This is a genomic window from Roseateles sp. GW821-FHT09G03, assembly GCF_059416045.1.
In genome coordinates this window covers 1,545,666-1,599,940 of sequence record NZ_JBWKOK010000001.1, presented here as the reverse complement: position 1 = coordinate 1,599,940, position 54,275 = coordinate 1,545,666, and the positions used below count along the sequence as shown (strand labels likewise).

General features: G+C 69.3%; 57 protein-coding genes and 1 riboswitch (2 of these 58 cut by a window edge). Of the genes, 28 read left to right on the top strand and 29 right to left on the bottom strand.

Going from position 1 to position 54,275, the window contains the following annotated elements; all coding sequences use genetic code 11:
* The 4 genes from AC07OZ_RS07165 to AC07OZ_RS07150 all read left to right on the top strand — a co-directional run.
* Nucleotides 1–858, top strand: partial view of a dipeptidase gene (locus AC07OZ_RS07165; RefSeq protein ID WP_495466448.1) — the 3' portion only. It extends 237 nt beyond the left edge of the window; 858 of the gene's 1,095 nt are visible here — the last part of the coding sequence; its start codon lies beyond the left edge, outside the window; it ends in the stop codon at nt 856–858.
* Nucleotides 855–2,936, top strand: a complete 2,082-nt coding sequence (locus AC07OZ_RS07160; protein ID WP_495466447.1) for an amidohydrolase family protein — start codon at nt 855–857, stop codon at nt 2,934–2,936. Before AC07OZ_RS07165 ends, AC07OZ_RS07160 begins: the two co-directional genes overlap by 4 nt.
* Before the next feature lie 74 nt (nt 2,937–3,010).
* Complete coding sequence (locus AC07OZ_RS07155) at nt 3,011–3,406, top strand: hypothetical protein (protein WP_495466446.1); 396 nt, start codon at nt 3,011–3,013, stop codon at nt 3,404–3,406.
* Entirely contained in the window at nt 3,403–3,810 is a 408-nt protein-coding gene (locus AC07OZ_RS07150; RefSeq protein ID WP_495466445.1) for a RidA family protein, read from the top strand. The genes AC07OZ_RS07155 and AC07OZ_RS07150 overlap by 4 nt, the downstream gene beginning before the upstream one ends.
* Before the next feature lie 15 nt (nt 3,811–3,825).
* Here AC07OZ_RS07150 and AC07OZ_RS07145 read toward each other — a convergent pair whose 3' ends face one another.
* The 3 genes from AC07OZ_RS07145 to AC07OZ_RS07135 all read right to left on the bottom strand — a co-directional run bounded on the left by AC07OZ_RS07145 (nt 3,826) and on the right by AC07OZ_RS07135 (nt 7,793).
* Nucleotides 3,826–4,377: a hypothetical protein gene (locus AC07OZ_RS07145; protein WP_495466444.1), complete on the bottom strand. Its 552-nt coding sequence runs from the start codon at nt 4,375–4,377 to the stop codon at nt 3,826–3,828.
* 202 nt (nt 4,378–4,579) lie between these two features.
* Nucleotides 4,580–6,484 (bottom strand): TonB-dependent receptor domain-containing protein, encoded by a 1,905-nt coding sequence (locus AC07OZ_RS07140; RefSeq protein WP_495466443.1) that lies wholly within the window; start codon nt 6,482–6,484, stop codon nt 4,580–4,582.
* An 82-nt stretch (nt 6,485–6,566) separates the two neighbouring features.
* A riboswitch (cobalamin riboswitch) is annotated at nt 6,567–6,807 on the bottom strand.
* A gap of 8 nt (nt 6,808–6,815) precedes the next feature.
* Entirely contained in the window at nt 6,816–7,793 is a 978-nt protein-coding gene (locus AC07OZ_RS07135) for a GMP reductase (protein ID WP_495466442.1), read from the bottom strand.
* A gap of 246 nt (nt 7,794–8,039) precedes the next feature.
* On the opposite strand from AC07OZ_RS07135, the gene AC07OZ_RS07130 reads away from it, so the two are divergent.
* Both AC07OZ_RS07130 and AC07OZ_RS07125 read left to right on the top strand, forming a co-directional pair.
* Entirely contained in the window at nt 8,040–9,161 is a 1,122-nt protein-coding gene (locus AC07OZ_RS07130) for a beta-ketoacyl-ACP synthase III (RefSeq protein ID WP_495466441.1), read from the top strand.
* Nucleotides 9,162–9,243: 82 nt separating this feature from the next.
* Nucleotides 9,244–9,606: a hypothetical protein gene (locus AC07OZ_RS07125; RefSeq protein ID WP_495466440.1), complete on the top strand. Its 363-nt coding sequence runs from the start codon at nt 9,244–9,246 to the stop codon at nt 9,604–9,606.
* Nucleotides 9,607–9,618: 12 nt separating this feature from the next.
* Here AC07OZ_RS07125 and AC07OZ_RS07120 read toward each other — a convergent pair whose 3' ends face one another.
* From AC07OZ_RS07120 to AC07OZ_RS07085, 8 genes are all read right to left on the bottom strand, one after another.
* Nucleotides 9,619–10,257: a glutathione S-transferase family protein gene (locus tag AC07OZ_RS07120; RefSeq protein ID WP_495466439.1), complete on the bottom strand. Its 639-nt coding sequence runs from the start codon at nt 10,255–10,257 to the stop codon at nt 9,619–9,621.
* A gap of 32 nt (nt 10,258–10,289) precedes the next feature.
* The gene (locus tag AC07OZ_RS07115) at nt 10,290–11,162 is read right to left on the bottom strand and encodes a helix-turn-helix transcriptional regulator (protein ID WP_495466438.1); all 873 of its coding nucleotides are present in this window, start codon (nt 11,160–11,162) and stop codon (nt 10,290–10,292) included.
* 122 nt (nt 11,163–11,284) lie between these two features.
* Nucleotides 11,285–12,022: an energy transducer TonB gene (locus AC07OZ_RS07110; protein ID WP_495466437.1), complete on the bottom strand. Its 738-nt coding sequence runs from the start codon at nt 12,020–12,022 to the stop codon at nt 11,285–11,287.
* Entirely contained in the window at nt 12,019–13,227 is a 1,209-nt protein-coding gene (locus AC07OZ_RS07105) for a M48 family metalloprotease (RefSeq protein WP_495466436.1), read from the bottom strand. Before AC07OZ_RS07105 ends, AC07OZ_RS07110 begins: the two co-directional genes overlap by 4 nt.
* A gap of 99 nt (nt 13,228–13,326) precedes the next feature.
* Nucleotides 13,327–14,349 carry a ribonuclease T2 family protein gene (locus AC07OZ_RS07100; protein WP_495466435.1) on the bottom strand — a complete coding sequence of 341 codons (1,023 nt, stop codon included), beginning with the start codon at nt 14,347–14,349 and terminating at the stop codon, nt 13,327–13,329.
* 82 nt (nt 14,350–14,431) lie between these two features.
* Nucleotides 14,432–15,274 (bottom strand): transporter, encoded by an 843-nt coding sequence (locus AC07OZ_RS07095; RefSeq protein WP_495466434.1) that lies wholly within the window; start codon nt 15,272–15,274, stop codon nt 14,432–14,434.
* Nucleotides 15,275–15,370: 96 nt separating this feature from the next.
* Nucleotides 15,371–17,830, bottom strand: coding sequence for a penicillin-binding protein 1A (locus AC07OZ_RS07090; protein WP_495466433.1), 2,460 nt, complete (start codon nt 17,828–17,830; stop codon nt 15,371–15,373).
* Nucleotides 17,831–17,968: 138 nt separating this feature from the next.
* Nucleotides 17,969–18,853, bottom strand: coding sequence for a CPBP family intramembrane glutamic endopeptidase (locus AC07OZ_RS07085; RefSeq protein ID WP_495466432.1), 885 nt, complete (start codon nt 18,851–18,853; stop codon nt 17,969–17,971).
* 152 nt (nt 18,854–19,005) lie between these two features.
* Between AC07OZ_RS07085 and sbcB the strand changes: the two genes are divergently transcribed.
* Together sbcB and AC07OZ_RS07075 are read left to right on the top strand one after the other, a co-directional pair.
* Complete coding sequence (sbcB, locus tag AC07OZ_RS07080; RefSeq protein ID WP_495466431.1) at nt 19,006–20,463, top strand: exodeoxyribonuclease I; 1,458 nt, start codon at nt 19,006–19,008, stop codon at nt 20,461–20,463.
* 101 nt (nt 20,464–20,564) lie between these two features.
* Nucleotides 20,565–21,494, top strand: coding sequence for a GGDEF domain-containing protein (locus AC07OZ_RS07075; protein ID WP_495466430.1), 930 nt, complete (start codon nt 20,565–20,567; stop codon nt 21,492–21,494).
* 156 nt (nt 21,495–21,650) lie between these two features.
* Here the strand turns inward: AC07OZ_RS07075 and AC07OZ_RS07070 are convergent, their stop codons facing one another.
* Nucleotides 21,651–23,903 carry a TonB-dependent receptor gene (locus tag AC07OZ_RS07070; protein ID WP_495466429.1) on the bottom strand — a complete coding sequence of 751 codons (2,253 nt, stop codon included), beginning with the start codon at nt 23,901–23,903 and terminating at the stop codon, nt 21,651–21,653.
* 309 nt (nt 23,904–24,212) lie between these two features.
* On the opposite strand from AC07OZ_RS07070, the gene AC07OZ_RS07065 reads away from it, so the two are divergent.
* Nucleotides 24,213–24,518, top strand: coding sequence for a flagellar basal body protein (locus tag AC07OZ_RS07065; protein WP_331614553.1), 306 nt, complete (start codon nt 24,213–24,215; stop codon nt 24,516–24,518).
* Between the two features lie 146 nt (nt 24,519–24,664).
* Here the strand turns inward: AC07OZ_RS07065 and AC07OZ_RS07060 are convergent, their stop codons facing one another.
* Both AC07OZ_RS07060 and AC07OZ_RS07055 read right to left on the bottom strand, forming a co-directional pair.
* Nucleotides 24,665–26,614 (bottom strand): bifunctional 2',3'-cyclic-nucleotide 2'-phosphodiesterase/3'-nucleotidase, encoded by a 1,950-nt coding sequence (locus AC07OZ_RS07060; RefSeq protein WP_495466428.1) that lies wholly within the window; start codon nt 26,612–26,614, stop codon nt 24,665–24,667.
* Between the two features lie 5 nt (nt 26,615–26,619).
* Nucleotides 26,620–27,135 carry a GAF domain-containing protein gene (locus AC07OZ_RS07055; RefSeq protein WP_495466497.1) on the bottom strand — a complete coding sequence of 172 codons (516 nt, stop codon included), beginning with the start codon at nt 27,133–27,135 and terminating at the stop codon, nt 26,620–26,622.
* Between the two features lie 81 nt (nt 27,136–27,216).
* On the opposite strand from AC07OZ_RS07055, the gene AC07OZ_RS07050 reads away from it, so the two are divergent.
* Nucleotides 27,217–27,912: a hypothetical protein gene (locus AC07OZ_RS07050; RefSeq protein ID WP_495466427.1), complete on the top strand. Its 696-nt coding sequence runs from the start codon at nt 27,217–27,219 to the stop codon at nt 27,910–27,912.
* Here the strand turns inward: AC07OZ_RS07050 and AC07OZ_RS07045 are convergent.
* Entirely contained in the window at nt 27,891–28,757 is an 867-nt protein-coding gene (locus tag AC07OZ_RS07045) for a sigma-70 family RNA polymerase sigma factor (RefSeq protein WP_495466426.1), read from the bottom strand. The genes AC07OZ_RS07050 and AC07OZ_RS07045 overlap by 22 nt on opposite strands.
* Before the next feature lie 94 nt (nt 28,758–28,851).
* Here AC07OZ_RS07045 and AC07OZ_RS07040 point away from each other — a divergent pair, with 94 nt between their 5' ends.
* A complete protein-coding gene (locus AC07OZ_RS07040) occupies nt 28,852–29,448 on the top strand; it encodes an ATP-dependent Clp protease proteolytic subunit (protein WP_495466425.1) in 597 nt (198 codons plus the stop codon).
* A gap of 76 nt (nt 29,449–29,524) precedes the next feature.
* Here AC07OZ_RS07040 and AC07OZ_RS07035 read toward each other — a convergent pair whose 3' ends face one another.
* From AC07OZ_RS07035 to AC07OZ_RS07015, 5 genes are all read right to left on the bottom strand, one after another.
* Complete coding sequence (locus AC07OZ_RS07035) at nt 29,525–30,001, bottom strand: DUF2269 family protein (protein ID WP_495466424.1); 477 nt, start codon at nt 29,999–30,001, stop codon at nt 29,525–29,527.
* Between the two features lie 85 nt (nt 30,002–30,086).
* Nucleotides 30,087–30,476 (bottom strand): DoxX-like family protein, encoded by a 390-nt coding sequence (locus AC07OZ_RS07030; RefSeq protein ID WP_495466423.1) that lies wholly within the window; start codon nt 30,474–30,476, stop codon nt 30,087–30,089.
* On the bottom strand, nt 30,458–31,339 hold the full coding sequence (locus tag AC07OZ_RS07025; protein WP_495466422.1) for an NAD-dependent epimerase/dehydratase family protein: 882 nt from the start codon (nt 31,337–31,339) through the stop codon (nt 30,458–30,460). The genes AC07OZ_RS07030 and AC07OZ_RS07025 overlap by 19 nt, the downstream gene beginning before the upstream one ends.
* Nucleotides 31,336–31,887 (bottom strand): thiol-disulfide oxidoreductase DCC family protein, encoded by a 552-nt coding sequence (locus tag AC07OZ_RS07020; protein ID WP_495466421.1) that lies wholly within the window; start codon nt 31,885–31,887, stop codon nt 31,336–31,338. The genes AC07OZ_RS07025 and AC07OZ_RS07020 overlap by 4 nt, the downstream gene beginning before the upstream one ends.
* Before the next feature lie 73 nt (nt 31,888–31,960).
* Nucleotides 31,961–32,491 carry a GbsR/MarR family transcriptional regulator gene (locus tag AC07OZ_RS07015; RefSeq protein ID WP_067270264.1) on the bottom strand — a complete coding sequence of 177 codons (531 nt, stop codon included), beginning with the start codon at nt 32,489–32,491 and terminating at the stop codon, nt 31,961–31,963.
* 191 nt (nt 32,492–32,682) lie between these two features.
* Here AC07OZ_RS07015 and AC07OZ_RS07010 point away from each other — a divergent pair, with 191 nt between their 5' ends.
* Nucleotides 32,683–34,131, top strand: coding sequence for a hypothetical protein (locus tag AC07OZ_RS07010; RefSeq protein ID WP_495466420.1), 1,449 nt, complete (start codon nt 32,683–32,685; stop codon nt 34,129–34,131).
* On the opposite strand, the gene AC07OZ_RS07005 is transcribed toward AC07OZ_RS07010, so the two are convergent.
* The 4 genes from AC07OZ_RS07005 to ygfZ are packed head-to-tail and all read right to left on the bottom strand — an operon-like array spanning nt 34,132 to nt 38,483.
* On the bottom strand, nt 34,132–35,373 hold the full coding sequence (locus tag AC07OZ_RS07005) for an alpha/beta hydrolase family protein (protein WP_495466419.1): 1,242 nt from the start codon (nt 35,371–35,373) through the stop codon (nt 34,132–34,134).
* 52 nt (nt 35,374–35,425) lie between these two features.
* Complete coding sequence (locus tag AC07OZ_RS07000) at nt 35,426–37,162, bottom strand: cation:proton antiporter domain-containing protein (protein WP_495466418.1); 1,737 nt, start codon at nt 37,160–37,162, stop codon at nt 35,426–35,428.
* Nucleotides 37,162–37,503: a DUF4936 family protein gene (locus AC07OZ_RS06995; protein ID WP_495466417.1), complete on the bottom strand. Its 342-nt coding sequence runs from the start codon at nt 37,501–37,503 to the stop codon at nt 37,162–37,164. The genes AC07OZ_RS07000 and AC07OZ_RS06995 overlap by 1 nt, the downstream gene beginning before the upstream one ends.
* Complete coding sequence (ygfZ, locus tag AC07OZ_RS06990) at nt 37,500–38,483, bottom strand: CAF17-like 4Fe-4S cluster assembly/insertion protein YgfZ (protein ID WP_495466416.1); 984 nt, start codon at nt 38,481–38,483, stop codon at nt 37,500–37,502. The genes AC07OZ_RS06995 and ygfZ overlap by 4 nt, the downstream gene beginning before the upstream one ends.
* Nucleotides 38,484–38,592: 109 nt before the next feature.
* Between ygfZ and mltG the strand changes: the two genes are divergently transcribed.
* The 11 genes from mltG (at nt 38,593) to AC07OZ_RS06935 (ending at nt 46,555) form a co-directional block, all read left to right on the top strand.
* The gene (gene mltG, locus AC07OZ_RS06985) at nt 38,593–39,588 is read left to right on the top strand and encodes an endolytic transglycosylase MltG (RefSeq protein ID WP_495466496.1); all 996 of its coding nucleotides are present in this window, start codon (nt 38,593–38,595) and stop codon (nt 39,586–39,588) included.
* Nucleotides 39,589–39,665: 77 nt separating this feature from the next.
* On the top strand, nt 39,666–40,277 hold the full coding sequence (gene tmk, locus AC07OZ_RS06980; RefSeq protein ID WP_495466415.1) for a dTMP kinase: 612 nt from the start codon (nt 39,666–39,668) through the stop codon (nt 40,275–40,277).
* Nucleotides 40,271–41,335, top strand: a complete 1,065-nt coding sequence (gene holB / locus AC07OZ_RS06975; RefSeq protein ID WP_495466414.1) for a DNA polymerase III subunit delta' — start codon at nt 40,271–40,273, stop codon at nt 41,333–41,335. Before tmk ends, holB begins: the two co-directional genes overlap by 7 nt.
* Before the next feature lie 76 nt (nt 41,336–41,411).
* Nucleotides 41,412–41,801 (top strand): PilZ domain-containing protein, encoded by a 390-nt coding sequence (locus AC07OZ_RS06970; protein WP_088407064.1) that lies wholly within the window; start codon nt 41,412–41,414, stop codon nt 41,799–41,801.
* A 106-nt stretch (nt 41,802–41,907) separates the two neighbouring features.
* Nucleotides 41,908–42,693, top strand: a complete 786-nt coding sequence (locus AC07OZ_RS06965) for a TatD family hydrolase (protein ID WP_495466413.1) — start codon at nt 41,908–41,910, stop codon at nt 42,691–42,693.
* 1 nt (nt 42,694) lies between these two features.
* Entirely contained in the window at nt 42,695–43,453 is a 759-nt protein-coding gene (locus AC07OZ_RS06960; RefSeq protein ID WP_495466412.1) for an ankyrin repeat domain-containing protein, read from the top strand.
* Nucleotides 43,454–43,640: 187 nt separating this feature from the next.
* Nucleotides 43,641–43,907: a hypothetical protein gene (locus AC07OZ_RS06955; RefSeq protein ID WP_495466411.1), complete on the top strand. Its 267-nt coding sequence runs from the start codon at nt 43,641–43,643 to the stop codon at nt 43,905–43,907.
* Between the two features lie 181 nt (nt 43,908–44,088).
* The gene (locus AC07OZ_RS06950; protein ID WP_495466410.1) at nt 44,089–44,751 is read left to right on the top strand and encodes an OmpA family protein; all 663 of its coding nucleotides are present in this window, start codon (nt 44,089–44,091) and stop codon (nt 44,749–44,751) included.
* A gap of 27 nt (nt 44,752–44,778) precedes the next feature.
* On the top strand, nt 44,779–45,501 hold the full coding sequence (locus AC07OZ_RS06945; RefSeq protein ID WP_495466409.1) for a hypothetical protein: 723 nt from the start codon (nt 44,779–44,781) through the stop codon (nt 45,499–45,501).
* 281 nt (nt 45,502–45,782) lie between these two features.
* Nucleotides 45,783–45,944: a DUF1328 domain-containing protein gene (locus AC07OZ_RS06940; RefSeq protein WP_067270282.1), complete on the top strand. Its 162-nt coding sequence runs from the start codon at nt 45,783–45,785 to the stop codon at nt 45,942–45,944.
* Between the two features lie 62 nt (nt 45,945–46,006).
* Nucleotides 46,007–46,555 carry a hypothetical protein gene (locus AC07OZ_RS06935; protein ID WP_495466408.1) on the top strand — a complete coding sequence of 183 codons (549 nt, stop codon included), beginning with the start codon at nt 46,007–46,009 and terminating at the stop codon, nt 46,553–46,555.
* A 206-nt stretch (nt 46,556–46,761) separates the two neighbouring features.
* On the opposite strand, the gene AC07OZ_RS06930 is transcribed toward AC07OZ_RS06935, so the two are convergent.
* From AC07OZ_RS06930 to AC07OZ_RS06920, 3 genes are all read right to left on the bottom strand, one after another.
* Nucleotides 46,762–48,636, bottom strand: a complete 1,875-nt coding sequence (locus AC07OZ_RS06930) for a glycoside hydrolase family 19 protein (protein WP_495466407.1) — start codon at nt 48,634–48,636, stop codon at nt 46,762–46,764.
* Nucleotides 48,626–48,907: a hypothetical protein gene (locus AC07OZ_RS06925; protein ID WP_495466406.1), complete on the bottom strand. Its 282-nt coding sequence runs from the start codon at nt 48,905–48,907 to the stop codon at nt 48,626–48,628. The genes AC07OZ_RS06930 and AC07OZ_RS06925 overlap by 11 nt, the downstream gene beginning before the upstream one ends.
* A gap of 139 nt (nt 48,908–49,046) precedes the next feature.
* Nucleotides 49,047–49,526 (bottom strand): carboxymuconolactone decarboxylase family protein, encoded by a 480-nt coding sequence (locus AC07OZ_RS06920; RefSeq protein ID WP_495466405.1) that lies wholly within the window; start codon nt 49,524–49,526, stop codon nt 49,047–49,049.
* A gap of 155 nt (nt 49,527–49,681) precedes the next feature.
* Here AC07OZ_RS06920 and AC07OZ_RS06915 point away from each other — a divergent pair, with 155 nt between their 5' ends.
* Nucleotides 49,682–50,971: an MFS transporter gene (locus AC07OZ_RS06915; RefSeq protein WP_495466404.1), complete on the top strand. Its 1,290-nt coding sequence runs from the start codon at nt 49,682–49,684 to the stop codon at nt 50,969–50,971.
* A 167-nt stretch (nt 50,972–51,138) separates the two neighbouring features.
* Here AC07OZ_RS06915 and AC07OZ_RS06910 read toward each other — a convergent pair whose 3' ends face one another.
* Nucleotides 51,139–51,360 (bottom strand): hypothetical protein, encoded by a 222-nt coding sequence (locus AC07OZ_RS06910; RefSeq protein WP_495466403.1) that lies wholly within the window; start codon nt 51,358–51,360, stop codon nt 51,139–51,141.
* 337 nt (nt 51,361–51,697) lie between these two features.
* On the opposite strand from AC07OZ_RS06910, the gene AC07OZ_RS06905 reads away from it, so the two are divergent.
* A complete protein-coding gene (locus tag AC07OZ_RS06905; protein WP_495466402.1) occupies nt 51,698–51,820 on the top strand; it encodes a hypothetical protein in 123 nt (40 codons plus the stop codon).
* Nucleotides 51,817–52,218: a hypothetical protein gene (locus tag AC07OZ_RS06900; RefSeq protein WP_495466401.1), complete on the top strand. Its 402-nt coding sequence runs from the start codon at nt 51,817–51,819 to the stop codon at nt 52,216–52,218. Before AC07OZ_RS06905 ends, AC07OZ_RS06900 begins: the two co-directional genes overlap by 4 nt.
* A 91-nt stretch (nt 52,219–52,309) precedes the next feature.
* Here AC07OZ_RS06900 and AC07OZ_RS06895 read toward each other — a convergent pair whose 3' ends face one another.
* Nucleotides 52,310–53,005: a Bax inhibitor-1/YccA family protein gene (locus tag AC07OZ_RS06895; protein ID WP_495466400.1), complete on the bottom strand. Its 696-nt coding sequence runs from the start codon at nt 53,003–53,005 to the stop codon at nt 52,310–52,312.
* Between the two features lie 105 nt (nt 53,006–53,110).
* On the opposite strand from AC07OZ_RS06895, the gene AC07OZ_RS06890 reads away from it, so the two are divergent.
* Both AC07OZ_RS06890 and carA read left to right on the top strand, forming a co-directional pair.
* Nucleotides 53,111–53,512 (top strand): GlcG/HbpS family heme-binding protein, encoded by a 402-nt coding sequence (locus tag AC07OZ_RS06890; protein WP_495466399.1) that lies wholly within the window; start codon nt 53,111–53,113, stop codon nt 53,510–53,512.
* A gap of 391 nt (nt 53,513–53,903) precedes the next feature.
* Nucleotides 53,904–54,275: the beginning of a glutamine-hydrolyzing carbamoyl-phosphate synthase small subunit gene (carA, locus tag AC07OZ_RS06885; RefSeq protein ID WP_495466398.1), read on the top strand. 789 nt of this gene lie beyond the right edge of the window; the window shows 372 of its 1,161 coding nt (coding positions 1–372); its start codon is at nt 53,904–53,906; its stop codon lies off the right edge, out of view.

Below are 54,275 nucleotides of genomic sequence, written 5' to 3'. Positions count from 1 at the left end.
ACCGCCACGGAGCGCGACATCGCCGGCTGGGACTCGTTCATCGCGGCGCATCCGCAGTTGCTCAAGGTGGGCAGGGGCGAGGACCTCGCCACTGCGCGTCGGGAGGGCCGCATCGGCGTCATCTACGGTTTCCAGAACACGGAGATGCTGGGTACCGACGTGGCCGCCGTGGACCACTTCGCCGACCTGGGCGTACGCGTGATCCAGCTGACCTACAACGGCCGCAACGCGGTCGGCTGCGGCGCGACGGTGCCTGACGACGACGGCCTGAGTGCCTTCGGCGCCGAGGTCGTCGAGCGCCTGCAGCAGCGGCGGGTGCTGGTCGACCTGAGCCACAGCAGCGAGCGCACCTGCCTGGACACGCTGCGGCGGGCCACGCACCCGGTCGCGATCACGCACACCGGTTGCCGCGCGATCGCCGATCACCCGCGCAACAAGAGCGATACCGAGCTGCGCCTGCTCGCCGAGCGAGGCGGCGTGGTCGGGCTGTACTTCATGCCCTACCTGCGCCTGAGCGGCCAGCCGCATGCGGAGGACCTCATCGCGCATCTGGAGCACGCGATCGACGTCTGCGGCGAGGACCACGTCGGCCTGGGCTCCGACGGCGGCAGCACGCACTACGACGACATGGCCGCCTACCGCAGGCACCTCGAGGACGAGATCGCGCTGCGCCGCAGCCTGGGCATCGGCGCGCCGGGCGAGACGGCGGACGTGGGCCTGTTCCTGCCGGACCTGTGCGGGCCGGACCAGTACCAGCAGCTGGCGCGGCTGCTGTCGGTGCGTGGCCACCGCGCGGCGCGCATCGAGAAGATCCTGCACGGCAACTTCCGCCGGCTGATGACGGAGACCTGGGAATGAAGACGACGCATCGAATCACGCTGCTGGCGGCCCTGTGCGCCGGGCTGTGGGCACCGGCGGCTCGCGCGCACGACGATCACGAACGCCAATGGGCGCCGACGGCCGCCGACGCGCAGGCGGCGCAGGCTGCCTTGCCCGCGCCGCAGGTCCTGCCGGGCGCGAAGGCGCTGATGTCGCAGGTCCAGATCCACGGCATGACCGTCGGCCGCCAGGCGCTGAGCCGCCACGGCGACGAGGTGCTGGTCGACTACGCCTTCAGCGAGCGCGGCCGCGGCGATCAGCTCCGCGCGCGATGGACGCTCGATGCGCGCGGCCTGCCGCTGCGCTACGAGGCCGAAGGCAACGACTACTGGAAGGTCCCGCTCACGGAACGCTTCGATCGCGCGGACGGCAAGGCGTCCTGGAAGAACCGCGTGGAGCAGGGCGGCACGGCGTGGCCGGAGGCGGGGGCGTTCTACCTGCCCGCCAACGCGCCGCCGGAGTTCACCGGCGTGCTCGCCCGCGCGCTGCTGAAGGCGCCGGGGCAACGCCTGGCCCTGCTGCCGGCCGGTGAGGCGACGCTCACGAAGGGGCCGACGATCGCGGCGGGAGGACGTCGGCTGACGCTGCATCTGATCTCGGGCATCGACTTCACGCCGGTGGCCGTGTGGCTCGACGAACGCCAGCAGACGGCGGCCGTGATCGACGACTGGTTCGAGGTCCTGGAAGCGCGTGACGTGCCGGCACTGGCGCGGTTGTCCGCCGCGCAGCGCGACGCGGACAAGCGCTGGTCCGCCGACCTCGCGAAGCGGATGACGCATGTGCCGCAGGGCGACCTGCTCATCCGCCATGCGCGGCTGTTCGAGCCGCGCGATCTGATCGCACGCGAAGACATGCGGGTGCTGATCCGCGGCGGCTTCATCGTGCGCGTCGAGCCCGACGACGGATCGCCGGCGCCCGCAGGCACCGAGGTCATCGAGGCCGCTGGCCGATTCCTGATGCCGGGGTTGTGGGACGTGCACCAGCATTTCTCCGGCACGGACGGCGTCTTCGACTTGATCGCCGGCGTGACCAGCGCGCGCGACATGGCCAACGACAACGTTCCGCTGATCGAGCGCGTGAAGCGCTTCGATGCCGGCACCGAGCTCGGCCCACGCGTGGTGAAGGCCGGCATCGTCGAAGGCGTCGGTCCGCTGGCCGGCCCGACCGACGTGCGCGTCGAGACCGTCGAGCAGGCGCGCAAGGCGGTCGACTGGTACGCCGATCGCGGCTACGAGCAGATCAAGATCTATTCGTCCTTCAAGCCGGAGCTGGTGCGACCGATCGCCGACATGGCGCATGCGCGCGGACTGCGCGTCAGCGGCCACGTGCCGGCGTTCATGCGGGCGGGGCAGTTCATCGACGCGGGCGCGGACGAGATCCAGCACCTGAACTTCATCGTGCTGAACTTCTTCCCCGAGGTCGCCGACACGCGCGGCAAGGACCGCTACACGGTGATGGCGGAGAAGCTGCTGCAGCTGGACCTCGACAGCGCGCCGGTGACGGGTTTCATCGCGGAGCTGCGGCGCAGGCACACGGTGCTCGATCCAACGGTCGCGATCCTGGAGGGCTTGTACTCGGGCGCGCCGGGCGAGCCGCCGGCGGCGCTGAAGGGCATGGTCGAGCGCTTCCCGCCGACCGTGCGACGGCGGCTGCTGTCCGGCGCGGTGGCGGTGCCGCCGGGCAAGGAGGAGGCGTACCGGCAGGCGCTGCCGCGGCTGCTGCAGCTGGTCAAGCGACTGCACGACGGCGGCGTCACGCTGATGCCGGGCACGGATGCCTTCGCGGGCTACACGCTGCATCGCGAGCTGGAGCTCTACGTGCGCGCGGGCATTCCCAACGCGGAGGTGCTGCGCCTGGCCACGCTGACGCCGGCGCAGGTGCTGGGCGTGGCCGGCCAGCGCGGCGAGATCGCGGCGGGCAAGCAGGCGGACATGGTGTTGCTGGACGGCGATCCGCTGAAGGACATCGCCGCGCTGCGGCAGGTGGTGAAGACGATCAAGGCGGGAAGGGTGTTCGATCCGGCGCAGCTGGAGGCGGCGATGGGGATGACACGATGAACGAGGGGGCTACGAAGTCGATCGATGAGCTCAACGCCTACATCGATCAATGCCACGCGCAAGGCCTGTACATCGTGGAAACGATCAAGGCCGTGAGGCTCAAGTTCTCGATCGGTTTGCGGGAGGCCAAGGAGGTCGTCGCCGCTCGTCCCTGCTGGAACGAGATCGTCCGCGCTTCAGAGCCGTTGCAGCGGGAGGCGATCCGCATCGCGAGCGGCGAAGCTGATCGCGAATTGGTGGAGATGATCGAGCGATTCCTCCGTGGGGAGGACGTGTCGATGGCTGCGGCAAATGCGCTTGAAGCCGCACTGGAGGACCATGCCGACGGCGACGAAGCGATCGAGGACGCGGCGTTGATGCTGGCGTCCTACCGCCCCGGCGGCGGCGACTTCCTGTACGACGAGGACGTCATGAAACAGCCACTCGCCAAGGCGATGGAAAGATTGCGGACACGAAGGGATCACCCATGACCGTTCAACCCGATGCCATCCACCGCTTCAACAGCGGCCTCATCCTCCCCGCCAGCGTGCCGTTCCCCGAGGGCACGGCCTTCGGGCCGTTCGTGTTCCTGTCGGGTCAGCTGGGCAACAAGCCCGGCACGCTGGATCTGGTCGAAGGCGGCATCCGCGCGGAAGCGCTTCAGACGCTGCGCAACATCGAGACCGCGCTCCATGCGCAGGGCCTCGGCGTCGAGCACCTGATGCGCTGCACCGTGATGCTCGCCGACATGGCGGAGTGGGGCGTCTTCAACGAGGTCTACCGCGCGTTCTTCGGCGACCGGCCGCTGCCGGCGCGCAGCGCGTTCGGCTGCAACGGGCTGGCGCTGGGCGCGCGGGTTGAGATCGAATGCATCGCCGCGCGCGCGGCGCCCTGACCGAGGATTCGAGTTTTATGGGGCCGGTTGGAAGGCCACGGCAGTGACGACCCGGGTGGCCTGGTTGTAGTGATCCGACGTGACGATCAGCGCCGTCGTTTCTTCCGACAACCTGTAGCCCTCGGGGCAGACCCGGTTGGTCGACGTGAAGCTGTACGGCAGCGTCGAGGCGTTGGGGTTCGTCGAAAGGACGAAGCAGGTGCCCTCGATGGGGCGCGTGATGACGGGGCTGTCGATCGTGCCTGTCGTCGTGTTCAGCGTGAAGCCGGCAGGCAGTCCGAACTGTGCATCGCGGACCTCGACCTTCAACCCAGTGAGGCAGGCTTGCGTCATGCCACGCGGCTGCAAGGTCCAGGTGCTGCGTTGGTTCAGCTTGTAGGTCAGCGCGTCCTGCGCCGTCTGACCCGTGAGCGGCACGCTGGGCGTGTAGTACACCGTGGGGCGGTCACCCGTGACCTTGCAGTCATCGTCCCCGCCACCGCCGCAGCCGTTGAGCAGCGCCCCGACGGCCAACGCCGCCAGAACGGCCATCACGCCGCGTCCCCAGGACTTCGAAATCCACGCCATCACCCACTCCCCGACTTGTCGTGTTTGTTGCTGAAGGGGCGGGATGCTAAAGGGGGCGCGTGTGGCTTCCGCGCGAAAGCGTCCCCCGCGTCGGGGGAGTCGCTGTGATGGATGCCGCAGTGGCATCGCTACCACTCGATGCGGCGCCGATCGAAGACCGCGCGACTACTTCGCCGCGCGACCCCGATCGGCGTCGAAGGGCTCAGAAGCCCTTCATGTCGTACCGCACCCCGACCCAGGCCTGACGGCCCAGACCCTGGTACGTGTAGACCGGCTGCACGTCGCGGTCTGCGACGTTGAGCACCTTGGCCTCCAGGCGCCACTGCGGCAGGAAGCGCCAGGTCGCGCGCAGGTCCGTCACCGCGTAGGCGCCGAGCTGGGCGCCGACATCGGGCCGCGCGCCGACTTCCGTCAGCGATGCCCCGATGCTCCACACGCCGGTGTCGTAATCGGCGGAGACGCTCTCCTGATGCGCCGCGCGACGCGGCAGGCGAGCGCCCGTCTCGACATTGCGCGCGTCGAGGAAGTCGACCGTCGCGGCCAGGCTCAGGTTGCCGAAGCGATGCGTGCCGCTCAGCGTTGCGCCCTGCAGCTTGGCGTGGCCGATGTTGTCCGCGCAGCCGAAGAAGCCTGCCGGGCACTCGGTGCCGGTGGGATCGGGGTTGTAGACGATCAGGTCGCGGACCTTGTTGCGGTACACCGTGGCCGAGGCGCTGCTCGCGCCGGAGCGCCAGTTCACGCCCAGCTCGATGCTGCGGCCGCGTTCGGGCTGGATGTCCGGACGACCGTAGAACGGGTAGTACAGGTCGTTGAAGGTCGGCGCGCGGAAGCTGGTGCCGGCGAGCGCGCGCACCTTGAGCGTCTCGGTGAGCGCGTAGCTCGCGCCCAGCGTGCCGGTCGTGAAGCCGCCGTAGGCGGAGCTGTCGTCGCGCCGCAGGTTGGCCTGCAGCGAGGTCGCGCCGAACTGGCCCGTGTAGCCCGCGATGTAGGCGTTGTTGTGGCGCTTGAGCGTCTCGGTGACGACGCCGTCGGCCTTCTCCGACAGCCGCTCGTAGGCGAGCAGCAGTTGCTGGTCCGGCGCCAGGCGCAGGGCGTTCTGCCAGGTGGCCTGATCGCGGGTCGTCTTGAACGGCAGCGGATCCGGCGCGCCGGCGCGCGAGTCGTCGATGCCGTGCGTCACCTGCGCGGTGGTGGTCCAGATCGGCGAGAGCGTGCCGCGGTAATCGGCGCTGACGACGCGTGTCGTGAGGTGGTTGCGGAAGTCGGGCGTCGGATCGGCCAGGAAGTCCGGCGGGCCGCCGAAGTTGGCGCTGTCGTATTGCGCGTTGAGCTTGTTCTGCGAGGCGCTCACGCCGATGCGGTGGCCCTCCGCGGGCGTGAAGCCCAGGCGCGCCGTGGCCGCCGTGCGGCGGAAGCCGTCGCGGTCCGGGTTGTAGTAGCCGTTGATGTCGTTCGGGCGGATCGCCGACACGCCGTCGCTGGTCTCGCGGCCGATGCTGGCCGCGTAGTCGAAGCCGGCCTGCGCGCCGCTCAGCGCGAAGTCGGCCTTGCGGGCGTTGTATTCGCCGACGGCGACGCCGCTGGTGATGTTCAGCGGGCCCTGGCCGCGGCGGGTGAAGATCTGGATCACGCCGCCGACGGCGTCCGAGCCGTACAGGCCCGAAGCGGGTCCGCGCAGCACTTCGATGCGCTCGATCTGGTCGAGGCTCAAGGCTTCGAAGGCCGCTTGGCCCAGCGTCGCGGAGCCGATGCGCAGGCCGTCGATCATGACGACGGTGCTGTTGGTGTTGGTGCCGCGCAGCAGGTAGCCGGCGGTCTGTCCGGGACCGCCGTTCTGCAGGATCTGCAGGCCGGCGTAGCGGCGCAGGACCTCTTCGACGCTGGCGGCGCCGCTGTCGCGCAAGGTGTCGCGGTCGATCAGGACGATGTCCGCCACGCTCTTGCTCAAGGCTTGCGGTTCGCGCGTGCCGATGACGACGACGGGATCGAGGGAGGTCTGCGCGAAGGCGCTCGACGCGACGATGGACAGGGCGGGCAGGGCGACCAGCGCGGTCGCCGAAGCACGGGCGACGGCGCGCAGCGCGGCGCGGGGAGAAGAGGCTTGCATGTCGGAATCGGAAAAGCAGCGGCAGACGGCCGCTTCCCCGCGGCCGCATGCGGAATGGACGCGCCATCCTCCTGGAAGGACGGCGACGATCCGCCTGTTGGCCGGTATCCGGGCTGTCGGAAGAATGAACCCGTGTTGCCTTCCCGGACGACCGTCCAGTGGTTTCAGACACGAGCCGCGCGCTTCAAGAACGCGCCTTCCGCTTACCGTTGCGGGGGCAGCTCAGGTTGGGGCCACGACCGTGCGGGTGCGGCCCCTCCTGATTCCCGTTGAACTGCGCCGGCAGGGAGCCGGGCGCGAGCACCAACGGGCCGGATGATACCGGGCTGCCTTACATGAACAGGTGCTCGCCGGCGTTTTCTCCGCCGAGGACCACGTAGTTCACCTTGCGCAGATCGCCGAGGGCGCGGCCGCCGGCGTAGGAGATCGAGCTCTGCAGGTCCTCCTCCATCTCGCGCAGCGTGTCGGCCAGATGACCCTTCACGGGCTCGAGGATGCGCTTGCCTTCGACGTGCTTGTACTCGCCCTTGTTGAAGTCGGACGCGGAGCCGTAGTACTCCTTGTAGCGCTTGCCATCGACCTCGACGGTGTTGCCCGGCGATTCCTCATGACCCGCGAAGAGCGAGCCGATCATTACCATCGATGCCCCGAAGCGCACGCTCTTGGCGATGTCGCCGTGATGGCGGATGCCACCGTCGGCAATGATGGGCTTCGTGGCCACGCGGGCACACCACTTCAGCGCCGAGAGCTGCCAGCCGCCGGTGCCGAAACCGGTCTTCAGCCGCGTGATGCAGACCTTGCCCGGTCCGATGCCGACCTTGGTCGCGTCGGCGCCCCAGTTCTCCAGGTCGATGACGCCTTCGGGCGTGCCGACGTTGCCGGCGATGACGAAGGTGTCCGGCAGCTTGTGCTTGATGTGGGCGATCATGCGCTGCACGGCGTCGGCGTGGCCGTGGGCGATGTCGATGGTGATGTAGTCGGCGCCGAGGCCTTCAGCGGCCAGGCGGTCGATGATCGCGTAGTCCGCCTCCTTGACGCCGGCGCTGATGGAGACCAGCAGGCCCTTGTCGCGCATCGTGCGGGCGAAGGCGACGGCATCGAGGTCGAAGCGGTGCATCACGTAGAAGTAGCCGTTGGCGGCCAGCCATTCGGTGATGGACTCGTCGACGACCGTCTTCATGTTCGCGGGCACCGCCGGCAGCTTGAAGCGGCGGGGGCCGAACTCGACGGAAGTGTCGCACTCGCTGCGGCTGTTCACGCGGCACTTGCGCGGCAGCAGCAGGATGTTGTCGTAGTCAAAGATTTCCATGGTCCAAAGTCGCAAAGTCGGGCTGCGTTGATGCAGTGCACGCCCTGGGCTGCGAGCGCTTGACTTGGGACCCGGCCAAAAAAATACCGGGTCCCAAAATTTGGGCCCGGTGACCCATTCTACGCGTGCTGCAGGGAGCCGTCGCCACGCTGCGGTGCAGCATGCATCGTCCGGGGGCTTTTGGGCGCAGTTCGCTAAACTTCGCCCCCTTGGCCCTGCAACGGGCGACATCAGAAGACAAGCCACATGCATTCCGTCGTCATCAGCGGCACCGGGCTCTACCAGCCCCCGCACGTCATCACCAACGCCGAGCTGGTGGACTCGTTCAACCGCTACGTGGACCTGCAGAACGCCGAGCATGCCGAGGCCATCGCCGCCGGCACGCGCGAGGCGCTGGTGCATTCGAACGTGGAGTTCATCGAGAAGGCCTCGGGCATCAAGCAGCGCTACGTGATCGAGAAGGAAGGCGTGCTGGACCCGACGCGCATGTACCCGCGCTTCGCGGAACGCGCGGACGACCAGCTGTCGCTGATGGCGGAGATCGCCGTCGACGCGTCGCGCAAGGCGCTGGCGGCGGCCGGGAAGAAGCCCGAGGACGTGGACGCGGTGTTCTGCTCGGCGGCGAACATGCAGCGCGCGTACCCGGCGATGGCGGTGGAGATCCAGCAGGCGCTGGGCGCGGGCGGCTACGGCTTCGACATGAACGTGGCGTGTTCGTCGGCGACCTTCGCGCTGGAGCAGGCGTACAACGCGGTGCGCTCGGGCGCGTCCAAGTGCGTGCTGATCGTGAATCCGGAGATCACGTCCGCGCACCTGGAATGGAAGGACCGGGACTGCCACTTCATCTTCGGCGACGTGTGCACGGCGATCGTCGTCGAGCGCGCCGACCTGGCGACGGCGACGGAGCAGTGGGAGATCCTGGGCACCAAGCTGGCGACGCAGTTCTCCAACAACATCCGCAACAACTTCGGCTTCATGAACAAGGCCGAGGACAGCGATCCCGACGGGCGCGACAAGACCTTCCGCCAGGAGGGCCGCAAGGTCTTCAAGGAAGTGGTGCCCATCGCCGCGGCGCACATCGAGCACCACCTGGCCGCGCTGCACATCCAGCCGAACGACGTCAGCCGCTACTGGCTGCACCAGGCCAACCTGGGCATGAACCAGCTGGTGATCAAGAAGCTGGTCGGCGGCGAAGCCGGCGCCGAGATCGCGCCGCTGATCCTGGACACGTATGCGAACACGGCATCCGCCGGCTCGGTGATCGCGTTCCACGAGCACCGCGCCAACCTCAAGCAGGGCGACCTGGGAGTGATCTGCTCGTTCGGGGCGGGGTACTCGGTCGGGAGCGTGGTCGTCAAGAAGCGCTGAGCGCCACGCCGGCCCATGGGCCGGCCCGGGCGACTTCCGAGGAACGGGAGCGCTCAGGAAGGTTTTTCAACAGGGAGGGAATATGTCCATTGCCGTCGAATCCGACAGCTCGTCATCGCGTGGTTGGAGCGGGCCGCATCCGAGTGGCCGTGTCGCTGGCGCGCACAAGGTCGTGGGAGTGCTCTATCTGATCCTGGCGTTGCTGTTCACGCTGGGGCTGGTGTTCGGGCGCCAGGGCGCGCTGGATGTCGGCGCGGCCGTGGGGGCCGCCGTCATCTTTGCTTTCGGGGCGGGCCATCTCCTGCTGTCCCGCGCGGCGATGCGCACCCGGAAGTGGGCGCGAGGTCCTAGCATCCTGGTCGCGCTGCCGCTGCTGTTCGCCTTCCCGATCGGCACGTTCTTCGCCGTCGTGATCATCGTCAATTCGGCGAAGAGTTGGGATTGAGCGAGCGCAGGATCAGGTCAGCAGTGGCGTCAGTGCCGGGTCACCGGTCGTCATGGCCCGTTGGTAGGCGGGCCTTTGACCGATGCGCTGGAGATAGTGACGGATGTTTGGATACGGCGCCAGATCGACCGGCATGAACAACCGCATCGTCGTGAGCGAGAAGACGCTCATGATGTCCGCCGCGCTGAAGTCGTCGCCGGCGAAGTAGGGCGCTTGGCCGAGCCGCGCTTCGACGAGCGCCAGCACCTTGTCGAGGCGCTCCTGCGTCGCCGTCAGGACCGGATGGTCGGCCGGCAATGCGCGTCCCAGCGTCATGCGTCGCAGCATCACCGGCTGCAGATTGCCGTTGGCGAAGTGGAACCAGTACAGGAACGGTGCGAAGTCCGGGTGATCGGGGCCGGGCTTCAAACGGCCACTACCGTGTTTCGCGATGAGGTACTCGACGATCGCCGCCGACTCGGCCAGCAGCAGGCCGCCGTCCTCGATCAGCGGCGCGGCGCCGAGCGGATGCAGCGCCTTGAGTTCGGGCGGGGATAGCCGTGTCACCGCATCGCGGGTGTAGCGCTTGATGTCATAGGGAATGCCGAGCTCCTCGCAGAGCCACAAGATGCGTTCCGATTGGGAATGGCCGAGGTGATGGACGGTGATCATGTCGTTCCGATGAGGGCGTTGAAGTGCTTGAGTCAATCCGCGCGCTCGTGTCCGCGGACGGACGTGGGCGCGAAGCCGAAGCGCTCGCGGAAGCGCACGGCGAAGCGGGAAGGCGAGTCGTAGCCCACGGCGCGCGCGATCTCCGAAACGGGCTGCGTGGTCGCCTGGAGCAAGGTCAGCGCGGAGGCCATGCGGGCGTCGACGATTAAGGCCGTCATCGAGGCGCCTTCGGCGGCGAGCCGGCGTCGCAGCGTGGCTTCGGACATCGCCATCGCGCCGGCGACGCGTGCGGTCGTCCAGTCCTCGTCCAACCGTCCGGCGATCAACGCGCGCACGCTGATGGAGACACTGGCATCGACGGGCGCGGATCGCAGCACGAGGCCGTCTTCCAGCAGCCAGTGCATGACCTCCAGCACGCGCTGGCGTGCGATGGCGTCGGGTAACGCGGGGTTCGGGGCGAGCGCCTGCCGGGCGCGCTCGAAGGCTTCGGACAGGCCGGGCCGGACCTTCGACAGCAACCGCACCGGGGCCGGCGGTGGCCCCGTTCGCTCGCTCTGCGCGACGCGGGCGGCGTAGTACGCGTCGTCGAGCAACTCGCCGTCGAAGAGCAGCCAGCGCGCTTCGTACTGCGTTCCCTCGGCGACGAGGTTCGTGAAGTCGACGGTCTGGTTGCCGCTCAGCAGCAGCGCCTGCCGGGGCTGGGCGCGCACGCTGGCCCCGCGAGCCGGCTTGACGGTCTTGATGCCGCGATCGACGAGGATCAGCGCGGGCAGGTCGACGCGCATCCGCAGGATCTGCAAGCCGCGCCCCTGCAGCACGTGGGCCGCGACACCGACGCCAGGGCGGATGTACAGCTCACGGGCCAGCGCGGAGCCGTCGGGCGGCTGGATGGTGCTCGGCTTCACATCGATTCCTCAGGAAGGGATGAATCGATCCTAGCGGGCAAGCCTCACGCCGGTCGTGCGGCGGCGATCAGGTTTGGTGCCGATCCGATCAAGCGCGCCGACGGCGCCAGGCGGCACGGGCCTCAGATGTCCAGCCCATCCTCCAAGTTGAACTCGAACTCCCGTTCCACGATCACGGCGAGCGGCAGTCCGGCGTAGGTGGCCGGCGAGAACCTGGAGCGCTTCATGGCCGCGATGCACAGCTTGTGGAAGGCGCTCGGTGCCTCCGAGATGACCAGGAAGTCGGAGGCCGTGCCGTCGGTGTTGAGGAGGAACATCAGCTTGACCCTGAAACTGCCGGCGTACAGCATGACCTCCGCGTCGAGTTCGACCGGCGAGTCGTCGAGGATGGCGATATTCCCGTAGGCATCGAGATCCATCGCTGGCAGGGGGATCAGCGCATCGACACGCGTGGGGAAGTGCTCGCGGATGAAGGCGTTGTGGGCCTGCACGAGGTTGCCACCGTCCTTGAAGGGCGGGGACAGGTCTTGCTCGGCGCCCGAGAAGGTGAGCGTCATCCGCAGCGTGCGCGGCTCGGCGAGCTTCTGGCAACGCAGTTCCCGCAGCTTGGACTGCGCGGCCAGCAGCAGGTCGGCCCGCCCGTCCCGGAAATCGACGGTATCCACGCGGCCGCGGACGAAGCGCGCATCGACCGTGATGTCGCCGGACACGCGCTGGCCGTTGGCATCGATCGGTGCATGCGGCCGCAAGATCCGGTCGCAGTGGAGCGGCTTCTGAACGTCCGTTCCGCCCGCGTGCGCCGATGTCATTGCGAGCGCCGTCGCACAGGCCACCAGCCAGAATGGGAAGAGTCTGCTCATCCGTAGATCGCTTCGAGCTTTCGCCCGACGAGCGTGGTTTGCGACATCTGAAGGAGGCGGCTGACTTCTTCAGCCAGCGCCAGTTCCTCGGCGGGCAGCAACATGACCGTCGGCGCACTATCCTCGCGGCGGAGCAATTGATCGACCCGCATCGCCGTCGGCGGATGACTGGCGTCCGTCCGCCAGGACCCCGATCGGGAGGCCGCGCGATGCGCGTCGAGGTCGGCATCGCTGACCGCCGCGACGGCGGATCGCACGGCCGGCTCGATCGCGTCATGCGGCTTGGTCAGCGCATGCACGCGGACGGCGGCGTCGACAACCTCGTGCAGATAGGTCTTCTCCAGGACGCCCCGCATCGCTGTCGAACCGGCGACCGACGCCGCCAGCAGGTCCGCGAGATATTCGGCGCGTTGCGACTCCCGCATCACCAGCCAGAGCATGCCGCGGGCCGCCGCGAACAGCAGTTCGGAAACGCCGAGCATCGCCAGTTCGAACGGCAGTCCGACCAGCGACACGATCGGTCCCGCCGCCATGCCCCGTCCGAGCTGTCCGATGTCGAGCGGACGCGCTGCCGTTCCCCAGGCCGCCAGTGTGTCGACCGCATGGCCGAGGAACTGACCGCGCAACGGATCGCCGTTCACGCCGTGCGACAGCTCATGGGCGAGGAGGGCGACCTGCTCGGCCGGTGTCAGGATCGCCATCAACGGGCTGCCGAGCTCGACGTAACGCTCCCGCCGCCAGCCGGCGACGCGATAGTTGGCGTTGAAGTCCGCGGAGACGCCGATGCCGTCCAGTGGCCGCGCCCCGAGCGCGGCCGCGATCCGGTCACTCAACGCATGGAGCGCGGGGAAACGCTCGCGCGTGAGGAGATGGTCAGGCGCTCGCGGGAGTCGGGGACGGGCGGCGATGCACAGCAGCACGAGCGCCACGCCGCCGAGCGGAATGAAGACGTGGGTCCAGGGACCGGTCAGCAGCAGCACGCCGGCCACGCCTGCGGCGAGCCCGGCGCCATGTACCAGCAGGGCCAGCAGATAGGCCAGCGCGAGTCGGCCGGACCACCTTGCGCGAGCGCGCCGGGTCGCGACCAGATCTTCCCGCGAGACCTCTTCCAGCAGATCGCTGGACAGGCGCTCGCCCAACTGTCGGCGGACGCTTTCCCAACGCCCGATGGCCGTCGTGGACGACGGTTCGATGGCCGCGGCCATGCCTCACTCCCTGCATCGTTCTATTGAACGTGGAGCATACAAGCGGCGTTCATCGGGCTGCAGTAGGGCGCGCCCTCGCCGGGCATGAGCCCGGCGGTGTCACCGCCCGCTCGCCTCGATCCGGATCTCATCCCGGCGGCACGTGCCGCCGCCGCTGCCGCTGGGCTGATCGCCGAGCAACTGCTTCAGCGTGCCACCGGCCTTGTAGTCGCGCGGCAGCTTCACCTGGATCTCGGTGAGGTACTGCCCCGAGCACATCAGCTTCACGCTGTCGCGGTACGCGTCGCTGCCGGTCTCCGCCTGCAGCTTCTCGTAGAAGGTCTTGCGCGAGATCGCCCCGCCGATGTTCTGGCGGATGTACTTGCCGACGCCCGAATCGTTGAACTGCTTCACCAGATCGACCGCGCGGCGGAAGTAGGCGTCCGGGTTCAGCGTCGTCTGGCAGGTGCCGTGCTTGCGCCACTCGTGCTCGCCGAATCCCTTTTCGTAGAGGAAGTTCGGCATCCACGGGCCGATGTACGAGACCGTCTCCTTCGACAGGCTCAGCGGCGCATTGCCACAGTCGCCGTAGCTGATCCCGCATTGCTGCCGGTTGGGCCACAGGCCGTGCAGCGTCAGGTTGGTCACCGTAAGCTTGCCGTCCTCCATGGCCTCGCATTCGGGCTTGCCGCGCCGGCCACCCGCCGTCCATTCGCAGAAGCCGGGCTGCCACGACATCGCCAGCACGAAGCTGTCGTACTGGTCCGGCGTCTTGCACATGCCCTGGCCGGTGGCCGCCGTGGCGGTGTCACCCGATGGCGCGCGGGCGCCGGGTGATGTGGCGGTCGAGGTCGACGGCGCGGCACCGCCCGCGGCCGCGCCGCAGTCGTTCTGCACCCAGCGCTCCGGCGGTCGCGCACCGGGCACCTGCACGCGCGTCCAGCCCGCGTTGTGCGACTCCAGGATCGTGTAGCCCGTGCCCGGCGACAGCTTCGCGCCGTCCGGGTTGGTGCTCTTCCTGAAGGACTGGAAGGCCTCGCAGGCGCGCGAGGCGGTGAAGGTGCCGCTCGCGGGATCGGCCCAGGCCGAGGGCAGGGCGCTGATCACCAGCGACAAGGCGGCGATTCGGAGAGCGAGGCGCATGGTGTCAATCGATGCTGTCGGGACAGCCGGCTTTGTACGTCATCTCGACGTCGTCGGGAACGAACCGTGGCTCGTCGAGGCGTCAGAAGCCGATCGACACGCCGACGCCCAGCACCCAATCCGCCGTCTGCTTCGTCAGGCCGCGGTTGATGGACGCGTCGAGTTGAAGCCGGCGATCAACAAGCCAGGTGACGCCGGTGCCAGCGGAGATGCTCCGCCCGCCGTTGCGGTTGGACGCGAGCTGGTCGCCGGCGACTTCGACGTAGCCCTTCCACGCCTCCGCGATCGGCCAGCCCAGCGATGCGCCGAGGATGCCGCCGACGAAATGTTTGCCGTCATCGCGGCTGTCGCGGTACAGCCCGCCGATCACGCCGGCCGACCAGTCGTGCGGCAGGTCCCATTCCGACGTCAGTCGCAGCGAGGGACGCAAGCCCTGACCCCGGAAGGCGGACGAGCCGCTGTCCATGTCCACGTTCAGCAGCCACGCGAGCCCGGGCTTGTTGCGTTCGGCGTCGCCGTCCTGCACGTGCCACTTCACGCCGAGCGCCGTGTCGGCCCAGCCGCTGACCTTGGCGGTCCCGCTGCTGTCCGATGCGCGCAGGCGCTGGTAGCCGTCGGTCTCGACGCGGAACTCCCAGTCCTCGGCGAAGCCGAAACGCAGCAGCGTCGGCGTCGACCACAGCCGGCTGCGCACGCCGTCGCTCTTGTCGCGCTGGTAGCCGAGGCCCGTCTCCAGCAGCGCGCGGCCTTTGCCGACGGTGCTGCTCGATTCGACGATGCCCGGCTGGTCGGGCTCGATCGCGTCGTCGGGGCCATCCGCCGCGGAGGCAGGGCCGGCGAGGGCGGCCAGCGTGGCGGCCAGGGCGGCCAGCACGGCGACATGAAGGCCCGCCAGCCAGCCTCCGGACAAGGTGTCGGTCTTCATCGCAGGTCTCTCCTCCGCGTCAGTTCGACGTCGAGTTCATCGTGGTCGCCGAGTGTTCCGTGGCCGCCGTGATCATCGCTGACCGGGGGCGATCGGTCACTGCCCGCCGCTGCGGTCGCCGCCCATCCACCAGGACGGCGGCACGCCCGAGGCGCCCGTCGCGGGCCCCGAGGCCGCGTCCGAGGCCGGCAGCGGCGGCGGCATCGGACCGATCGTCTTCAGCCCCGCGTCGCCCGCGTACTCGCTGAAGACCCAGTCCGGGCCGAATGGGCCTTCCTCCTGCACGAGCCCGCCGTCCTTGGGCGGCTCGATCTCGGAGGGCTTGATGTCCTTCAGCGCGACCTGCATGTAGTCGATCCACGCCGGCAGCGCGATGCCGCCGCCGGATTCGCCCGCGCCCAGGCTGCGCGGCTGGTCGTAGCCGATCCAGACCACCGTCGCGACGCGCCGCTGGAAGCCCGCGAACCACGCGTCCACCGCATCGTTCGTCGTGCCGGTCTTGCCGTACAGGTCGTAGCGCTTGAGCGACGCGCTCGCCTTGTAGGCGGTGCCGCGGATCGCCACCTCGCGCAACAGCGAGCCGGTGATGAACGCGTTGCGCTCGCTGATCGCGCGGCGGTCGTCGGTGAGCTTTTCCGGCTCCGCCTGGAACAGCACCTGGTTCTGCGCATCCACGATCTTGGTCACCAGCAGCGGCTTGAGCAGGTAGCCGCCGTTGGCGAAGACCGAATAGGCGCTGGCCATCTGCAGCGGCGTCACCGAGCCCGAACCGAGCGCGAGCGTCAGGTTCTCCGGCTGCTTCTCGAGGTCGACGCCGAACTTGGCCGCCCAGGCGCGCCCGCGCGCCGGCGTGAGCTGCTCCAGCACCCGGATCGTGACCATGTTCTTGGACTTCGCCAGCGCCTGGCGCAAGGTCATCGGGCCGTCGAAGTTGCCGTCGGAGTTGCGCGGATTCCAGTCGCCGACCGAGATCGGCGCATCGTCGACCAGCGTCGCGGGACTCGCGCCGACTTCCATCGCGCCCGAGTAGATGAAGGGCTTGAAGCTCGAGCCCGGCTGACGCCATGCCTGCGTCGCGTGGTTGAACTGGTTGCGGTTGAAGTCGAAGCCGCCGACCAGCGCCAGGATCTTGCCGCTGTCGGGCTCGACCGACACCAGCGCGCCCTCGGCCTCCGGCGACTGCGTCACCGCCCAGGCGCCCTTGGGGAACGCCTTGGTCGGCGCCCCGCGCAGCACGCGGATGATGGAGCCGCGCTGGATGCGCAGGTCGGCCTTGGCCTTGGGCGACAGCGCCGATTGCACCGAGCGCAGGCCTTCGCCCTGGATCTCGATGTCGTCGCCGTCGGACAGGCTCGCCTGGAGCTTGTTGTTCCCGACCTGCGTGACGACCGCGGTGCGCAGGTCGTCGTTGTCCGGATGCTCGTTGAACACCTGAGAGATCGCGGCGTCCTGCTCCTGGGCGTCCATGCCGTCGGGCAGGTCCACGTCGCCTTCCGGACCGCGCCAGGCCTTGCGGCGCTCGTAGTCCATCAGCGTGCGGCGCAGCGCCTTGTACGCCGCGATCTGGTCGTCCATGCGCAGCGTTGTCGTCACGCGCAGGCCGCGGTTGTAGGCCTCCTCGCCGTACTGGGCGTGCACGACCTGGCGCACCATCTCCGTCGCGTACTGGCCGTAGGGCAGGCGCTGGTCTTGCACGGTGCGCAGCTTCAACGGTTCCTCGCGGGCCTGCTTCGCCTGCTCCGGCGTGATCATGCCGACGTCGACCATGCGCATCAGCACCGTCGCCTGGCGGCGCTGCGCCAGTTTCAGGTTGGTGATGGGATTGGCGCGGTACGGGCTCTGCGGCAGACCGGCCAGCATCGCCGTCTCCGCGATCGACAGGTCCTTGAGCGACTTGCCGAAGTAGGCCTGCGCCGCCGCCTCGAAGCCGTAGGCCCGCTGACCCAGATAGATCTGGTTCATGTAGACCTCGAGGATCTTGTCCTTGGACAGCTGGCTCTCGATCTTGAAGGCCAGCAGGATCTCCACGATCTTGCGGGTGTAGAGCTTCTTCTTCGTGAGGTAGAGGTCGCGTGCAAGCTGCTGCGTGATCGTCGAGGCGCCCTGGCTGCGCGAGGACGAGAACAGGTTGACCCAGAACGCCCGCATCATCCCGGGCACGTAGACGCCCTGGTGGTCGTAGAAGTTGGTGTCCTCGACCGCGAGCAGCGCCTGCTGCATCTGCTTGGGGATCTTCTCCAGCGGCAGGTAGCTGCGGCGCTCGGTGCCGTACTCGGCGAGCAGTTGGCCGTCCTCGGAATAGACGCGCAGCGGCTGCTTGGGGTTGTAGTCGGTCAGGCGGTCCAGGTCGGGCAGGCCCGGCCAGATGACGGCGGCCACGCCGGCGACCAGCAGCGTCAGGGCCAGCACGCCGGCGCCCGCCCAGACGGCGATGCGCTTCCAGGTGGGCAGTTCACGCAGCGAGTCCCGGATCGGCGCGGTGCGGCGCCAGAGCGCCAGGAAGAATCCGGCCAGGGACAGTGCGATGTTGCGGGCGATTTGAGCGATCTGCTGCATGCGGGGCGCACGAGTTCAAGTCGGCGGATTATCGTCAGACATCCGGGGCTGTCCCGGCTCGGGTGCGCACGGCAACAATCCGTACACAGAAGACACACGGCCGATGCACATGGGCCGGAATCCCTCGCCCCCAGGGCATCAACCGTGCCCGAGGTCCAGCGTCAGGAAGACCAGCGCGTTGAGCGCGAAGTGCAGCCCGATGGCCACCTCGATGCGGCGGGACAGCGTGTAGGCCAGGCCGTAGCCCAGGCCGGCCAGCATGGCCAGGGCCACGTAGAGGGTGCCGCCCGGCGCATGGGCCAGGCCGAACAGCACGGTGGCCAGCAGGACCGGCAGCCAGCCGTTCAGGGTGCGCAGGTCGGAGCCCAGCCGGCGTGCCAGCAGGCCCTGGATGACGCCGCGGAAGGCGGCTTCCTCGGCGACGCAGGTCAGGAAGAGGTTGGCGGCCAGGTACAGCCCGGCGTTGTCCGGCCAGCGCAGCGTCGGACGGCCGATGCCGCCGATCACGGCCAGCAGCCAGGGCAGGACGAGCGTCGCGGCGAGGACCACCCAGAGCCAGAAGCCCGGGATGCCTCGAACTCCCGGCACGTCGGGGGAGGATGTCGACGCGATGCCTTCCGACCGTCTGCGTTGTTGCGACGCCAGCACCGCCAGCATCAGCATGCCGGCGACGCCCTTGTCGAAGTTCAGGTATTTCAGCGATGGCGGGCGGGCGTCGGACGTCGTGGCCAGGTAGGTCGGGTTCAGGAATCCCGGCAGCAGGTGCAGCGCCAGCGCGAAGCCGATCACCAGCATCAGCAGCATCAACGCCGCCTCGCGACGCGGGCGGTGGCGGGCCTCGATCGCCATCCAGGCCAGGGCCGCCAGCGCGGCCACCGGCACCATCGCGGCGATGGTGAGCTGGCCGTGCACCAGCCCGGCGGTCACCGCCATGATCAGCAGCGACAGCCAGGGCCAGGGGGCTCGCACCGGCAACAGGGTCGCGGCGATCGACAGGCACAGGAGCAGGTGGCTGAGCGGCATCGGGATCAGGGGGGCGGGGGTTGGGTGTCAGGGGCAATCGCGCCGCAGTATCCGCGAAGCGGACGCCAGGCCTCCCGAAGGGCGGGGATCCTGGCCCGATGGCCGCCCCGTCTCCCCAGCGCCGCCGCCCCGCTGAGGTATCGTCCCGCCCCATGCACGAGATGACTTTCTACTGGCACGACTACGAGACCTTCGGGCGCGTGCCGCGCCGCGACCGGCCGGCGCAGTTCGCCGGCATCCGCACCGATGCGGACCTGAACGAGATCGGCGATCCGCTGATGGTGTACTGCCAGCCGCCCACCGATTCGCTGCCCGATCCCGAGTCCTGCCTGCTGACGGGCATCCTCCCGCAGACCTGCGCCGAGCAGGGCCTGGCCGAGCACCGCTTCGCCGCCGACATCCACGCCGAGCTGTCGCGCCCCGGAACCGTCGGGCTGGGCTACAACACGATCCGCTTCGACGACGAGGTGACGCGTTTCCTGTTCTGGCGCAACCTCATCGATCCCTACGGCCGTGAATGGCAGAACGACTGCGGCCGCTGGGACCTGCTGGACGTCGTGCGCTGCGCCTACGCGCTGCGTCCGGAAGGCATCGAATGGCCGAAGCACGAGGACGGCCGCCCGTCCTTCAAGCTGGAGCACCTGACCGCCGCCAACGGCCTGGCCCACGAGGCGGCGCACGATGCGCTGTCCGACGTGCGCGCGACGATCGCGCTGGCCCGCCTGATCAAGGACAAGCAGCCGCGGCTGTGGGACTTCTGCCTGAAGCTGCGCCGAAAGGACGCCGTCTGGGCGGAGATCGGCATGAACCGGCCCTTCCTCCACGTGTCGGGCATGTACGGCACGGAGCGCGGCTGCATCGCGCTGGTCTGGCCGCTGGCGCCGCACCCGACCAACAAGAACGAGCTGATCGTCTGGGACCTGGGCAGCGATCCGGCCGAGCTGCTGGCGCTGGACGCCGAGGCGATCCGCCTGCGGATGTACACCAAGCAGGAGCTGCTGCCCGAGGGCGTGACGCGGTTGCCGATCAAGACCATCCACGTCAACAAGTCGCCGATCGTGATCTCGTCGATGAAGATCCTGTCGCCCGAGATGGCGGCGCGATGGGGCCTGGACCTCGCGCAGGGGCAGGCGCATGCGCAGACGCTGGCGACGCGCGGCGGGGAACTCGCGCGGCTGTGGCCGCAGGTGTTCCAGCGCCCGGCGGGCGAGGGCGGCGTCGACGTCGACGAGGACCTGTACGGCGGTTTCGTCTCGAACGACGACCGCCGCTCGCTGGAGCGCCTGCGCGGCCTGTCGCCCGAGTCGCTGGCCGACCGCGTGGCGCAGGGCAAGGTCGCCTTCGAGGACGCGCGGCTGGAGGAGATCCTGTTCCGCTACCGCGCGCGCAACTTCCCCGACAGCCTGACCACGGACGAGCAGGCCCGCTGGGAGCACCACCGGGCCGCCCGGCTGCACCTGGGCGAGGGTGGCGCGCAGACGCTGGAAGCCTTCTTCGAGCGCATCGACACGCTGGCCCAGACGGCGGAGGAGTCGGAGGACGAGCGCGCCACCGACATCCTGTCCGCCCTGTACGAGTGGGCCGAACAGATCGCTCCTCCACCGCCCTGAGCTCCGGTACGGCCCGCCCGGACTCCCTGGAACCGGGTTGTCTCCGGGCTTTCCAGGACCGGGCAAAACGGGTACACCTCTGCCATACGCCAGGAGACGACATGCAATCCCAACACGACGCCGCCGATCCGATCGCCGCCCGCATGCGGGCGATGCTGGTGCGGGCGCCGCTGGCCGTGGCCTTCGTGGCCGCCGGCCGCTTCGAGGTGGTCAGCGAGCACTTCAACCACCTGTTCGGCCACGGCGACGAGACCGACCTGACCGGCACCGACCAGCGCGCGTCGGTCGTGTCGGATTCGGCCCACCAGGCGCTGCAGGCCCGCATGGGCTCCGCCTTCGGCGCGGGACGGCCGCTGGACGAGGAGGTCGAATTCGTCCGCCGCGACGGCTCGCGCTTCTGGGGCCGGTTGCAGGCGACGCCGGTGCACTGGGAACAGCCCGCGGGCGAGTCGATGTGGATCCTCGATGACGTCACCGCCGCCCGCCAGCAGCGGCTGCAGCCGACCTGGTCCGCCAAGCACGACGAGGTCACCGAGCTCTCCAACCGCCGCGAGATGGAACGCCGTCTGGCCGAACACGTCGGCAGCCGCCGGCATGAGCCGGTGTCGGTGCTCTTCGTCGACATCGACAAGTTCAGCGAGATCCAGCAGGGCATGGGGGCGGAGGTCGCCGACCACTTCCTGTATGGACTCGGGCAGATGCTCATCACCAAGGTGCGGGCGTCCGACACCGTCGCGCGGCTGGAGAACGACCATTTCGTCGTGCTGCTGCCGGACTGCGACCAGCATTACGCCCAGATCGTCGCGGAGAAGATCCGCTCCTCGATCGCCGGCTATCGGCTGCGCTGGGGCCTGCACCGGGCGCGCGTGAAGGCGAGCCTGGGCGTGGTGCAGCTGCAGCCGTCGCTGGACACCGTGGATGCGGTGCTCGGCGCGGGGCAGTTGGCCTGCACCGAGGCCAAGGCCGCTGGCGGGGATTCGGTCCGTGTGTTCATCTCGAGCGGGAGCTACGAGGAACTGGCGGGGGCGTGAGGCTTCCGGACTGCTGGAGTCTCCCGGACTCCGCAACGCCAGGCGCGGCCCATCACAGGGCATGAGGGCTCCCTCCAGGACCCTCAAGCCCTATTCCGGGCCCAGTGACGCCTCTGCCCTCGTGAGAGGACTCGTGGTGGGCGTGGGGCTGCCGGCTCAGTACTCGAACGAGGCGTTCACGCTGACCGTGCGCGGCGTGCCGAGCACCAGGTAGCCGCTGTTCGGGAAGCCGCCCGAGGACGCCCAGTAGTTGCGGTCGGCCACGTTGTCGACACGGGCGCGCAGCGTGACCAGGTGACCGCGGAAGTCCAGCGCGTAGCGCGCGCCCAGGTCCACGCGGCCCCAGCCCGGCACGCTCAGCGTGTTGGTCGCGTTGGCGTAGACGCTGCCCGTGGCGATCATGCGCGCGTCGAGTGACAGGCCTTGCACGCCCGGCACGTTCCATTCGGTGCCCAGGTTCAGCATCGTGCGCGGGACGCCGATGACGCGCTTGCCGTCGGTCGTCGCGACGCCGGTGCTTTTCTGCTCGGCATCCAGCCAGGTCAGACCGCCCAGCAGCTTCAGGCCGGGCATCGGCTCGCCGAAGGCGGTCAGCTCGATGCCCTGGTGCCGGTCCTCGCCCTGGGCCTCGAAGCCCAGCGTGCTCGTCACGACGCCGCGCGGCTTGGCCGTCGAGAAGAACGCGAGCCCGCCGCCCACGCGGCCGGCATCGACCTTCAGGCCGACTTCCTTCTGGCGGGACAGGTAGGGGTCCAGCACCTTGCCGATGGCGGCCGTCGCGGTCGACGGCGCCGAGTCGCCCTGCGTCAGGCCCTCGATGTAGTTGCCGTAGACGGACAGCCACTTGCTGAACTTGAACACCACGCCGCCCATCGGGCTCGTCTTGCTGCGGTCGTAGGGCGCGCCCGGCGCCCCGGTGTTGTAGGCGTAGGTGCGCAGGTCCAGCGACTGGTGTCGCGCACCGAGCGTGACGCGCAGCGCGTCGTCCAGCATCACCAGCGTGTCGGCCACGGCGATGCTGCGCAGGCGGGTCATGCCGGTGGTGGCGGGATCCTCCAGCCGGTTGCTGATCGAGATCAGCGTGGGCAGCGGCGCGGAACCTTCGCCGTAGAGGTTGGTGGGGATCAGGCGCGGCGTCGCGGCGGTCGTGGACACACCGAAGGCGGCGCGCTTGTCGAGCCGGAAGACGTTCGCCGAAGCGACCAGTTCATGCTTCACCGGACCGGTGGTCAGCAGGCCGCGCAGGCCGACCTCGCCGGTGCGGACGCGGTCCTCCCGCGTGTTGTCGAAGCGGGACGTGGTCGCGGCGCCGGTGGTGCTGTTGGTGAGGGTCAGGTTGGCCAGTGAATTGGCCTCGTCGCTGCTGCGCGCGCCCGCGGCGAACCACGCGGTCCAGCCGGTGCCCAGCCAGCGGTCCAGGTCGACCTCGCCACGCAGCGTGCCGAACAGGTCGCGCTCGTTGGAGTAGCTCCACGGCTGCGCCCAGTTGGCCTCGCTGTCGGGGGCCGTGGGCACCGCGGTGGCGGTCGCGCCCAGGGTGACGTTGGTGCGGGTGCGCTTGAGCTTGTGATCCTGGTAGCCGACGTCGGCGGACAGGCGCACGTCGCGCGCGCGCCAGTCCAGGCCGACCGAGGCCATGCCGAGGTTGACGCTTTCCTTGTCCACGCCGGTGTCGCCGGCGCGCGAGGCCAGGTTGACGCGCACGCCGGTGGCGTTGTCCGGACCGAAACGCCGCGCCACGTCGACCGCCAGGATGGTCTGCCCGCCGCTGGCCGTGCCCACCGTCATCTGCGTGAGCGGCAGGCTGGGCGCGCGCTTGGGCAGCAGGTTGATCGAGCCGCCGATGGCGTCGCTGTTGGGCGTCGAGCCGTTGAGGAAGGCCGAGGCGCCGCGCAGCACTTCCACGCGCTCGAAGAGTTCGGCCGAGATGTACTGGCGCGGCAGCAGGGCGTACAGCCCGTTGTAGGCGACGCTGTCGGAATTCAGGATGAAGCCGCGGATGAAGTAGCTCTCCTGGAAGTTGCCGAAGCCGCGGGCGACGCGCACGCCGGGGTCGTTCAGCAGCACGTCGCCGACGCTGTGCGCCTGCGTGTTCTGGATCAGTTCGTTGGTGTAGGCCGTGGTGCTGAACGGCGTGTCCATGATGTCCTGGTTGCCGAGCAGGCCGACCCGGCCGCCGCGCGCCACCTGGCCGCCGGCATAGGACTTGACCAGGCCGCCGCGCGAGGCGTCCGCGCTGGCTTCGACGACGACCTTCTGCAGTTGCGTCGTGGAAGCGGCCGTTGCTGCCGCCGAAGCTGCCGCTCCCGGGGCTTGCGGAGCCGACTGGGCGAATGCGCCGCCGTGCAGCGCGGCGGTCAGGGCGAGCGCCAAAGGCGCGAGGGCAGGTCGGAGAGCGACGGACGACATGGCGATGAGAAGAGTTCGCAGATAAGAATGTTTCGCATTATCTGGAAGCGCCAGGCCTGTCTGATGCGGTCGTCACGTACGGCGATGCAAACACCCCTTCCGAGGTAGTTCGGGCGGGCGTTTGGTGGCCGGATGGCCCCGGGATGGGGCGTCGGGCGTGGTTTTGAGGGGAAACCCGGGCGTATCCGGTCCGGAAAAAAGCGCCGGAAATTCATTTCTTTTCCAAAGACCACCCTAAAGATCGGCGGGGAAGTGCCGAAGACGGCGGGATACCTGGTCGCTTGAGGCCGGGATCCTGGGAAAAACGCCATGTCCAACGTCAGCCTGTCGACCGCCTTGTCCGGCATGTCCGCCGCCAACGAGCGCCTGCGCGCCTCGGCGAACAACGTCGCCAACGCCGCCACGCCGGGCTACCGCCGCGAGCGGATCGAGGCCCAGACGGCCGAGGACGGCAACGGCGTCACGACCAAGGTCGAGAAGCTGCCGGAGCCGGGCGCCGACCTCGCGGCGGACATCGTGGAGCAGAAGTCCGCGACCTACGCCTTCGTCGGCAACCTGCGGGTGCTGCAGACGCAGATCCGGGCCGAGGGCGCGCTGCTCGACATCCACGTCTGATCGCTCCCCCAGGGCTTCCTCCCCAATGACAAACGGCCGCTTCGAGCGGCCGTTGTCGTTTCTGGCGTCATTTCCGGAGTCATTCCCGGAGTCATTCCCGAAGCGCTCGGCGAAAGCCGGCGCCTCGGCGCAGTCCGGGCCGCAGGTCAGGGCTTGAGTTCGAACAGCGACGAGCCGTCCCCGTTGTCCTTGACGAGGCTCACCTGCGGTGTGTCCTTCAGGTGCGCCGTGGCGCCGTTGCCCGACACGAACTGCATCGCCACGCCCGGCACGGGCCGGATGCGCCAGGACGATGCCGCGACCGCCGCGCTCAGCGACGGCTGTGCCGCCAGGAAATGGGCCAGGGCCTCGCGCGTCTCGTCCGGCGCGTCGACGACGACCTTGTCCGCCGCCAAGGCGGGGAAGTGGCCGCCGCCATAGGCCCGATAGTTGTTCGTGACGACGAGGAAGTCCGCCCGCTCGTCCAGCGGCTGACCGCGCCAGGTGAGGTTCACGACACGCTGCCCGTCGCCGACGCGTTTGCCGTCCTTGTCGAAGCGCGCGGGCTGCGTCAGGTCGAGCTCGTAGCGCAGGGCGCCGTCCTGGCCCAGCATCATGTCGAAATTGAAGCTGGGGTAGCTCGTGTCCACGACGTCCTGCTGCGCCGGCCCTTGTGGATCGATGCGGCGGAACTGGCCGGCGGACATCTCCAGCCAGTCGCGCACCTGGGCGCCGCTCAGCTTCACGACCTTGATCGTGTTCGGGTAGACGTAGAGGTCGGCCACATGCTTGATCGCGACCGGTCCGGCGGGGATGTCGGTGTACTGCGTCCAGCCCTGGCGGCCGCCGGACTTGAACGGCGCGGCGGCGCTCAGCATCGGCAGCTTCTCCAGCGCCGTGCCCTGGACCGCCTTCAGCGCGTAGGCCAGCTGCGCCTGCGCGACCAGCCGCACCGCGGTGCCGTCGAGCACCTGCGAGAAGTAGCTCTGGATCGGCTGGTCCGCCACCGCGACCTGGCTGCGGACGTAGTCCAGCGTCGCCTGATGTTCGGCGGCGATGACGGCGGCGGGCATCGGGTCGGCGTCGACCAGCGGCTTGCGCGCGGTCCGGTCGAAGATGGGCCGCAGGCTGGACTGGCTGTCCGCCACGTGCCAGGTCTTGCCGGTCTGCTTCAAGGTCAGGTCGACGATGCCGAGGTGATCGCCCCAGCGGCCCGGCATGACGGCGGGCGTGCCGTAGAGCCGGCCCTTCGCGAGATCCACGCCCGGATACCCGGCAAAGCCTGACCCCGGGAACTCGGTGTGCGCGTGGCCCAGCAGCAGCGCGTCCACGCCCTTCACGCGGGCGAGCTGGGCCGCCATGTTCTCGGACAGCTTGGGCAGTTCGGTCTTGTCGATGCCGGTGTGGGCGATGACGACGACCAGATCGGCACCGCGCTTGCGCAGGTCCGCCACCTGCTCCGCAGCGGCGTCGACCATGTCGCGCACCTTCACTTTGCCGGCGAGGTTCTGGCGGTCCCACTCCAGGATCTGCGGCGGCGTGACGCCGACGACACCGATCTTGAGCGCATGGTCCTTGCCCGCTTCGTCGCGCATCGTGCGCTCGAGCATCACGCTGGGCGTGAACGCATGTCGGCGGCCGTCGGCCTCCATCACGTTGGCGTTCAGGTAAGGGAAGTTGGCGCCTGCGATGGCCTGGCGCAGGAAGGGCAGGCCGTAGTTGAACTCGTGGTTGCCGAGGTTGGCGGCGTCCACGTCCAGCAGGTTCAGGATCTTGTAGGCGGGGTGGACGTCTCCGGCCTTCAGCGGCTTCACGCGGGCGACGACGTCGCCCAGCGGATTGCCCTGCAGCAGGTCGCCGTTGTCGAACAGCAGGCTGTTGGGCGCCTCGGCGCGGGCGCGATGGATCAGCGTGATCGTCTTGGCCAGGCCGAACTCCTGGGCCGGGCGGTCCTGGTAGTAGTCGTAGTTCAGCAGGTTCATGTGGATGTCGCTGGTCTCCAGCACGCGGAGCTTGAGCTCCGCGGCGGACAGCGGCATCGACAGGAGGGACAGGCCGGCGAGGGCGATCAGCCCCAGCGCCTTCCCCGCGAGGGGGCGCGTCGACGTCTTGCGCATCGGGATCAGGACCAGTCGGTGCCGTCGACCAGCACGGCGATCGCGCGCTGGAAGCCTTCGGCGTCGATCGCGTCGAAGCGTGCGGGCTCGGGGCTGTCGAGGTCGAAGACGCCGCGCAGCTGGCCGCCGGCGACGAGGGGCAGCACCAGTTCCGAGCGCGAGGCCGCGTCGCAGGCGATGTGGCCGGGGAAGGCGTGCACGTCCTCGACGAGCTGGACTTCCTGCGTGCGTGCGCAGGCGCCGCAGACGCCGCGGCTGAAGGCGATGCGCACGCAGGCAACCTTGCCCTGGAACGGGCCGAGGACGAGTTCCTGGTCGTTCTTCGGATTGACGAGGTAGAAGCCGGCCCAGTTCAGCGTCGGGACGGCGTTGAAGACCAGCGCGGAGAACTGCGCCAGGTTGGCGAGCCAGTCGCGCTCGCCATGCAGCAGGGCCTGGGTCTGGGCGACCAGCGTGTCGTACGAGGCGCGCTTGGCCTCGGCGCTGGACATGTCCAGCAGCGGAGTGGGTTCGAAGCTCATGGGCGGGATTGTGGCGGAGGTCATGCCGGGCGGTCGTCCGTCACGGCGAGAATGCGCCCCGGTTCAAGGGAGATCGGAACGATGAACGCACGAGGGAAGGCGGCGCTGCTGGCCGTCGCGATCGGGTTGACGACGACGATCGGCTGCCGGGCTCAGACGGCCACGACGCCGGCCGCCGCGGGCGCCGCGTCCGCGGCGGCGCCGGCTTCGCCGCTGCTGGGCCCGGACGAGCAGGTGGGCTGGGTGACGCAGGCCGAGTGGTCGCGCCGCTGGTGGGAGTGGGCGATGTCCTTCGAGGACGACATCAGTCCCGTCGCCGATCGGACCGGCCTCCAATGCGGCAATCGCCAGTCGGGCGACGTGTTCTTCCTCGCGGGCACCTACGGCACGGCCCGCACCGTGCGCACCTGCCGGGTGCCCGCCGACAAGTACCTGTTCTTTCCGCTGATCAACTATGTGTTCACGCCGACACGCACCGGCATGCCCACCTGCGCACAGGTGACGCGCGACGCCGAGCGGATCACCGAGGGCGCCGAGATGCTGGTGCTGGAAGTGGACGGCGTGCGCTACGCCGATCTCCGCCGCCATCGGCAGGCCAGCCCGGAATGCTTCAACGCCTGGGCGCGGCATCCTAGCGGCGCGCGGCTTTTCCCGTCCGCGTCGAACGGCTACTACGTGATGCTCAAGCCGCTCCCGCGCGGCCGGCACACGCTGAACTTCGGCGGCGCGCTGCCGCGCATGTCGCAGGCGGTCAGCTACACGCTGATCGTCGAGTAGGCCTCGTCTCGTGCTCCCCGCACGCCCAGCGGCAGCACGCACAACGTGACCCCGTCCAGCGTGAGCACCAGTCCCAGTTGCCCGCCGACCTGCAGGACGCCGGAGGCGGCGACGCTCGACGACGGGGTGGAAGCGCTGGCAGCGGTAGCAGCAGGGATGGCGGAGCGCGACGACATCGCGCTGATCGGCGGCTGCCGGAGCATCGCCCAGAGCGATCGCGGATCGCGCAGTCGCAGGCTGTCGAGGTATTGCAGGAAGACGGCATCTTCACCGGCATCCGGCTCGACGTCGGCATGCCGCGGAGCCGCCCCGGCGGACCCGTTGCCCGCCTGACGCAGCCGCGCCAGCGCACGGCGCAGCCGCTGCCGGCAGGCGGCCTCGGACTGATCGCTGGCGCGTGCGATTTCCGCATGTTCGACTTCGAACACCTCATGCAGCAGGAGCGCGGCACCGTCCATCGGCGTCAAGCGCGAGGCCATCAGGCGCAGGGCGCGTGCCACGTCTTGCGCCAGCGCCGCGGCCATCTCGGCCGAAGGCGCCGCCGAGGCGATGGATGACGCGAGGGACGAGGCGGGCGCACCTGACGCCGACGCCTCGGCGCGCGTCGCTTCCAGCCATTGCTGCATCCAGTCGCGCCGCCGCAGGCGATCGATCGCCAGGTGGCGCACGACGGTGAGCATCCAGGCCTGGGCCGCGTTGAGCCCCGTCGGCGCCGTTTCCAGTGCGCGCACATAGGCGTCCTGCACGGCGTCTTCGGCCTCTGCCGGGCCCAGCAGCCGGGCGGCCGCGCGCACGAGGCGGCGGTAGTCGGCTTCCATCAAGGTTCGGGTGCTGTCGTCGTGCATGGCGGGAGCTTGCCACAGGCCATCGGCAACTCTGCTGTCACGCGACGCACGTCCCGTTCGTCAAGACAGCAGTTCAACCACAAGGGCACCGTCCATGGAGCATCCGACCCCCGCCGCGCCTTCCAGCGACACCGAGCCGCGCACCTCCTACCTGGAGGAGAAGGCCTTCAAGGCCCGCACGCTGCTGATCTTCGGCACCGTCACCGATGTGCTGGCCGCCGATGTGACGCGCCGCCTCATCGCCCTGGACGCCGAGAGCGCCGACCCGATCGACGTGCTGGTGAGCTCGCCGGGCGGGCATCTCGAGTCCGGCGACGCGATCCACGACATCGTGCGCTTCATCGCCGCGCCCGTGAACATGATCGGCACCGGCTGGGTCGGCAGCGCCGCCACGCACCTGTACCTGTCGGTGCCGCGCGAGCGCCGCTACTGCCTGCCCAACACGCGCTTTCTCATCCACCAGCCCAGTGGCGGCGCCGGCGGCCCGGCGAGCGACATCGCCATCCAGGCCCGCGAGATCATCAAGGCCAGGGAACGCATCGCCCGCACGATCGCCCGCGAGACGGGCAAGGCGCTGGAGGTGGTGCTCGAGGACATCGTGCGGGATCGCTGGCTCTCGGCCGAGGAGGCGGTCGAGTACGGGCTGGTCTCGAGGATCATCGAGCGCAAGACCGAGCTTCGGGGCGGCTGAACGCCGGAGCGGCTGACTGCGCAAGGACTGCCCCCCGGCGCGTCGTGTCGTGTCGCGTCGTGTCGGGCCGGGGCGCTCAGCCCCACAGCGCCGGCTTGTTCACCATCAGATAGAAGACGGCGAGCACCGCGATGAAGGCCGGGTAGCCCAGGCCTTCCCACCAGCGCGCATAGCGCCAGTAGAGGGCCGGCAGCGGCTGGCCGCTGGCGAGCGCCGCGTCGGCCATCTGCGACAGCCGGATCTGCAGCCACACCACGGGCAGCCAGCAGGCGCCCGCGAGCAGGTACAGGACGATGGACAACGCCAGCCATGGCGTGTCCAGCGCCCAGCCCGCCGTCATCGCCAGCCACACGCCGGTGACCGGCTGCACGATGACCGCCGGCGTCGTGAACCAGAGATCCGCACGCTTGACGAGCCGCGCCACCACGGCCTGCGCCGCGAGCGAGCCGCTCCGGTTCGCGAAGAACAGGTAGAAGGCGGAGCCGAAGCCGGTGCCCGCCAGCAGCACGCTCGACACGATGTGCAGCCACTTGATCACGAGGTAGGTGTTCAATTTTTCCTCCGGGAGTCTTGTTGTTCGGTGTTGTTTGGTGTTGTTCAAGCCGGTCAGGCGGCGCCGTCGTGCCATGCCGGGCCCGTCACGCCGGCGCGTCCTCGTCGAGGATCAGCAGCAGGATCGCCACGGGCAGGTTCTTCGTCAGGCAGCCCAGCGGGTCCAGCCACAGCGAGGGCAGGATCAGCGTCGCGACCACCGTCATCAGCAGCATCATCCCGCCCGCCAGCCGGTACACCCAGCGGCGATGCCAGCGCCACATCGCCGCGCCGATCAGCAGGTCGACGAGCGCGCCCGCCACGATGACCGGCGCGATCCAGGCCTCGGGCGTCTGCGCGGCGACCATCAGGTCCCGGCTGCGGCCGTCGAGCTCGATCAGGCTGGCCGCGCCGGTGGCGAGCCACAGCGCGATCAGTCCCGCCCGCGCGACGACACGCGTGCGGCGGTGCCGGAAGTTCACAAGTCCGATGCCCATGCGGCCTCCACGAATTGTTCGACAGGCACCGCCGGCCGGCCGAGCACGCGCTCGAACGCGGCAGCGTCGCCGACGTTGTCCTGCTCCAGCAGGGCCAGGCTCTCGCTGCTCCACGGCTGACCGCTGACGTAGTCGCCCAGGCGGGCGCTCCAGCGGCTGGGCGCGTCGGGCAAGGGGATGACGCGGGCGGGGGCCCGGCCGCGCTGCCGCCGGAGTTCGCCGATGAACGCCGACAGGCTGAGCGCCCGCGGACCGACGGCGGTCACGATCTCCGGCCCGCCATCCTGCAGTAGCCGCAGCACCGCCTGCGCGACATCCGGCACCGCGACGGGCTGGACCTGGGCCTGGACGGCCGCGCGCGGCAGCACCAGCACCGGCAGCCGGGCCAGGTTCATGAACAGCGAGGCGCTCGCGCCGCCGCGACCGAAGACGATGCTCGGACGCAGCACGGTGCCGTCGAGTCGGCCCCCGGCGCGCAGGCGCAACAGGACCTCATCGGCTGCGCGCTTGGTCGTCGCATAACGCGTGGGGCTGTGCGCCACGCCGTTCGCGGAGATCTGGATCACCCGTGCCACGCCCGCGCGGGCGCAGGCCTCGAACAGCGCGGCGGGCGCCCGGTGATGGACCGGTTCGAGCTGGCGACGCGGCGTGTCGCGCAGCAGACCCACCGCGTTGACGACGGCGTCGAAGCCCGTCACCCGCGGCAGCCAGACCTCGGGGGTCAGGTCGTGCTGGAAATCCTGCGTGCGGGAGTTGCCTTCCGTCACCGCCAGGCCGGCCTCGCGCAGCGCGCGCACGATGCGTCGGCCGACGAAGCCGCTGGCGCCGCAGACCAGCACCGATCGGACGGATGCGGCGGTCATGACGCGTCTCCGCTGCGGTCGCGACGCACGTGATGCGGATGCGCGTGGGGGTGGTATTCGCAGGCGTCGTCGCGGCAGGCGGAGCGTCCGGCGCGGCGCTCGGCCGCGCGGCGCAGGCCGGTCTCGAAGACCAGCCGCACGAGGGGCCGGGGAATCCGGTAGCGGTTGCGGGCGACGACCGGGTAGGCGCGGTCGCACAAGGTCCGCAGCCCGGGCAGGTCCATGATCCGCGCGATCCAGCCGAGTTGCGCGCCCCGGTAGGCGAGCCGGATGGCCTCGGCACCGATGGCCAGCCTGCCGTCGGCGCGTTGCCCGTGCATCAGATCCATCAGCGCGGACATGTCCGTTCCCGGCGGGAAGGCCGAGAAGCCCGGCTCCGAGATGTCCACGAAGCGCAGCAGTCCGGCCGTGTTCCGCAGCATCAGGTTGTGCATCTCGCCGCTGCAGATCGGGCAGGCGCCGTCGAAGTAGAGCGTCAGCGGATAGACCGACGGGTCGGCATTGGCGCGGGGGGCGTTGGTGGGATCGGGGCTGGGCACGTCTCGCATGGCTTCCTCCGGTTTGTGGTGTGTTTGATATTTCAGTAGAGACAGAAATTTGTGCTCAAAAAAAGGGACCGGATCAGGTCCCGTCCCCGCGCACGAAACGTTGAACGCTGGCGCCGAGCTTGAGCACCTTCTCCAGCGTCGATGGCGAGAGCCGCATCATTTCCTCGGACCAGGCGCCCAGCGTCTGCATCAGGCGCAGGCATTCGCGCACGCGGTCCTGGGCATCGGGCGATTCGTTCTGGAACCCCTCGTCGGCGACGAGCTCGGCCAGCATGCGCACGGTCGGGTCGAACTCGCGGTGCTTGCGCTCGCGGACGATGGTGCGGAGCAGTTCCCAGACGTCGGCGGTTGTCTCGAAGTAATCGCGGCGGTCGCCGAGCACGTGGGTCACGCGGATCAGGTTCCAGCTCTGCAGTTCCTTGAGGCTGGTGCTGACGTTGGAGCGGGCGACCGACAAGGTTTCCGCCAGTTCCTCCGCGTTGAGCGGCCGGCCATGGAAGTAGAGCAGGGCGTGGATCTGCGCCACGGTGCGGTTGACGCCCCAGGCGCTGCCCATCTCGCCCCAGTGGAGGACGAAGCGGCGGGCGGTGTCGGTGAGTTCCATGCGCTCGACTGTAGCTCGACAGAAATTTCTGTCAATACAGAAATGTCGGGCTTGAGAACGGCGGTGGCGGGAAACGGGCGCCGACCGCCAAGGAGGAGTCGACCCGCTGCGGTCGCTGGCACTCATCGGCGAGTGCCATCGTGCCGCCCCGTTTCGATACTGCCGGTTTTGACGCATGGAGACTCCGCGGGATGACGGCAAAGGCAATGAGGCAGCGGCGCAAGGATCACGAGCCGGAGCAAGAGCAGACGCAAACGCAAGCGCAAGCGCAAGCGCGTGAGCAGGAGATGCCACAGGACGAGGCGGGCGAGGCGGAGGAGGCGGGTCACCGGCAGGACGTGCAGGTGGATGCCGATGAAGCGACGCAGGACTCGGTCGTCGCGGCGGCAGCAGGAGCCGTGGCGGGCTTCGCCGCGTTGGGCGCGATGTGGGGGGAGATCGACGCGGGGTCAGCGTTGCTTCCGCCGCCGCCACGCATTCCGCCGCAGGCCTTTCCGAAACCGGTCCACGCGAGGGAGGTGGCACCGTCGCAGGCCTGGCCCGTGCCTCTGCCCCCACGAGCGCCCGACCCAGAGAACGATGCCGGACCCGGCGCCTCCCGGCCCGCGCACGAGAGCGAAACGATCCTGCCGGGCGGCGACGCCGATCGCCCGGGCCAGGGTTCGCCAGATCTCGTGGAGGTCGATACGGATGAGACCGGCAGCGACGAGGGCAATGACAGTGACGAGCGCGACGAGCGCGACGAGCGCGACGCGCGCGATGACCGCTCGGTGCCGACCGAGGTCGCGGGTCTTCTCCGACTGAGTCTGAAGAACGACACCGGCATGACCGAGGAGCAGAAGGGCGATCTCCTTACCCGCGATGCCGCCGTGCAGATCGAGGGAATCGATCAGCGTCGCGGGCCGGTCGAGTTCAGGATCGATGCGGGACCATGGCTTCCTCTCCGGGAAGGGGATGTCATCAGCGATGCGCACTTCCCTGAGGATGGGAGGAAGCAGGTCGACGTGCGATCCGGTGATCCCGTCGAGGATCCGCTGCCGGTAGTGAGCTTGCAGTTCGAGGTCGACCGGACCCCGCCCGGACCTCTGCTACTGGACGTGGTGAATGTGCGGGCCAAGGTGAACGCCTTGGGCGCGCCGGATCCCCGGGGACTCTTTGCGCTGACGGATGTGGCGCCGGTGAGGTTGCGCGGCATGCAGGAGGGGGATTATTGGAGCGCCGGCCACTACGACCGCGTTACTCGCGATGCTCGCGGCAAATCGATCACAGGTGATACCGACACGCTGCCGAAGACACTGTTCGAGGAAGGACCCCAGACCATTGGCGTGAAGATCTGGGATCGGGCCGGCAACCACGACAAGATCGTTTGGCTGGCGGACTTCTGGCTGGACACGACGCCGCCACCGACCCCGCAGTGGTCGTCCATCGGTGAGCTCCTGGGCGTCGTCGACCAGTTCCAGCTCGACAGTCTCGAGCCGCATGCGCATCTGGAGCATCGCCCTGACGAGCAGTCGGCCTGGACGCGTGTGCAGGCGGGGTCCACCCTGACAGGGCGTCAGGAGATCCGGCAGGTCGATCTGGCGGGCAACGTCAGTCTGGAAACCGCCTGGTTGCTGCCCCACCAGATCCTGACGGTCTGATCAGTCCTTTGAGGGGGTGAGGACGCCGACGCCTCGCATCCACGAGGCGGCCGGCGTCCTCAGCCATCCGCGCGCCGCGTCGGAGCGCTTCACCTGCCAGTCCAGGAACGCCACGCTGACCTGCTGCGCGACGGCCATGCCGAGCTGCTGCTCGTGCAGTTGCCGGTAATCGGGGACGGCCGGGACCGGCGCCATGCGCGTCGGGCCTTCCTGGCCGCGTCCGCCGCGGCCACCGCCGCCGCGGCGGCCTTGAGGTTGCGACTGCGCCTGATCCTCGGCGGCCCGGATGCGCTTCTGCTCGCGCTCGGTGTCCTCGGGTCGCGGTTCGTTGCCGCCGAGCGCGGCGTGGCGGACCTCGTTCACGCTCAGCAGCCAGCCCCGGCCTGCCGGCATCGCGGCGAACGGTGCCTGGCGCCACTGCACTTCGCGCACCAGGCCGAGCACGTCGCTGTCGTCCGGCCCGGTCAGGCCGAGCACGGGGATCGCGAGCTCGCGATACCGCGCCGCGTCCGGTTGAGCGAACACCTGCGGGCTGATCGCGATCGCCGCCACCGGTTGCACCGACTTCAGCGCCAGCACCGACCCGTCGGGCTGCCGCTCGCCCGCCACCACCATCGCGGTCTGCGCGCCGAGTTCGTACCCGGCGATCACGGTCTTCGTCCAGTCCAGCGAGCGCCACGGCGCGTCGTTCAGACCCTGGCCCTGGCCTTGGCGGCCCAGCCGCTGTGCCTCGGCGAGCAGCTCGTCGAGCCGCGTGAACCGCTTGCGCATCTGCGCGTCCGCATAGTGACGGCGGCCCAGTTCGGTGAACTCCGCCGAACGCGCCAGCTCCGACGACCACGCGGTCGCGTCGTCGTCCAGCGGCTGCAGCGACAGCACCGCATAACCGGCCGCGGCCCAGGCGCGGCGCCAGCGGATGCCGGCCGTCTCGGACTCGCCCAGGCCCGGCAGGTACACCACGACCGGGCGCGGCGCCGTGCCCGCGCTGGCCGGCATCGTCAGGCTCAGGCGCACGTCGTCGCCGCGCATGCGCCACAGGATCGGCTGCGTCGTGACCGGCTCACCCTGAGGGGCGTAGCCTCGAGCGGCGAACTCCCGTTGCTGCTGCTGTTCCTCGAGGCGCGCCTTCGGCGGCCCGCCCCCGCAACCAGCGAGCAGCACCGCCGCGCCCAGCGCGGCGGCACATCCGAGGGCCAGGGAGCGAGCGCGCGCGCGCAGGCGAGGGCAGGTCGATGCGATCATGGGCGGCGACGCTAAGCGGACGATGTAAAGCGGCGATTGCTGGGCCCGGCGCTCAATGCGCCGGCGCCGCCGCCGGCGACAAACCTTCCGGGATGTCCGCGTTGAATCGCTGCAGCACGTGCCGGCTCATGCCCTTGGCGAGTTCCTCCTCGCCGTAGAACACGGTGCCCAGCTGTTCCCGGCGCAGCAGTTCGGATTCTTCCTCGCCGTGGGTGCGCAGCACGATCTCGATGCCCGGGTTCAGTTGCCGCGCCGTGTCGGCCATCTGCCGCGCCTTCATCGAATCGGGCACCGCCACCACCAGCATCGCCGCGTTGGCGATGTGGGCCTGGATCAGCACCATGGGCTCGCTGGCGTCGCCGCTGACCGCCGCCAGTCCGCGCTTGCGCAGCGCCTCGACGGTCTCGCGGCTTTCGTCCGCGACCACGAAGGGGATGCCGCGCTCGGTCAGCGCGTCAGCGATGCGCCGCCCCACGCGGCCGTAACCGACCAGCACGACCTGACCCTCCAGGAACTGGCGGTCGGTGGATTGCGGGAGCTCGGCGTAGGGATCGTCCCGCTCTTCGAGCTTGCGCGCGAAAGCCGATCGCGCCAGCACCCAGCGCTGCAGCGGCTGGATCATCGCGAACATCACCGGGTTCAGCGCGATCGAGATCAGCGCCGCGGCCAGCACCAGGTTCATCCCGGCCTTCGGCAGCAGCCCCAGTTGCACGCCCAGGCCCGCGAGGATGAAGCTGAACTCCCCGATCTGCGCCAGGCTCGCCGACACCGTCATCGCCGTGTTCAGCGGGTAACGGAACACGATGACCAGCGCCGCCGCCGCGATCGCCTTGCCCAGCATCACGATCGCGACCACGCCCAGCAGGTGCAGCGGCTGGTCGACCAGCGTCATCGGGTCGAACAGCATGCCCACCGACACGAAGAACAGCACCGAGAACGAGTCCCGCAGCGGCAGCGATTCCTGCGCGGCGCGGTGGCTGTATTCGGATTCGCGCATCACCGTGCCGGCGAAGAACGCGCCCAGCGCGAAGGACACGTGGAAGAGCTCGGAGGCGCCGTAGGCGATGCCGATCGCCACGGCGATGACCATCAGCGTGAACAGCTCGCGCGAGCCCGTCCGCGCCACCTGCCAGAGCATCCACGGCAGCACGCGCCGGCCGACGACCAGCATCAGCACGACGAACGCGGCCATCTGCGCCAGCGTCTCGGCGATCGTGCGCCACAGCGGCGCGTCGGCGGAGGCCCCCGGCGTCGCGTTGCCGCCCAGCACCGTCGCCAGCGGCGGCAGCAGCACCAGGATCAGCACCGTGGCCAGGTCCTCGACCACCAGCCAGCCGACGGCGATGCGGCCGTTCATGGACTCCAGCGTGCCGCGCGATTCCAGCGCCTTCAGCAGCACCACCGTGCTGGCGCAGGACAGCGTCAGCCCGAAGACCAGCGCCTGGCCCGCCGGCCAGCCCCACCACATCGCCAGGCCCATGCCCAGCGCCGTGGCGGCAGCCATCTGGACGACCGCGCCGGGCAGCGCGATGCGCTTGACCGCCATCAGGTCCTTCAGCGAGAAGTGCAGCCCGACGCCGAACATCAGCAGCATCACGCCGATCTCGGACAACTGCGCGGCGATGCCGACGTCGGCGACGAAGCCCGGCGTGGCCGGGCCGATCGCGATGCCGGCGAGCAGGTAGCCCACCAGCGCGGGCAGCTTCAGCCGCTCGGCGATGAACCCCAGGATCAGCGCCAGGCCGAAGCCCGCCGCCAGTGTGGAAATGAGGGAGACGTTGTGTTCCATCAGTGCACCGCTCCCGGACCGGCGACGGCGGCGAAGGCCTCGCGGTGACGGGGGCCCTGCGCAAACGCGCCCAGGGCGGCGGCGATCCGGCGTTCCGCGGCCGCCGCGTCGGGCAGCTCCGGGCCGTAGATCTCCATCCAGGTCTGGAAGACCGGATCGTTGTCATGGCGCTGGAGCAGCCGCACCGGCTGCGCCTCGCGCGCTTGTTCGAAGGCGGCCAGCGCGGCCGTCAGCTGGTCCGCGTGGACGCGGTAGTAGACGTAGAGCTCGACCGGTGCGGTCGAGCGGGGGACAGGATGGATGGGAGGCGCGGCGGCGCGCGTCGGCGGCGATGCATTCATTCAGGTTCTCCGATGACGTAAGGCAGGGGACGGGGGGTGAGGACGGCGCCGGTCGCGCTGCCCAGGTGCAGGGTGCCGGACTCGAGCGCGGCGAGCTTCACCTCCGCCAGCAGCAGCGGGCGGCCTTCCTGGCGGCCGAAGCCGGCGACCATGCCCGCGGGCTGCTCCGGATCGGCGCTGTGGAAGATCTCCTGGCCGGGCGTGGCGTCGGCATCGCTGCCGTCCATCGCGAACAGGTGGGTGCGGCGCTTGATCGTGCCGCGGTACTGGCTGCGCGCCACGACTTCCTGGCCGGGATAGCACCCCTTCTGGAAGTTCACGCCGCCCAGCACCTCCAGGTTGAGCATCTGCGGCACGAACTGCTCGACCGTGCCCTGGCGGATCCAGGCCAGGCCGGCCGTCACGTCCAGGCCCTGCCATTCCTCGGGATCGATCACGGGCAGCGCCGGCGCGGGCGCGTCGGCCGGCTGCAGCAGCAGGAAACGGGGCGTGAGACCGTCGTCGGGCAGGCGCGTGGCCAGCGCTTCGCCGCCGCCGGGCAGCGCGAGGCGGCCGACCGACCACACGTCCGCCGGAGCGGCCCCCGCGCCCGCCAGCCAGTCGCGCGCCTGTGCGCCCGACAGGCCCCAGACCGCCCAGGCCGCGCTGTCGTCGCTGAGCTTGCACTTGGCACGCAGCACGAACATCGACAGCCGCTTGACCGTCGCCGGCAGCACCTCGGCGGGCAGGGCCAGCAGCACGGACTGGTCATCGGGCTTGACCGCCAGCATCGTCGCGAGCAGGCGGCCCTTGGCCGAGCAGAAGCCCGCCAGGCGGGCCTGCGCGCCGGTCTGCAGGGCCAGGTCTTGCGTGAGCTGGGTGTGCAGGAACTTGGCGGCTTCCTCGCCCTGGGCGCGGATCACGCCCCAGTCGGCAAGGCGGACGGCACCCAGGGCCGAGGACGGCACGGGCGGCGGAGCGTGGTGGAGGTCGTCGATCATGGTCCGATTATCATCAGCCCCCGCATTTCACGAAGGGCGACGGGTCTTGTCACGCGCGAAAAACAGATCTCGCGGCACCGCGAGAAAAACGAAGAAGCAGTCGGGCCGGATCGGGCGCTGGCTGCTGTCCGTGCTGGTGGCGGGCGTGGTGCTGGTCGGCGGCGGCGCGGGCGCGGTCTGGTGGTGGCTGCAGGCGCCGCTGGTGCTGGAGAAGGCGGGCATCGAGCTGTCGATCGAACCGGGCACGCCGCCGCAGCAGGTCGCGCAGGCCTGGGTCGCGGCCGGGGTGCAGACCGATCCGAGATTCCTGTATGCCTGGTTCCGGTATTCGGGGCAGGCCCGGAAGATCCGCGCCGGCAGCTACGAGATCCACGCCGGCGTGACGCCGCGCGAACTGCTCGACAAGATGGTGCGCGGCGACCAGGTGCTGGAACAGCTGCGCCTGATCGAGGGCTGGAACTTCCGCCAGCTGCGCGCCGCGATCGCGGCCGCGCCGGCGCTGAAGCAGACCACGGCGGCCATGACGGACGAACAGATCATGGCGGCGCTCGGCGCGCCCGGACAGGCGCCCGAGGGGCGCTTCTTCCCCGACACCTATGCCTACAGCCTGGGCGTCAGCGACCTGACGGTGCTCAAGCGCGCGCATGCGCTGATGCAGAAGCGGCTGGAGAGCGCCTGGGCCGGCCGCGGCGACGGCTTGCCGCTCAAGAGCGCGGACGAGGCGCTGGTCCTGGCCTCCATCGTCGAGAAGGAAACCGGCGCCGCGGCCGATCGCGGCCTGGTGGCGGCGGTGTTCGTCAACCGGCTCAAGGTGGGCATGCCGCTGCAGACCGATCCGACGGTGATCTACGGCCTGGGCGCGGACTTCGACGGCAACCTGCGCAAGATCCATCTGCAGACCGACACGCCGTTCAACACCTACACCCGCGGCGGCCTGCCGCCGACGCCGATCGCGATGCCGGGCCTGGCCGCGCTGCAGGCGACGCTGCATCCGACGCCGTCCAAGGCGCTGTACTTCGTGTCGCGCGGGGACGGCACCAGCCAGTTCAGCGAGGATCTGGCCGCGCATAATCGCGCGGTCAACAAGTACCAGCGCGGCCGCTGAGGCGCCCGCGCTTCGCTTTTTCCGCGATTTCCATTCCTTTCATCCTCCTCCATCCGGGTACCGAGAGAGCACAGCGCGTGAGCGGTCGATTCATCACCTTCGAAGGCATCGACGGGGCGGGCAAGTCCACCCACATCGAGTCCGTCGCGCAGCACCTGCGCCAACGCGGCGCCGAACTGGTCCAGACCCGCGAGCCCGGCGGCACGCCGCTGGCGGAGTCGCTGCGCGGCCTGTTCCTGCACCAGGACATGGACGGGCTGACCGAGGCGCTGCTGGTCTTCGCCGCGCGCCGCGACCATGTGCAGCGCGTCATCGCGCCGGCGCTGGCGCTGGGCCAGACGGTGCTGTGCGACCGCTTCACCGACGCGAGCTTCGCCTACCAGGGCGGCGGCCGCGGCATGGACCTCCAGGTGCTGGCCACGCTGGAGCAATGGGTGCAGCAGGGGCGTCAGCCGGACCTGACCTTCTGGTTCGACGTGCATCCCGCCGTGGCGGCGCAGCGCCGCGCGCAGGCGCGTGACGCGGACCGGCTGGAGCAGCTGGATCTCGACTTCTTCGCCCGCGTGCGGGCCGGTTATCAGCGCCGGGCCGAGGCGTCCCGGGGGCGCATCGTCCGCATCGACGCGGGCGACACGATCGAGGGCGTCGCGGGCCAGATCCGCGCCGAGCTGGAGCGCCGGGGATGGTGACCGAGGCGTCCTTGAGCGCCGACGGCGCCGCGGCGCTGGCCGAAGGCGGCCAGTTGCCGCTGCCCTGGCTGGCGGAGCCGCTGCATCAGGCGCTCACGCAAGGCCGCAGCCATGCGCTGCTGCTGCAGGGCCCGGCGGGTGTCGGCCAGTTCGACCTGGCGCTGCTGCTGGCGCAGGCCTGGCTCTGCGAGGCGCGCACGTCCACCGACCAGCCCGGCTGCGGCCGCTGCGCGAGCTGCCACCTGCTGCGTTCGCGATCGCACCCCGACTTCCAGGTCCTGCTGCCCGAAGCGCTGCGCGAAGCCCTGGGCTTCGGAGCGATGGAGGCGGACGGAGAGGGCGCGTCCTCGGCCAAGGCCAGCAAGACCAAGCCCAGCCGCGAGATCAAGATCGAGGCGGTCCGCCAGATGCTGTCGTTCGCGCAGGTCAGCGCGGCACGCGGCAAGGCCAAGGTGGTCGTCGTCTATCCCGCGGAGGCGCTGAACACCATCGCCGCCAACGCGCTGCTGAAGACGCTGGAGGAGCCGGCCGGGCTGCTGCGTTTCGTCCTGGCGAGCGCTGCCCCGCAGCAGTTGCTGCCGACCATCCGCAGCCGCTGCCAGCCGCTGCAGATGGCGCTGCCCGGGCGCGAGGCCGCGCTGGCCTGGCTGACCGGGCAGGGCGTCGACCAGCCCGGCGTCCTGCTGGACGCGACCGGCGGCCGCCCGCAGGAGGCGCTGCAGTGGAGCGAGGAAGGCATCGCCGCCAGGACCTGGCTGGAGCTGCCGCGCCGCATCGCCAAGGGCGAAGCGGTGGCGCTGACCGACTGGCCGGTGCCGCGCGCGATCGCCGCGATGCAGCGCCTGGTGCACGACCTGATGCGCATCGCCCATGGCGCGGGGCCGGCCTACTTCCCGCGCGACGCGCTGCCCAAGCTGCCGGCAGTGCGCACGGCGCTGGACCAGTGGGCCAGGACGCTGCAGCAGGCGGCGCGCCACGCGGATCACCCGCTCAACGCCGGACTGCTGATGGAGTCGCTGGTGGCCCAGGGGCAACAGGCGATGCGGCCGGCGCGCTGAACAATGCGGTAACCAAGTCTGACCCCGGGACGCCGCGAGTAGACTTGCCGCCATGAGCGAACTCAGCCTGAAACCCATGAGCACCACGCCGCCCGCGTCCGCCCCCGTCCCGGCTCCCGCCGGCGGTGCCCGACCCAGCGTGATCCAGCTGGTGTTCAAGGAGAAGGGCGCCCTCTACGCCGCCTACATCCCGATCTTCTCGGAGGGGGGCGTGTTCGTGCCGACCACGCGCGACTACAAGCTGGGCGAGGACATCTACCTGCTGATGACGCTGCCCGAGGATCCCAACCGCTACCCGGTCGCCGGCAAGGTTGCCTGGCTGACGCCGGCCAATGCGTCGGGCGGCCGCACGCAGGGCGTCGGCGTGCGTTTCCCCGGCGACGAGAAGACCCGCGTGATCAAGCTCAAGATCGAGGAACTGCTGGGCACGGCCATCTCGTCGGCCAAGCCCACGCAGACGATCTAGGCGATCCGAGATTCCGGAGGCCGGTGGGCCTGCCCGCCGGATCGGCCGCCGCCCCGACGTTCCAGCGCCTGGCCATGCGCCGCATGAGCTGGGCGGAGTTGTTCTGATGTACATCGATTCCCACTGCCATCTGAGCTTTCCCGAGCTCAAGTCCCAGCTCCCCGACCTGCTCGCCGCGATGGACGCGGCCCAGGTGACGCAGGCCGTCTGCATCTGCACGACGATGGAGGAGTTCCCCGAGGTCCGGGCCATCGCCGATGCGCACCGGCAGCTGTTCGCGACCGTCGGCGTCCATCCGGACAGCGACGAGGTGCACGAGCCCAGCGTTGATGAACTGGTCGCGGGCGCCGCGCATCCCAAGGTCGTCGCCATCGGCGAGACCGGGCTGGACTACTACCGCCTCAACGGCCGGACCATCGAGGAGATGGAATGGCAGCGCGAGCGCTTCCGCAACCACATCCGGGCCGCGAAGCGGACGTCCAAGCCGCTGGTGATCCACACCCGCTCGGCGGCCGAGGACACGCTGCGCCTGATGCGCGAGGAGGACGCGGGCCAGCCCGGCGGCGTCGTGCACTGCTTCACCGAGACCATGGACGTCGCGAAGGCCTCGCTGGACCTGGGCTTCCACATCTCGTTCTCCGGGATCGTGACCTTCAAGAATGCGGCGGACCTGCGGGAGGTCGCGAAGATGGTGCCCGCCGACCGGATCCTGATCGAGACCGACAGCCCCTATCTCGCGCCCGTCCCGTACCGCGGCAAGCTGAACCAGCCCGCCTACGTGCCGCACGTGGCGAAGCTGATCGCCGAGGTCCGCGGCGTGTCCGTCGAAACGCTGGCGGCGCAGTGCACGGCGAACACGCGGCGGCTGTTCCAGCTGCCGGAGGCGGCCTGACATGGCGATCCGCCCGCGGCGGACGGGATGGAACGTCCGGGCGGCGGTCGCCGCGGCGATCGCGTTCATCGGCCTGATGCTGGGGGCGACGTCCGGGGCGCCGGTCCTGGCGCAAGGGCGCTTCGGAGCGCCGCCGCCGGCGGCATCGGCCGACACCGCGGCGCCGCCTGAATTGCACGTCGCCGCCCGCAACGACCACGCCGGCACGGTGATGAAGCTGCTGCTGGAGGGCGTCGACCCCAACGTCCGCGACCGGCAGGGCAACACGGCGCTGCACGTGGCGATCCGCGAGGAGTCCGGCAAGGCCTTCGAGGCCCTGCTGAAGAGCCCCGGCACCGATGTCGGCGCGATCAACCAGGCCGGGGAGACGCCGCTGATGCTGGCGGCGCTCAAGGGCCAGCTGGAATGGGCCAAGACGCTCGTGAAGCGCGGCGCGCTGGTGAACGAGCCCGGCTGGTCGGCGCTGCATTACGCGGCCGCCGGACCGAACGAGCACCTCGTGCGCTGGCTGGTGGAGCAGGGCGCCGACATCGACGCCCGCTCCGACAACGGCACCACGCCGCTGATGATGGCGGCCGGTTACGGCGGCCTCAGCGGCGCCGACGTGCTGATCGCCGCCGGCGCGGACGTCACGCTGAGCAACGACCACCAGATGACGGCGGCCGATTTCGCCCGTCGCGCGGGCCAGGACGAGATGGCCGACAAGCTCGACAAGCTGGCCCGGGCGAGGCATCCGTCACGCCAGAGTACGTCGCCGTGACATCGCCGTGAGGCGCTTGCTGGCATTCCCCTAGGAATCCGTCTGACACGCGGTTTGGTCCGCCACCCACTGTCGGCGGACCGGGTCGGTCCCTACAGTTCATTCCATGCCGACACGGTGTCGGCGACGCCCTCAGGCCCTCGCAAGCTGGCCCTTCGGAATCGACTGAATCCCCCTGGAGACCGACATGCAGACCACGACCCAAGACTTCGCCGCCAACCCGTTCGCGATGCTGCTGGATCCCGAGCGCGTCGCCCACGAAGTGGCCGCCTCCGAACGTCTGTCGCGCCTGCGCAGCCGCATCTACCGCCCGCTGGACAAGCCGCTGATCGCGCACGTCGGTGCCGCCGACCAGGCCGCGTTCGACGACGAGGTCGATGCCACCGAGCTGACCGAAGCCGACCTGCTGCCGCTGGACGACGAGCCGTCCGACGGCGCCGTGCTGAGCGCCTGATCCCTGCCGGGGCAAGGAATCCGTCGGTTTGCCATCGCTGTTTTTCGTCGCTTTGTCAGCCCCGTCTGACTTGCGCTTCCGACAGCCGACTACACCGCGGGCCCCGCGATCTCCCTAGCATGACGCTCATCAAGGTCGACTTATCGTGTGACCGAGCCCCACAGCCCTCCTGGAGACTGTCATGCGCCGCCCCCGAGTCCTCACCCGCCACGCCGCCGATGCATTGGGCCTCTCCGTCGAGAGCCGCTGGCGGCTGATGGTGGCGGTCAGCCTGCCGGTCCTGGCGATCGGCCTGCTGCTGACACTGGGCGGCTGCGCCTCGATGGACGGCCGACCGGGCACGCCCGCCCCCGACGCCACCACCGGCGCCGCGCCGGGTGCGGTGCCTTCCGTCCTCGGCGGCAACCTCTGGTCCTCCCGGATGGAAGATCGCCGCCAGGCATTGATCCAGGCTGGCGCCGCCGCGGGCATCAGTGTTGCCCGTACGCCGGACAACCAGCTCAAGCTGAGCGTGCCCGCCGATGCGTCCTTCGACATCGGCCGTTCCGAACTCAAGCCGGCGCTGCGCCCGGTGCTCGACGAGGTCAGCCGCAATCTGGACGACAGCGTCCGCGTGACCATCGTCGGCCATACCGACAGCTCGGCGGGTGATGCGGTCAACGGCCCGTTGTCGCTGGACCGCGCCGAGGCGGTGCGTGAATACCTGGTCCACCACGGCGTCCGGCGCGGCCGGCTGCTGGTGGAGGGCCGGGGAGGCCGACAGCCCGTGGCCAGCAATGCCACTGAGGCCGGGCGGGCCGCCAATCGTCGGATCGAGATTTTCCTGTCGCAACCCGCGTCCTAAGTTGTTTTCAAGCACGGGAGTTGAGTCATGAATGCCTTCTGCCCCCGATACGCCCTCCGCGCCGCGCTGATGCCGGCGACGCTCTCGCTGGCCGCGCTCGCGCAGGCGGCGCCCGCCGTCGACGCGACGCCGAGTTCGCTCGACGATCGCGTCGAGCTCTCCGGCCGGAGCCTGGCGGAGCGGACACGCCATCAAGCCTTGCGTGATGCCTCGTCGGGTGTCTCGTCAGGCTCGCGCTACACCGTGACCCAGAGCGCCGCCGAACCGCTGGCCACCGCCAATCAGTCCGCCGGCGCCGCGGGCTGGTACGGGCGTGCGCCGCAGGCCACGCAGACGATGTTGTGGGCCAGGCCGCTGGCCGGCAACGGGCTCCGGGTCGGGGTCGGTGTCGAGCAGCGAGGCGCCGCGTTCGGTGGCGGCTTGTACGCGACGCCCTACCAGAACCTGCGCCCGGGTGCGGCGGGCGACGCCGGCGTGCTGGTCGGATTGGCCATGCCCACCGGGCCCCGGTCCCACGCCTTCGTCCAGACGCCGCTGATCGACGCGCAGCGCGCGCAGATCGATGACCTCAACGTCCCGGGGCTCAACAACCGCGATCAGCGCCAGGTGCGCGTCGGACTGGCGTTCAACAGCCGCAAGCCGTATGCGGACCTCCGCAAGGGCTTCAAGATGGAACTCAGCGGGCAGTCGTCGCTGACCTTCCGGCCGCGGGGCGGGCGCGTCGGCGTGACCTTCCAGAAGATCTGGTGAGCTGCCGACGTCGCAGCGCCTCCTCCCTCCACGAAAGCCGGCGCGAGCCGGCTTTTTCGTTGGTGCCAGGCCTTGACGTCCCGCGCTCCATCCTGCGCATCACCCGCGCGTTCTGCCGTCGTTACTCCCGCGGACGTGGCCATCCGGGCCTGGTAGGTCCTCTCCTACAGCGCATCGGTTGCGGCTCCGACGCGCGTTCGCGGTGAGGGACTGCCCGTGGCGGACGGCCCAGTCCCTAAAGTTCACTTCATCGCGGCACGGTGCCGCGCAGGAGAACCGAGATGCTGCACTACGCCGTCGTCTTTTTCGTCATTGCCTTGATCGCCGCGCTGTTCGGCTTCGGCGGCATCGCCGCCGGCGCCGCGAGCATCGCGAAGATCCTCTTCTTCGTCTTCGTGATCATGGCCGTCGTCACCTTCGTGATGAGCCTGCTGCGAAAGTGACGTCGCCGGACCTGTCCGCCGACCCCGTCACTGACTCCCCCCACAAGAACCAAAGGATGACCATGAACAAGCACGCCACCACCGCCCTGATCGCCGCCGCCCTGAGCCTGTGCGCCGGCATGGCGCAAGCCGCCAACTTCTCGAAGTCGGTCTACGACGGCGCGAAGGACGACATCAAGAAGACCTACAAGGTCGACAAGGATGCGTGCGATCAGTTGTCCGGCAACGCCAAGGACATCTGCGTCAAGGAAGCCAAGGGCCGCGAGGACGTGGCGCTGGCCCAGCTCGAATACAACTACAGCGGCAATGCCAAGGACGAGGCCAAGCTGATCGAGGCGCGCTACGAGGCCCGCTACGACGTGGCCAAGGAGCGCTGCGACGACCGCTCGGGCGAAGCCAAGGACGTGTGCCAGCGCGAGGCCAAGACCTCCTACGAGAAGGCCAAGGCCGAACTCAAGATGAACAAGAAGGTGGCCGCGGCCGTCGATGACGCGGAGGAAACCCGCGTGAAGGCCGACTACAAGCTGGCTGCCGAGAAGTGCAACACGCTGTCCGGCGATGCCAAGGACGTGTGCGTGAACTCGGCCAAGGCGCGCTACGCCCAACGCTGATCGGGAACGATTCAACCCCGGTGGGGGGCGCTTGCGATCCGATGTCGTTCGCGCCTGACGTTGCACCGGCGGATCCGGACGCACAACTCGAACATTGTCCGGATCCCCCTGTCGACACCCACTGCAACGGCGCCCCCACGGGCGCCATTTTTCATGGGTCATGCCGGCGCGGGCGCCGGCCGCTCACCAGCCGCTCACCAGCCCGCTCACCAGCCGTAATAGGACTTCTGGTTGAAGCAGGTCGCGCTCTTCACCGTCTCATCGGAACTGTCCGAGATCTTCGCCGTCCAGAGGTTGGCGGCCTTCGACACACGGGTCGCCGACAGGCTGGCGATGCGCTCGTTGAAGTAGGTGGTGTACGCGTTGTAGTAGCTCACCCGTTGCGGCGGGCCGTTGTGCCAGGACGCGGCGCCATTGCACTCCAGTCCTCCGTTGACGATGTTGATGATCGTGCCGATGCGGAATGCCATCACGCCTTCGTCGCTGGTGTCGCCCGGGGCGACGGGGCCGGTGGTCTTGCCGGCGACCGTCATGCCGGTCCTCAGCTGCGGCAGGCCGGCATCGGTGCCCGAGGTCGACACGTGGGTCACGTCGCCGTACAGCACATCGTGCGACGAGGGCTTCTGGCCTTGCGGCGTCATCCAGAACCACACCCCCGAGAGGATGGACAGCGCGCCGTTGGAGGCGACGAGGTCCGGACGTTGCAACAGCATGTCGCGAGCGGGGACGACGTCGCGCATCAGGCCGTTGTCATGCAGCCAGTAGGAGAAGGCGCCGTAGTTGTAGTTCCAGGACAGCTGGATGATCCCGCGGCCATGGTACGAGCGGCCCTTGACCGGCGGAAAGTCGGTCGAGCCCGCGTCGATGTAGCCCAGCGCCGGGCTGGTGCCGTCGGCATTGCTGGCATAGCCGACTTCCTCGACCCAGTACAGCCCGCCTTTCCAGACCTGCGTGCGCACGCCCGCGCGGTCCTGGTAGGGCTGGATCCACGGGGCCGGCGCGCCTTCCCAGGAGCCGGAGGTCTCGCGCGATGCCTTGGCCCAGAACACCAGGAATTCCTGCGCCTGCTGCTTGACCGTGCCTTCGTTCAGGAACTGCTTGTAGCCGTTGCCCTTGGCCCACCGGTTGTATTCCAGGACCGCGCGGCGGAAGGCCGGCAGGGTGAAGGTGTCGGTCGAGCCGTCGGCCTTCGCGAACGGAGCCGCATTGCGCGCGCCGCCATCGGCGACCAGGCGCCCGGAACGCATCGGGAACATCCAGTCCCAGTCGGCGTCGGTGACTTGGCGAAGGAAGGCGTAGCCGTCCGCCGGCAAGGTGCTGCCGACGTCGCCGGTCGGTGCGGGCGTGGCCGGCGGTGGCAGGCCCGTGATGACCGGAGGCACCACCGGCGTGCCGATGGGCAGTGTCACGGCCTCCTCCGCCGGCTGGGGCGGGAGCTTGTCGATCATGACGTCGATCGATGGCGTCTCGGCGACGTCCGGGGCCAGTATCACCGGGTCGGTGGGCGGCACGGGCTGGGTCGGCGGGAGCGTGGGCGGATTGGGCGCCAGCGCGCTCGGGCAACCGGCGAGGGTCTCCCATGGCGTCTGCCAGTCGTGTTCCACCGGCTGGGTGGGATCGGCACTCCTGTTCCAGTACTTGGCCTTGAAGCAGCTCAACTGACCTTGCCAGGTCGCCGAGACGATCGCGCCTCCGGTGTAGGCCGACGCCGCGTTCCAGGCGGGCGCCAGCTCGACGCTCATGCTGCCGTCGGCGCCGACCACCCTCGCGTGGCCCACCAGCTTCCACGGACCGTCGTTGTTGACGAAGCTGGGGGCATCGCCCTGCGTCCACCAGGCGTTGACGAACACGCCTTCCTTTGTCTGGCCGTCGACGACGGCCCGGTAGGTGACGTACTGGTTGGCGGCGGTATAGGCCGTCGTGGCGTTCCAGGCGGCGGCGTTGACCGGGGAGTTGTCGGCGGCGGAGAAGACCGGCGCCGTCAGGATCAGCGCGCCGGCACCGGCGGCGATGACGATGGCCAGCGCGAGGCGCAGGTAGTGACCGCCGCCACGCGTCCGTGTCGGGATCTCATTGACCATAGAGCGCCTCGCCGATCTGGTTGTAGTTCTGGACGGCTTCCGCGTAGGAACCTTCGCCACTGTTTTCGTAGAGCGTCTGACGCTTCACGGGAATGGCGGGGGCGGTGACTGCCGCGGCACTCGCGATGCCGGCGTCGGGCATCGATGCGTCACCGCCTCCGCAGGCGGTGACGACCAGGGCGCCGAACAGCATCGGCGTGACAGCAACGGAAATGGCCGGACGAGCCGGCCATCGAAGCAGGGAGAGAAGGTTGACGAACAGTGATTTCATGAGGGCACTCCGGGTTGATGGCTTCGGTTGAAGCGGAGCGCCCATGTTCGGAATTCGTCCTGTGACCTCAAATGGCTCGTGTCTGTTGCCGGTGTGTTTTGACTGACAAATCGAAGTGGGTCACACCCACCAAGTGAGGTCAGGCGAGGCCGGCCTTGTCCAATCCGAAGGCCTTGTCCTGCGAGCCCGGAACGCTCTGGAACGCGACGTTGAGGCGGTTCCAGGCGTTGATCGACGACACCAGCCAGGTGAGGTCGGACAGGGCCTTGTCGTCGAACTGCTCGCGGACTTCCGCATAGACCGCGTCGGAGACGCCGGCTTCCGGGATGCGCGTGAGCGTCTCGGTCCAGAGCAGCGCGGCGCGTTCACGGGCGGAGAACAGCGGCGACTCGCGCCAGATCGCGACGTGGTGCAGGCGCAGCGGCCGCTCCCCGCCGATGACGGCCTGCTTGACATGCATGTCCAGGCAGAAGGCGCAGCCGTTGAGCTGCGAGGCGCGGATCTCGACCAGCACCTGCAGCCCGTGCTCGAGGCCGCTCTCCTTCAGGGTCATGGACAGGTCCACCAGCTTCTTGAAGGCGGCGGGCGATTGCTGCATGTAGTTCAGACGTTGGCTCATGGTGGGCTCCGTGATGAGGGGGAAGAAAGTGACGGGTTGGTATCCACAAGACGGGACAGCCTCCGCACTTGTGACGTCGCCTTGCGCCCAAGCGCGCGGAGCGTCTCGCTAAACTGGCCGGCGCCCGCCCAAGAAGGCCTTGAACACTTCGTGCCGTGACCGCTCCTGCCACTCCGTCTTCTCCCTCCTCCGGCGCCGCGCCGGGCCCCAAGACCAGCGTCTTCCGCCATCCCGGCTTCACGGCATTCCTGATCTGCCGCCTGGCGGCGGTGTTTGCCGGGCAGATCCAGGCGGTCGTCGTGGCCTGGCAGGTCTACGACCTGACCCGGGAGCCCTTGGCCCTGGCCTATGTCGGCCTGGCGCAGTTCATCCCGATGTTGCTGCTCCTGCTGCCGGCCGGCGACCTGATCGACCGTTTCAGCCGCAAGCCGATCCTGGCGATCAGCTGGGCCGTGAGCGCCTTCTGCAGCCTCGCGCTGTGGTGGCTGTCCGGCCACGGCCACGCGGGCGTGACCGGGATCTATGCCGTGCTGGTGCTGTTCGGTTGCGCGCGGGCCTTCTCCGGTCCGGCCCTGCAAAGCCTGCTGCCGCAGATCGTGCCGCGCGAGCAACTGGCGCAGGCGATCGCCGCCAACAGCATGCTGCTGCGCGTGGCCAGCATCGGCGGTCCGTTCCTGGGCGGGATCCTGTATGCCTTCGGCGGCTCGGGCCTGACCTATCTCGTGTGCCTGGCCTGTTTCGCGCTCGGGACCGCGCTGCTGATCGGCGCGGTGCCGGTGCGCTTCGCCGCGCCGCCTTCGCCCGCCGGCGGGAACATCTGGCAGCGCTTCGGCGCCGGCATCCACTTCATCCGTTCGCGGCCCATCATCCTCGGCACCATCTCGCTGGACCTGTTCGCGGTGCTGCTGGGCGGCGTCGTCGCCTTGCTGCCCATCTACGCCCACGAAGTGCTGCATGCCGGTCCGGAAGGACTGGGTGCGCTGCGCAGCGCGATGGCGGTGGGGGAAGTCACCGCCGGCCTGTATCTGAGCCTGCGTCCGTTCAACCGGCACGTCGGGAAGACGATGTTCGCCGCCGTGGCGGTGTTCGGCCTGGCCAACCTGGTGTTCTCGCTGTCGACCACCTTCTGGCTGTCGTTCGCGGCGTTGGCGATCGCCGGTGCGGCGGACATGGTCAGCGTCTACATCCGGGGCGCGCTGGTGCAGTTCTCGACCCCCGACGAGATGCGGGGCCGCGTCAACGCCGTGAACATGCTTTTCATCGGCTCGTCCAACGAGCTGGGTGAGTTCCGCGCCGGCAGCGCGGCTGCCGCGCTGGGCGCGGTGCCCGCGGCGGTCACGGGAGCGGTGTGCACGCTTGGCGTCGTCGCGGCCTGGGCGGCGTTGTTCAAGCCGCTGCGCACGGTCGACCGCTTCGAGGAAGCGACCCCCGCCGTCACACGCTGAGCCTGTCGCTGACCCTGCCGCTGACCCTGTCGATACCGCAAAGAAAAGCCGCGCCGACCCGGAGGGTGCGACGCGGCAACAGGGAGGATGCAGTCAAGCGGTGCAAACGGCAGGCCTGCCGGAGGTCTTCACCCCTTGCCAGAGGCGGTTGAGGCGTCAGTCGCCGGTCAGTGGCTGTTGCGGCCCCGGACGGCCGGCGGCAGGTAGTCCTTGCCCACCATGGCACGGGCGAACAGATAGTTGTTGCGGGCGCGGGCGGGCAGGCTGTCGAGGTCCACGTGGCCTTGCGGGTCGCAAGGGAAGGACATGGCGCGTCCGGCGTCGAAGAGGGATTCGAAGCGGATCTCGAACTGCGACGCAGCGGCGTCGGCGGCGATCTGGAGGCTCATTTGGGTTCTCCTGGTGAGTTCCTTTGCTTTCACTATCGGCGCTGGGCCGGTCGCTTCCCATCAGTGCAGCGCGGTGCGCGGTGTCGGCGCCGGGAGGTGGTCCGTGTCCGACGTCGTCCTACAGCTTGTGGGCACAACGGAAGTGCGTCGGATGACGTTGACGGTGCGGCGGTGATTCGCCCGGGACTTCACACAGATTTGCAGTCCTGCCTCGCCCGCTGACCTCGATGTGGGAGAGCGCCTACAGCGCCTCGCGGTGGCCGCCGCTTCGCCGTCGTCGCGGGCAGGGCGAGGATGCAGGCATCGCAACCCGGTTCCGCTCCGGTTCGAGGCCGCCATGGACGACAACATGCTCATGCTGATGACGCTGGCCACCTGCACCGCCACTGCGCTGGCGCTGCGAATGTGGCAGTGGCTCGACGAACTGGCGCGGGACGATTCCCAGGAGGACCTTCCATGAGCGCCCGACCCCCTTTGCCGCCCGAGCATCCCGCCGACGCTTCCACGGTCGATCCTTCCGTCGAACGCCAGGCCAGTGAAGATCAGCCCTTGAGCCAGTCCGCCTTCGTCTGCGGCGAGGTGACCTACCGCACCGGTGACGGTCCGATGATGGTCATCCGTCCAGGCGCCGTGCAGGTCGAGATCAACGAGCACGACGTGACGCTGGGGTGGGAGGAGGGCGACTCCCGCCTGAGCGCGCTCATGCCGCGCAGCGAGTACGCCCGCTTCATCGGCACCGGCGCGATCAAGCCTGTCGTCACGCACCGTCCGGATGAGGTGACCGCGGCCAGCGACGCCAGCGAGGCGCCGAACGCGCAACCGGAACTGGACAAGGCGCAGGGCAAGACGGGGCACTGAGCCCGACTGGCGTCACACAAGAGCGGTTGGCGCCGCGCAATGAAAAACGCCTCGGGGAACCGAGGCGTTTCTGTTTGCGGAGGCCGGGCGATCAGTCGCGGTCGCCGCCGAAGATGCCCAGCAGCTGCAGCAGCGCGGTGAACACGTTGTACAGGTCCAGGTAGATGTTCAGCGTGGCGCTGATGTAGTTGGTCTCGCCGCCGTCGATGACGCGCTTGACGTCGACCAGCATGAAGGCCGAGAAGATGCCCAGCACGGCGACCAGCAGCGCCAGGTGCACGCCGGTGGATTGCAGGAAGATGTTGGCGATGCCGGCGATCATGGCGATCACGGCGCCGACGATCAGGAACTTGTACAGGCCGGAGAGGTCGCGCTTGATCACGGTGGCCAGCGACGCCATGGTGAAGAAGATCGCAGCGGTGCCGCCGAAGGCGGTCATGATCAGCGTGCTGCCGTTCTTGAAGCCGAGGATCGCGGCGAGCAGGCGCGACAGCATCAGGCCCATGAAGAAGGTGAAGCCCAGCAGCGCCACGACACCGGTGGCCGAGTTCTTCGTCTTCTCGACGACGAACATCAGGCCGAAAGCGCCCACGAAGAACAAGATCGCGCTGGCGCCGGTGCCCAGGGTGGCGAGCAGGCCGGTCGAGACGCCGATCCAGGCGCCGAGCACGGTCGGGATCAGCGAGAGCGCGAGCAGCGCGTAGGTGTTGCGCAGGACGCGCTGGCGGTCGGCGGACAGCGACGAGCCGTAGCCGCCGGTGTTGAGGTCGATGATGCGGTCGTTCATGTGCGTGCGCCCCATGAAGTGAGAGTTGCTGTCGATTGTAGGCACGGGTCTTAAGGCTTCGTTAAAGTGATCGTCTTTCCTTCAATGATCCCGACGAGGCCGCAGATGAAACAGAAGCCCTTCCTGACCCTGGACGACGTCAAGCGCATCGCCGCCGCCGCGGAAGCTGAAGCCCTCAAGAACAACTGGCCCGTGACCATCGCCATCGTCGACGACGGCGGCCATCTGCTGTGGCTGCAACGCCTGGACAACGCCGCCGCCACGTCGGCCGTGATCGCGCCGGCGAAGGCCAAGACGGCCGCTCTCGGACGCCGCGAATCCAAGGTCTACGAGGACATCGTCAACAACGGCCGCAACGCGTTCCTGAGCGTGCCGTTGGAAGGCATGCTTGAAGGCGGCGTGCCCGTGATCGTCGAAGGCTTCTGCGTCGGCGCCGTCGGCGTCAGCGGCGTCAAGTCGAACGAGGATGCGCAAGTCGCCAAGGCCGGCATCGCCGCCCTGGGTTGAACCAACGAAGTCCTCGGTCCCAGGTCGTGTGTGTCCTGGGTGATCCGGGGACGGGAGGCCTTGGGGTTTTGGCGCTCGACGCCAAGGCCCCATGGCCTCGCGGCCAAGCGCTCAAACGGTGGCAGTCAAGGACCTCCGCTACGTGTCTCCCTGATGACCCGTTTGCGCAAATCTTCTCCGTGAATACCCCGACGGGTTATACTCGTCAGGTTTACCCGCAACCTACCGCGTCCCGCACACTTCACCCCCGATCGCATCGGATCCCACACGGATCGACTCCCTCACAGGAGACCCGGTCGCACCCGCGCGCCAGCCGTCCATGGCGCGTGCCGGCGGCGATTCCAGGGGCCCTGAAGCAGAGCCGGGCGCGCGCACAACAACGGAGTTTCCCGTGCTGCCCGATCTGCTTTCCGCTCCCCCCGCGATTCTTGCCCTGGCAGACGGCACGGTCTTCAAGGGTTCCGCGCTCGGCGCCGCCGGCCGGACCGTTGGTGAGGTGGTGTTCAACACCGCGCTCACCGGCTACCAAGAAATCCTCACCGACCCCAGCTACTGCCGCCAGATCGTCACCTTGACGTATCCGCACATCGGCAACTATGGCGTCAATGACGAGGACGTCGAGGCGTCGAAGATCTTTGCCGCTGGCCTGATCATCAAGGAGGCGCCGGTCCTCGACTCGAACTTCCGCAAGGGCCGCACGCTGCGCCAGTACCTGAAGGACGAGGGCACCGTCGCCATCGCCGATCTGGACACGCGCCGCCTG

Coding starts and splice junctions, on each gene's coding strand:
- AC07OZ_RS06965 (WP_495466413.1), top strand. CDS start 41,908: ATGTACATCGATTCCCACTGCCATCTGAGCTTTCCCGAGCTCAAGTCC.
- AC07OZ_RS06945 (WP_495466409.1), top strand. CDS start 44,779: ATGAATGCCTTCTGCCCCCGATACGCCCTCCGCGCCGCGCTGATGCCG.
- AC07OZ_RS06930 (WP_495466407.1), bottom strand. CDS start 48,636: ATGGTCAATGAGATCCCGACACGGACGCGTGGCGGCGGTCACTACCTG.
- AC07OZ_RS07085 (WP_495466432.1), bottom strand. CDS start 18,853: ATGCCGCTCAGCCACCTGCTCCTGTGCCTGTCGATCGCCGCGACCCTG.
- AC07OZ_RS07120 (WP_495466439.1), bottom strand. CDS start 10,257: ATGATCACCGTCCATCACCTCGGCCATTCCCAATCGGAACGCATCTTG.
- AC07OZ_RS07010 (WP_495466420.1), top strand. CDS start 32,683: ATGACGGCAAAGGCAATGAGGCAGCGGCGCAAGGATCACGAGCCGGAG.
- AC07OZ_RS06890 (WP_495466399.1), top strand. CDS start 53,111: ATGAAACAGAAGCCCTTCCTGACCCTGGACGACGTCAAGCGCATCGCC.
- ygfZ (WP_495466416.1), bottom strand. CDS start 38,483: ATGATCGACGACCTCCACCACGCTCCGCCGCCCGTGCCGTCCTCGGCC.
- AC07OZ_RS06970 (WP_088407064.1), top strand. CDS start 41,412: ATGAGCACCACGCCGCCCGCGTCCGCCCCCGTCCCGGCTCCCGCCGGC.
- AC07OZ_RS07140 (WP_495466443.1), bottom strand. CDS start 6,484: ATGCAAGCCTCTTCTCCCCGCGCCGCGCTGCGCGCCGTCGCCCGTGCT.
- AC07OZ_RS06910 (WP_495466403.1), bottom strand. CDS start 51,360: ATGAGCCTCCAGATCGCCGCCGACGCCGCTGCGTCGCAGTTCGAGATC.
- AC07OZ_RS06920 (WP_495466405.1), bottom strand. CDS start 49,526: ATGAGCCAACGTCTGAACTACATGCAGCAATCGCCCGCCGCCTTCAAG.
- AC07OZ_RS06905 (WP_495466402.1), top strand. CDS start 51,698: ATGGACGACAACATGCTCATGCTGATGACGCTGGCCACCTGCACCGCC.
- AC07OZ_RS07015 (WP_067270264.1), bottom strand. CDS start 32,491: ATGGAACTCACCGACACCGCCCGCCGCTTCGTCCTCCACTGGGGCGAG.
- holB (WP_495466414.1), top strand. CDS start 40,271: ATGGTGACCGAGGCGTCCTTGAGCGCCGACGGCGCCGCGGCGCTGGCC.
- AC07OZ_RS07045 (WP_495466426.1), bottom strand. CDS start 28,757: ATGCACGACGACAGCACCCGAACCTTGATGGAAGCCGACTACCGCCGC.
- AC07OZ_RS07125 (WP_495466440.1), top strand. CDS start 9,244: ATGTCCATTGCCGTCGAATCCGACAGCTCGTCATCGCGTGGTTGGAGC.
- AC07OZ_RS07000 (WP_495466418.1), bottom strand. CDS start 37,162: ATGGAACACAACGTCTCCCTCATTTCCACACTGGCGGCGGGCTTCGGC.
- AC07OZ_RS06925 (WP_495466406.1), bottom strand. CDS start 48,907: ATGAAATCACTGTTCGTCAACCTTCTCTCCCTGCTTCGATGGCCGGCT.
- AC07OZ_RS07110 (WP_495466437.1), bottom strand. CDS start 12,022: ATGAGCAGACTCTTCCCATTCTGGCTGGTGGCCTGTGCGACGGCGCTC.
- AC07OZ_RS07090 (WP_495466433.1), bottom strand. CDS start 17,830: ATGCAGCAGATCGCTCAAATCGCCCGCAACATCGCACTGTCCCTGGCC.
- AC07OZ_RS07040 (WP_495466425.1), top strand. CDS start 28,852: ATGGAGCATCCGACCCCCGCCGCGCCTTCCAGCGACACCGAGCCGCGC.
- AC07OZ_RS07020 (WP_495466421.1), bottom strand. CDS start 31,887: ATGCGAGACGTGCCCAGCCCCGATCCCACCAACGCCCCCCGCGCCAAT.
- AC07OZ_RS07050 (WP_495466427.1), top strand. CDS start 27,217: ATGAACGCACGAGGGAAGGCGGCGCTGCTGGCCGTCGCGATCGGGTTG.
- AC07OZ_RS07065 (WP_331614553.1), top strand. CDS start 24,213: ATGTCCAACGTCAGCCTGTCGACCGCCTTGTCCGGCATGTCCGCCGCC.
- AC07OZ_RS07105 (WP_495466436.1), bottom strand. CDS start 13,227: ATGGCCGCGGCCATCGAACCGTCGTCCACGACGGCCATCGGGCGTTGG.
- AC07OZ_RS07075 (WP_495466430.1), top strand. CDS start 20,565: ATGCAATCCCAACACGACGCCGCCGATCCGATCGCCGCCCGCATGCGG.
- AC07OZ_RS07130 (WP_495466441.1), top strand. CDS start 8,040: ATGCATTCCGTCGTCATCAGCGGCACCGGGCTCTACCAGCCCCCGCAC.
- AC07OZ_RS07005 (WP_495466419.1), bottom strand. CDS start 35,373: ATGATCGCATCGACCTGCCCTCGCCTGCGCGCGCGCGCTCGCTCCCTG.
- AC07OZ_RS06900 (WP_495466401.1), top strand. CDS start 51,817: ATGAGCGCCCGACCCCCTTTGCCGCCCGAGCATCCCGCCGACGCTTCC.
- AC07OZ_RS06940 (WP_067270282.1), top strand. CDS start 45,783: ATGCTGCACTACGCCGTCGTCTTTTTCGTCATTGCCTTGATCGCCGCG.
- AC07OZ_RS07145 (WP_495466444.1), bottom strand. CDS start 4,377: ATGGCGTGGATTTCGAAGTCCTGGGGACGCGGCGTGATGGCCGTTCTG.
- AC07OZ_RS06895 (WP_495466400.1), bottom strand. CDS start 53,005: ATGAACGACCGCATCATCGACCTCAACACCGGCGGCTACGGCTCGTCG.
- AC07OZ_RS06950 (WP_495466410.1), top strand. CDS start 44,089: ATGCGCCGCCCCCGAGTCCTCACCCGCCACGCCGCCGATGCATTGGGC.
- AC07OZ_RS07150 (WP_495466445.1), top strand. CDS start 3,403: ATGACCGTTCAACCCGATGCCATCCACCGCTTCAACAGCGGCCTCATC.
- AC07OZ_RS07100 (WP_495466435.1), bottom strand. CDS start 14,349: ATGCGCCTCGCTCTCCGAATCGCCGCCTTGTCGCTGGTGATCAGCGCC.
- AC07OZ_RS06960 (WP_495466412.1), top strand. CDS start 42,695: ATGGCGATCCGCCCGCGGCGGACGGGATGGAACGTCCGGGCGGCGGTC.
- AC07OZ_RS07135 (WP_495466442.1), bottom strand. CDS start 7,793: ATGGAAATCTTTGACTACGACAACATCCTGCTGCTGCCGCGCAAGTGC.
- AC07OZ_RS06955 (WP_495466411.1), top strand. CDS start 43,641: ATGCAGACCACGACCCAAGACTTCGCCGCCAACCCGTTCGCGATGCTG.
- AC07OZ_RS07070 (WP_495466429.1), bottom strand. CDS start 23,903: ATGTCGTCCGTCGCTCTCCGACCTGCCCTCGCGCCTTTGGCGCTCGCC.
- AC07OZ_RS07025 (WP_495466422.1), bottom strand. CDS start 31,339: ATGACCGCCGCATCCGTCCGATCGGTGCTGGTCTGCGGCGCCAGCGGC.
- AC07OZ_RS07160 (WP_495466447.1), top strand. CDS start 855: ATGAAGACGACGCATCGAATCACGCTGCTGGCGGCCCTGTGCGCCGGG.
- AC07OZ_RS07055 (WP_495466497.1), bottom strand. CDS start 27,135: ATGAGCTTCGAACCCACTCCGCTGCTGGACATGTCCAGCGCCGAGGCC.
- AC07OZ_RS06995 (WP_495466417.1), bottom strand. CDS start 37,503: ATGAATGCATCGCCGCCGACGCGCGCCGCCGCGCCTCCCATCCATCCT.
- AC07OZ_RS06935 (WP_495466408.1), top strand. CDS start 46,007: ATGAACAAGCACGCCACCACCGCCCTGATCGCCGCCGCCCTGAGCCTG.
- AC07OZ_RS07030 (WP_495466423.1), bottom strand. CDS start 30,476: ATGGGCATCGGACTTGTGAACTTCCGGCACCGCCGCACGCGTGTCGTC.
- sbcB (WP_495466431.1), top strand. CDS start 19,006: ATGCACGAGATGACTTTCTACTGGCACGACTACGAGACCTTCGGGCGC.
- AC07OZ_RS07095 (WP_495466434.1), bottom strand. CDS start 15,274: ATGAAGACCGACACCTTGTCCGGAGGCTGGCTGGCGGGCCTTCATGTC.
- AC07OZ_RS07060 (WP_495466428.1), bottom strand. CDS start 26,614: ATGCGCAAGACGTCGACGCGCCCCCTCGCGGGGAAGGCGCTGGGGCTG.